The organism is Klebsiella sp. GL120222-02 (assembly GCF_003097195.1).
Classification (GTDB): domain Bacteria; phylum Pseudomonadota; class Gammaproteobacteria; order Enterobacterales; family Enterobacteriaceae; genus Klebsiella; species Klebsiella variicola.
Map to the genome: position 1 here is coordinate 81,202 of NZ_QEQO01000009.1, position 57,358 is coordinate 138,559.

Genomic DNA, 57,358 nt, shown 5'->3' on the forward strand with positions numbered 1-57,358 from the left:
CAGCCCCGGTTTGTAGCCCCGGTAAGCGCAGCGCCACCGGGGAACAGGCATTACTTGCTCAAATCCAGCTGATAAATGGCGAAGCCGATATCATCGGTGGCCACCTGGCGCATTGGATACTGTGCTTTCTCTTTGATAAACGCCGCGGCTTTGTCGCCTGGCGAGGTCTCAAAACGAATATCCAACGGCGTGTTGCTGTGGATCGGCGCCAGACGCCAGTTGTTATCCGCCGCCGGATGGATCGCGCCATCCTTCTTCGATTGCGCGCCTATCCACGCCGCCAGCACTGAACGGTTTTCATCCGGTGAGGCAAAGGCGATATGGCTCTCACCGGTGCCGGCGAATTTGCCGCCGTAAGCGCGATAGTTATTGGTCGCGACCAGGAAAGTGGCCTGCGGATCAACCGGTTTTCCATTGAAGGTCAGGTGCTTAATACGCTCTGCCTGCGGATGGATCATCTGGCATTCGCCGTCGTAGCGGGCCGGCTGAGTGACGTCGATCTGGTAGTTCACCCCGTCAATGACGTCGAAGTTGTAGGTGCGGAAGCCGTCCCAGTTGATCAGCGACTGCGGCTTGCTGCTGGCGGGATCGATCTGGTTAAACTGTCCGGCAGAGCATTCCAGCCACTCCTTAACCTCTTTCCCGCTGACCTTCATCACCACCAGGGTGTTGGGGTAGAGATAGAGGTCGGCGGCATTGCGGAAGGTGAGCTGGCCTTTCTCCACTTCGACAAAGCTCGCCGGATCGTTTTTACGCCCGCCGACTTTAAACGGCGCGGCGGCGGAGAGCACCGGCAGCTTCGCCAGATCCGGGTCGCCCTGAATATAGTGTTCTACGTAGGCTTTCTGCGCCATGTTGACCACCTGCACCGTCGGGTCGTCCTGCACCAGCGCCAGATAGCTGTACATGTTGTCGGCGGACTTGCCGATCGGCTTGCTGACGAATTCGCGAGTGGCGTCATGATCGGCTTTCAGCACCGACACCAGCTTGCCATCTTCGGCCGCCAGTGATTTCTTCGCCACCGCGTCATAGATTGGCCGCGCTTCCGCTTTACTCTGAGTTACCTGCCATTTACCGCTGTCGTTATTTAGCACCAGATCGACCACCCCGAGATGATCGCCCCACATTCCCGGCATCACCGCCGGTACGCCGTTTAGCGTCCCTTTGGCGATATCCGCGCCTTTGATGTTGGCGAAGTCTTTACCCGGGAACACCGCGTGGGCATGGCCGAACATAATGGCGTCCACGCCGGGCACCTGGCTTAAGTAGTAAACCGAATTCTCGGCCATCGCCTGATACGGGTCGGCGGAGAGGCCGGAGTGCGCGACCACGACCACCACATCAGCCCCTTTCGCCCGCATCTCCGGGATATATTTGCGCGCGGTTTCGGTAATGTCGTTGACCGTCACTTTACCGCTGAGATTGGCTTTATCCCAGGTCATGATCTGCGGCGGCACAAAACCGATATAGCCGATGCGCAGAGTATGGGGTTGACCATCGCTGTCCACGACCCGGGTATCCTGGATCAGGTACGGCGTAAACATCGGTTTGCCAGTTTTGGCATCGATGATATTGGCGTTCACGTAGGGGAATTTCGCCCCGGCCAGCGCCTTATGCAGGAAGTCGAGGCCATAATTGAATTCATGGTTGCCCAGGTTGCCGACGGCGTAATTCAGGGTATTCATCGCCTTATACACCGGATGCACATCGCCTTCTTTCAACCCTTTCGCGGCCATGTAGTCGCCTAACGGGCTCCCCTGGATAACATCCCCGTTATCCACCAGCACGCTGTTTTTCGCTTCTGCCCGCGCCTGTTCGATCAGGGTGGCGGTACGGACCAGGCCGAATTTCTCCGTGGCGGCATCTTTGTAATAGTCAAAGTCCATCATATTGCTGTGCAGATCGGTGGTTTCCATGATCCGCAGGTCGACCGTCGCGGCGTTGACGCTGGCGGCGATCAGCGTGGCCAGGAGCGTTGCGCTAAACTTAATCATCAGAGGCGTCCTTTTTTTATGAGCGATAGCACAGTAGAAAATGTATTTATATTCTGTTGCTTACAGAAATGTGAATCTTGCCAGAAAAGCGGGCAGAGAAACCGCCATCGTTATCACAGATAGCGGAACTCGCAGTGATGCGATATAAATAAAACAACGAGTTAACGCCACTGTAACCAGACGAGGTGGAGAATGTTAGAACAAGTATGTCAGCTTGCACGGAACGCGGGCGATGCCATCATGGAAGTCTACGATGGAAACCAGCCGATCAACGTCGCCAGCAAGAAAGATGATTCTCCGGTCACGGCGGCGGATATCGCAGCGCACAACGTCATTGTCAGCGGCCTGCAGGCGCTGGATCCTGATACCCCGGTTCTTTCCGAGGAGGACCCGCCGGCCTGGGAGGTACGTCAGCACTGGCAGCGCTACTGGCTGGTCGACCCGCTGGACGGCACCAAAGAGTTTATTAAGCGTAACGGCGAATTCACCGTCAATATCGCGCTGATCGAAAACGGCAAGCCGACGCTGGGCGTGGTTTATGCGCCGGTGATGAAGGTGATGTACAGCGCGGAAAAAGGCAAAGCGTGGAAAGAAGAGTGCGGGGTGCGCAAGCAGATCCAGGTCCGCGATGCCCGTCCGCCGCTGGTGGTGATCAGTCGCTCTCACGGTAACGATCCGGAGCTGCAGGAGTATCTTGAGCAACTGGGCGAGCATCAAACCACTTCTATCGGATCTTCGCTGAAGTTCTGCCTGGTGGCGGAAGGCCAGGCCCAGCTCTATCCGCGCTTCGGGCCGACCAGCACCTGGGACACTGCCGCCGGCCACGCGGTCGCGGTGGCCGCCGGGGCGCATGTTCACGACTGGCAGGGCAAAACCCTCGACTACACGCCGCGTGAATCCTTCCTCAACCCCGGCTTCAGGGTCTCTATTTATTAAGCAATTTATGCAGCAGGTCGATCACCTGCTGCACCTCCTGCTGGGTCAGCGCACCGTCTTTGGCCCACTGCACACGCCCGTTCTTATCCAGCACCACGATCGCGGAACTCTTCTCGTCCAGTTGCCAGGCTTTACGCACCAGCCCGTTGCTGTCGACGATAAACTGCGACCATGGAAAAAGCTTTTTATTACTCTCAATGCTGCTGCGCACGAACATGCCGGTGCCCGGAATGGCATCGTCGGTGTTAACGATGGTGGTGGTCTGGTAACGATCGTGCGGGAAACCTGCCGCTTTAATCGCCTCGATCAGGTTGGCATTTTTCTCTTTGGCTGATGAGCGACCGGCAATGTGCTGGATAACTCGCACTTTTCCCACCAGCTGCGAGCTGTTCCAGTTTTTATAGCTAAACTTATCCTTATCCAGAATAAGTTCTCCCCGATCCGCGACGCCGACCGGCGCCACACGCTGGCCGTCGACGAAGTTATGCGCTGTGGCCAGCAGCGGGAGAAGCAGTAACGAGGCGGCCAGTATGCTACGTAGGGTCATGCGTAATCCTTAATCATTTTTATGCAGGTGATCCGACCACTTGGTCTCGTTTAATCATAAGTGCGATTGGCGGCGATTACCCGCAATGAGGATGCCAGTTTGCGTGTTGACGCACAAATTAGTAGAAAAACGGCGACTTATACTTACTTCATCGTATGTCCGAAACGAAAATTCTGAATTATTGTCATCAAACGGTAAATAAACTTATACACACTGGGTCCCTCTGAGATTCTGGACTATAGTTTTAGGGCATTAAAATTTGCGCTCCCGATACGTGGGCTAACTGTGGCACCACAGGAGCGTAACCCTGGCAGGAGAGAAGAATGAAAATTTTCCAACGCTACAATCCGCTGCAAGTGGCGAAGTACGTGAAGATCCTGTTTCGTGGACGGTTGTACATCAAGGACGTTGGCGCATTTGAATTTGATAAGGGCAAAATCCTTATCCCGAAGGTCAAGGACAAGCTGCATCTGTCAGTGATGTCCGAAGTCAATCGTCAGGTGTTGCGTCTGCAAACTGAGATGGCATAACCTGAAACGTAGCAGTACGTAGTAGGTAAAAGACGGCTCCCGATGGGAGCCGTTGATGTTTTTAGCCCTTCATTTCCGCATAGCGTTTGCGATATTCGCCCGGTGGGATGCCGTTATGTTTACGAAAAAGGCGGGTGAAATAGACCGGATCGCTGTAACCCACCGATAAAGCAATTTTGTTTAGTGGGTGCGAGGACGTCACATTTGGGCAATAAAAAGGGCGGATGGTTATCCGCCCTGAAAATAGAGGAAGGGTTACGCTCAGGCGTTCTGGCTTTCCGCCGCTTCGGCCTGCTTGGGCACCAGCACCGTTGGCTTGTTATCGATACGGGTCACCAGCAGCTGGTCGATCCGGTAGTTATCGATATCCACGACCTCGAACTTATACCCGGAGAACTTCACCGCGTCGGTGCGTTTCGGGATTTTACGCAGCATAAACATCATAAAGCCGCCGATGGTCTCGTAATTCCCGGACTGCGGGAACTCGTCGATATCCAGCACACGCATCACGTCATCAATCGGCGTACCGCCATCGATCAGCCACGAGTTTTCATCGCGGGCGACAATCTGCTCTTCCAGCCCCTGGCCGACGAGGTCGCCCATCAGGGTGGTCATCACATCGTTGAGGGTGATGATCCCGACCACCAGCGCGTATTCATTCATAATCACCGCGAAATCTTCGCCGGCGGTTTTGAAGCTTTCCAGCGCTTCTGACAGCGTCAGGGTATCCGGCACGATCAGCGTGTTGCGGATCTGCACGCCGCCGGTCAGCACCAGGCTCTGGTTGGCCAGTACGCGGTTCAGCAGATCTTTTGAATCGACGTAACCGATAATGTGGTCGATATCTTCATTACAGACGAGGAATTTCGAGTGTGGATGTTCGGCCACTTTATTCTTCAGGCTCTGCTCGTCTTCGTGTAAATCAAACCAAATGACGTTTTCGCGCGAGGTCATGGAGGAAGGAACGGTACGGGACTCCAGCTCGAACACGTTCTCAATCAGCTCGTGCTCCTGCTTGCGCAGCACCCCGGCCAGCGCGCCGGCTTCAACGACGGCATAGATATCGTCGGAAGTAATATCGTCTTTACGCACCATCGGCAGTTTGAAGATGCGGAAGATCATGTTGGCCATGCCGTTAAACAACCACACCAGTGGGCGGAAGACTAACAGGCAGAAGCGCATCGGGTTGATGATGCGCAGAGCCACGGTTTCGGGCGCAATCATACCGATGCGTTTCGGAGTCAGGTCAGCAAACAGGATGAACAAGCTGGTGACCAGGGTAAAAGAGATGATGAAGCTCAGCTGCTCGGACAGCTCCGGTGACATATACCCGCTGAGCAGGCTATGAAATGCCGGGGAGAAGGCCGCGTCGCCCACGATACCGCCAAGAATGGCGACGGCATTGAGACCGATTTGCACGACGGTAAAGAAGGTGCCCGGGTTCTCCTGCATCTTCAGCACGCGCTGTGCGTTGACGTTGCCTTCATCGGCCAGCAGTTTCAGTTTGATTTTACGTGAGGCGGCCAGTGAGATTTCCGATATCGAAAAAAAGGCACTGACGGCTATCAGACAGAGTATTACTAAAATACTGTTTAACATATCTTTTCTGACCGTTGAGGTCAGATCCTCGGAAGGGAAGTTGATCGAACTATAAGGAAGCTACTTGAACACCCGCCCACAGGCGCGGGCTGGCAATTTCAGAAGGTAGTATAGCGTAACAGTCAGCAAAATCGCCAGAGCATTGATTAATCATTGTTAATTACGCGGTTATCTCTCCGCCACGCGTCAGCGTAAACGCGTACTTATGATGACAGGTGCGTCGCAGGATAATTCCCGCAACAAGAGCGACTCATCTGCAGGTGAAAGGGAAGTCGATGATCCGCTAATAAAGGGAGCGGAGTCGATCACAGAAATTCATCTGCCATGATAATAGCGGATGAAAATTTGTGATGAGAATAGCATCGGTATTTTTACCGTCTTGACCATTCGTATTTAGTAATAGAAATATATCTGTAATTGAAAACGATACCGCAAACGATTTCACATTGGTTTATATAATATATAGATACGGTCATATTCTTTTCCGTTTCATTTCAAGATGATTAATTTTAGGGATAAAATATGCATACAAAAACCGCTTTTATTATGTGTTGCGTTCTTGGCATTCCTGCAGCCGGTCACGCGCTGACCTTTGATGTCAGGGGAGGATATCGGGCGGGAAGCCACTCTTACGAGTCCCGCTATAAGGTCAGTCAGGGATGGGAAACAGGCTGGTGGGCGAGTATGGAGATGGATAACAAAAACAACAAAAATAACCATCAGGGCAACCAGGGTACTGACAGAGCTGATGGTTCCCACTCCTTTGGCGACAGCACGGTCGATTATAATGAAATAGAGGTTAACTATAGCTGGCCATTCGCTGAAAAATGGGCCTTGCAGCCTGGCGGCATCTATCACTGGAGCAGCAAAGGCACTCAGCTACGGCCTTATCTGCGCGTTAATTATAAAGCCACGCCCGACCTTACCTTTGGGCTGCGTTATCGCTATGACTACAACACTTATGAAACGGTCAATAGTGCCGGTGAGTCGCATCGGGATAGCGTCAATCGTCTTGATTTATATGTTGCCTATAAATTTAATGCGAAATGGAGCGCCTTATATCAAGGCACGGTCTATCGCCACGTCAATGACGACTATAAGTATAAAAATGATAAGCCTTCGGCGACAGAAAATGCGCTCACGCTACGCTATAAATGGAATGACTGGTTTAGTCCCTATATCGAATATGATTATCTCGGGAAACAGGGCTACCATGACGGCCAAAATAAAATCTCAGAATCACGGTATCGTATTGGCATGACGTTTACGCTATAACCCTCCCCCCGACGAGCAAGAAACAATATCGGCTAACATTAGCTGGCATAATATTAAATACTGCCCCGGCCCTGTCACGTCCTTTGGGCCGGGAACCTTCGCCGCTTAGCGATAAGGCCGCGTGGAAGCGCGCGGGATCAGCGTCGGCAGAGAATAGCGCTGAGGATTTTCCACATGGTTGCTTAACAGTAACTCGACAGCATGGCTGGCAAGCTGATCAAGCGGCGTTTTTACCGAGGTTAAGGGGATCGGCAGACGGCTGACCAAAGGAATGTCGTTATAACCCACCAGAGAAACGTCTCGGCCTATCTCCAGTCCGAGTCGATGTGCCGCCGCCATCACGCCGATCGCCAGGTCATCATTGACGGCGAAAATGGCGCTGGGGCGCGCAGGTCTATTCAGTATTTCATAACCGGCGTTTTCACCGGCCACAATGGTAAAATCGGAATCTCGCCACCACTGGGGATTCACCTCGGCCTGCGCTTCCTGCATGGCACGCAGGAAACCCTTTTGCCGGTTTAAGGTGCTTGATGAAAAATTCGGCCCGGCAATGATGCCGATTTCCCGGTGCCCTAAATCCAGTAAATGGCGGGTCGCCAGATAACCTCCCAGTTCGTCATCACCAATGGCCGATGGGCTTATACCGTCGGTACGTAGCGCCAGAACATGGTTGATCTGTTTTTCCCGTAGCTGCTGGGGCAGGCGATCGCCCAGGCGGCAGGTGGAAAGGATCAGGCCGTCCACCCGGCGGTCTAACAGAGATTGCGTGGCGCGCTCTTCCGTTTCTGGATCGTTGCCACAGGTGGCCACTACCGTGAAATACCCATGGCGCGCAGCGGCCTGAGAGACGGCTTCATAGAACATCGCCGTCACGGTATCAGTCAATCTGGGCACCAGAACGCCTATCGTGCCGGTATCGCCCCGGCGCAGACTTGACGCCACGTAGTCACGTCGATAACCCAGCTGCTTCGCCGCTTCGCGTATTTTTTCAGCGGAAGGGCTGCGGGACGGGGGGAGACGTTCATCCAGCACGCGTGAAACAGTTGAAACACTCACGCCTGCAGCGCGTGCCACATCCTGCATCGTGATCGTTCTTCCATTTTGCTCTGAAGATGACTGATTTCCCATGACCGATTCCCTGTTTAAATTCAGCTGAGATTGTATTCGTAGTTATTTCGCCCACGCAACTGAATTGGCGTGAGCGGTAACAGGCAATAATGTGGGAAATAGATCACGTAATGCAGATTGATAAACATTTAAGCCGCTCTTTTTTGTGATTCGAATTGCATTTATTCGCAGAGTACCCTTGATCTTGCGGAGTAAAGGGAAGACATTTCAATTCACTTGCAATCGTTCCTGCAATCGATTTCAAGAAGGGGATTTTATCATCTTTATTGTTGAAATGTGTAAGGAGTTAACATGAAAGCACTTGATTTGCGTGGTATTGTTCCAGCCCCCGTTACCCCTTTTACCCGCGATGGACGCATCGATCATCAAGCGATCAAACGCTTAGGTTCCTGGCTTGGCAGCGTGAAAGGCGTGAAAGGTCTGGTGGTGCTGGGACATGCCGGGGAAGGTACCTTCCTGACTCAGCAGGAGCAGGCCGATGTTATCCGTAGTTTTGTGGACTCGACCGAAGGCCGCGTGCCGGTTATCGCCGGTATTACCGGCGAAGGGACGGAAGTGGCGGCGCTGGAAGCACAGCGTGCCGTCGACGCTGGCGCCTCTGCTGGCCTGCTGTATCCCTCCCATGGCTGGCTGCGTTTTGGCTACCAAAAAGGGGCGCCGCAGGATCGTTATCGCGTGGTATACGAAGAGAGCGGCCTGCCGCTTATTCTGTTTCAGTATCCGGATGTCACGAAAGCCACCTATAACCTCGAAACGATGCTGGATATCTCCGCGCAACCGGGAGTCTTTGCGATGAAAAATGGCGTGCGGAATATGCGCCGCTGGGATACGGAAATTCCGGTGATTCGCCGCGAACGCCCTGATTTACAGATCCTCAGCTGTCATGATGAATATTTGCTGCATACCGCTTTTGATATTGATGGTTTCCTGGTGGGGTATGGCAATATTGCGCCGGAACTCCTGTTAGAGCTGCTGGAGGCCGGAAAAGCGCAGGATTATGTGAAGGCCAAAGCGGTTCACGATCGTCTGCTGCCGGTTACCAAGGCCGTTTATCACCGTGGCTCGCATATGGAAGGCACGGTCGCGCTGAAACATGCTCTGGTTGAACGTGGCATCCTGGAACACGCGACCGTTCGTTCACCGTTGTTACCGCTGGAACCCGGCGCGGAAGAAGAGATCAAAGCGGCTATCCGTGAAGCAGGTATTAAAAAAGCGGTTATTTAATTCATTATTTGTATGTTAAACCCGTATTCTTCATGAATACGGGTTGGTTTTACCAGGGACTATCCGATTTTATTCAATATATAAGGTTGGCCATATAATATTCTGTAAAGATAATATAATGAGGCTGTCATGAATAATTTAGAAAAAACATCTTCCACTGTACCCGCACAAATAGAAAAACTTCCCTTCTCTCAATTAATTCGCCGTATTGGTCCGGGTATTGTTCTTACCGGGGTCGTTGTCGGTCCCGGCGCTATCACCACCGCGTCGATGTTAGGGGCGGACTATGGCTACTCTTTGTTATGGCTGCTGATCCCCATTGCCTTTATGGGGATCACGTTTATGTTGACGACCTATCGTATCTCGATGCTCACCGGAATGCCGTCAATCGAGGCGATACGTCACTATTACGGTAAAGTCGCCTCGGGGTTTGTGGGGGTGGCTACTTTTTTAGCCTGTCTTTTTTTTACCATGGGGAATATCTCGGGTACCGGGGCCGGCATGAACCTGGTTTTCGGCATTGACTGGAAACTCGGTGCGTTAATTATGATTGCGGTGATGATCTATTGCTATTTCTCTAAAGGCGTTTATTCCAAAGTCGAAAAAGGGATCACTATTTGTATTGTGGCAATGATTATCGCTTTTTATATTACCCTGGTAGGGACGGGGGGACCAGACTGGAAAGCCAGTGGCGAAGGGTTAACGCATTGGATGTTTCCTGCGGGGAGTTTAGTCACCGCCCTGGGCTTTATCAGTACCAATGCCTCCCTGACGACCGGGATCTACGGCACTTACCTTGGCAAAGAGAAAAAATGGAAAAAAGATGACCTCTTTAATGGCGTGATGGTGGCGGATACCGTCGCCCATATTATCGGTGTGCTGCTGATCAGCGGGGCGATTATTCTGGTGGGGGCCATCGTCCTTTTTCCGCAAGGGATATCAATCAATACGCCGACGCAGCTGGCCGATTTGTTAACGCCCAGTATGGGACGGGCGGCAAAATACATTATGGGTGTCGCCCTATTGGGGGCGGGTTTCTCATCTCTACTGGGGAATACTCAGCGTGGGGTTGTGCTGCTCAATTCCGGCTTCAATAAATCTACCGCGCTGGAGAGTAAAGCGGTCCAGTGGGGATCCATGGTGGTGCTGGTGGTGGCGGGGTTAATCTGCTTTAGCTTTGGCGGTTCGCCGGTGCAGTTAATTTACTTAGCGAATGTGGCAACGGCGGTATCCACGCCGGTCGCCGGCTTGTTTATTTGCCTGCTGCTGTGGCGAAAGGATATTAATAAAGGATACAAGGCGCCACGGTTATTACAAATATGCATGGCGATCAGCTATCTCTTTTGTTTGTTGCTCACTCTCGTTGCGCTGATAAATACCTTACCTAAGTTTATGTCCTCTCTTTCAACCCTGTTTTGAGGTGGGGTATGACTGATGCTGCGCGATTAAGCGAAGGCTGGAATCAGATGCGTCCCAGCATGGGCGTTGTGCAAGTACGTATAACAGAGGGAAAATAAAATGGAAGAGACTGTTTTACTGGATGTGCAGAGAATACAGACCTCCGAACAGAGCAGCATTATTCTTCACTCTGTCCGGGCGGTGGATTTAGTGAATCACCTGGTACCTGAGTTACACCTCCTCGATAGCCACAGCGAGCCATACAACGTCCAAAAAACAGTGGTTAACTGCCTTTATGCCGGACAGCAGCTTGCCAGAGAACGGCGGGTTGTTTTGCCATTATTGCCAGAGTCGCTCTATTTGCTGGGTGGGATGGTGATTGCTGCCGGGAAGACCATCGAGAAAAAAGAGGTTATTACCCATAATCGTCTGTGCGAAGAGGCCGGGAGGCTGCTGAAAGACGAGGCGGTATGGGAGAGTATCGACATTATAAGAAGTGTTGCTCTGCCTGTTTACCGCCGGCTGGTGAAAGAGCAGCGCACCCACGTCGCCTCTTTATTACAGGCTCTGCTGCATATCCTTGCCTGGCGTAGCGAGAGTGGCTGGGCGCGGGACCAGGCGCAAAGAATACTATGGGCCGGGGGCGTGTTCGGAACGGCAGGCATCGATTCGCTAATCGCTTTCGATCGGGCATTGGCAGAGAAAGAGATGACGTTTCCGTCATTGCGTGAATGGTTAACCGTGACGGCATTTCTGGCCCACTTCCCTGCGGGCCCGGTCTTTTCTGATTAACCACCACTCCCCGATAGCGCAATCGGGTTGTTACTGAGGCGGCAGGCACACGCCGATGCCGCCGATGCCGCAATAGCCGTGCGGGTTTTTATACAGATACTGCTGATGATCGTCTTCGGCATAGTAGAAGGGTTTGGCGGTAGCGATCTCGGTAGTGATGTGACGAGTATCGTGCGCGTCGTTCATCGCCGCCTGGAAGCGGGCGAGGCTGGCCTTTGCCGCTGCCGTTTGTTCCGGCGTCAGCGGGTAAATCGCCGAACGGTACTGGGTACCGTGGTCGTTGCCCTGTCGCATGCCCTGCGCCGGATCGTGATTTTCCCAGAACACCTGTAATAACTGCTCATAGCTAATGACCTGCGGATCGTAAACCACGCGCACTGCTTCCGCGTGACCGGTCTGACCGCTGCACACTTCGCGATAGGTCGGATTTGGCGTATAGCCGCCGGTATAGCCTGCGGCGGTGCTGTAAACCCCCGGCAATTGCCAGAACAGGCGCTCCACTCCCCAGAAGCAGCCCATGGCGAACAGCGCCACTTCCATCCCCGCCGGGACGTTGGTCATCGAGTGGCCGTTAACTGCGTGGAGCGTCGCCACTGGCATGGGGGTATTGCGTCCAGGCAGCGCATCCGCCTGGGCGACAAGATGCGTTTTATCAAATAGACTCACGGTTGGCCTCTCAATACAGAAATCGTCGTTAAGGTTGTAACGAAGCGTGTCTTTTAACACAATAAACACGCGTAATACGTCTAGATTAATACATAAGAATTATTTGGGTTATTGCCACTTTTTCAACCCTGGTTGTTAGGGTTTTGTTAAGCCGTGGAGCGGCGCCAGTGTTTCCTGTAGGGGGAAACAGGGAGATTCAGGAGAAAATGTGCTAAAAATCCGCCAGTTATGTATCACCAGCCTTTTGCTGGTCAGCGGGGTCGCCAGCGCAGCGAATGTGCGTTTGCAGGTTGAGGGATTATCCGGGGAGCTGGAGAGAAACGTTCGCGCCCAGCTTTCCACCATCCAGAGTGATGAGGTCACGCCGGATCGTCGCTTTCGCGCGCGCGTCGATGACGCCATTCGCGAAGGTCTGAAAGCGCTGGGTTATTACGAGCCGACGATTGAATTTGATTTACGTCCGCCGCCGAAAAGGGGGCGTCAGGTGCTGATCGCCAAAGTGACCCCGGGTGAACCGGTGCGCATTGGTGGAACCGAGGTCATTCTGCGCGGCGGCGCCCGTACCGATAGCGACTATCTGGCGCTGCTAAAAACGCGTCCGGCCATCGGGACGGTGCTGAACCATGGCGATTATGACGGTTTCAAGAGCTCGTTGACCCGCGTCGCCCTGCGCAAAGGCTACTTTGACAGCGAGTTCAACAAAAGCCAGCTCGGGGTCTCCCTTGACCGCCACCAGGCGTTCTGGGATATCGATTACGACAGCGGCGAGCGCTATCGCTTTGGTCACGTCACCTTCTCCGGATCGCAAATTCGCGATGAATACCTGCAAAACCTCGTGCCGTTTAAAGAGGGCGACTACTACACCTCGCAGGATCTGGCCGAGCTAAACCGCCGCCTGGCGGCGACCGGCTGGTTCAGTTCAGTCGTGGTGGCGCCTGATTTCGCTAAGTCACGGAAAACCAAGGTGCTGCCTCTGCAGGGCGTTGTTTCGCCACGCAAAGAGAACACCGTGGAAACCGGGGTTGGTTTTTCAACCGATGTCGGGCCGCGCGTGAAAGCCACGTGGAAAAAACCGTGGATGAACTCGTATGGCCACAGCCTGACCTCCAGCGTCAGCCTCTCCGCTCCGGAGCAGCAGTTCGACTTTACCTATAAAGTCCCGCTGTTGAAGAGCCCGCTCGAGCAGTACTATCTGATGCAGGGCGGCTTTAAGCGCACCGATCTTAATGACACCCAGGCCGACTCCACCACGCTTGGTGTATCGCGTTTCTGGGAGATGTCGAGCGGCTGGCAGCGGGCGATCAACCTGCGCTGGAGCCTGGACCACTTTACCCAGGCGAACGTCACCAACACCACCATGCTGATTTACCCTGGGGTCTCGGTGAACCGCACTCGCTCTCGCGGCGGTCTGATGCCCACCTGGGGCGATTCACAGCGCTACTCCGTGGACTACTCCAACACCATGTGGGGCTCGGACATCAACTTCATCGTGATGCAGGCCCAGGACGTCTGGATCCGTACCCTCTATGACCGCCACCGCTTTGTGGTGCGCGGCAACCTTGGCTGGATCGAAGCGGATAACTTTGACAAGGTGCCGCCGGATCTGCGCTTTTTCGCCGGGGGCGACCGCAGTATTCGCGGCTATAAATACAAATCTATCTCGCCGAAGGACGATGACGGCAAGCTGATCGGGGCCTCGAAGCTGGCGACCGGCTCGCTGGAGTATCAGTACAACGTCAGTGGTAAATGGTGGGGCGCCGTGTTTGTCGATAGCGGCGAAGCGGTCAGCGATATTCGCGAGAGCGATTTCAAAACCGGCGCCGGGGTGGGCGTGCGCTGGCAGTCGCCGGTGGGGCCGATCAAGCTGGATATCGCCCGGCCGATCGGCGACAAAGAAGAGCATGGTTTACAGTTTTACATCGGTCTGGGGCCTGAATTATGAGTTTATGGAAGAAAATAAGCCTCGGCGTCTTAATCGTGTTGGTGCTCCTGCTGGGCACCGTCGGGTTCCTGGTGGGGACGACCACCGGCTTGCATCTGGTGTTCAAAGCGGCGGATCGCTGGGTACCGGGGCTGGATATCGGCAAAGTCACCGGTGGCTGGCGTGATTTAACCCTCGATAATGTCCGCTACGAGCAGCCCGGGGTGGCGGTCACCGCCGGTCAGTTTCACCTCAGCGTTAGGTTGCGCTGCCTGTGGGACAGCAGCCTGTGCGTAAACGACATCGCGCTGCGCGATATTTACGTTGCCGTCGATACGAAGAAGATGCCGCCCGCCGCGCCGGTCGAGGAAGAAGACAGCGGGCCGCTGAATCTCTCCACCCCTTATCCGATCACCCTCAGCCGCGTCGCACTGCATAACGTCAACGTCAAAATCGACGATACCGCAGTGTCCGTGCGCGATTTTTCCACCGGCCTGAACTGGCAGGAGAAAAACCTGACCCTGACGCCGACCTCGCTGCAGGGGCTGCTGATCGCCCTGCCGAAAGTGGCGAAAGTGGCGCAGGAGCAGGTGGTCGAGCCGAAAATCGACAACCCGAAGCCGCAGGAAAAACCGCTCGGCGAGACGATGACCGACCTCTTCTCGCAGCCGGTGCTGCCGGCAATGACCGATGTCCATCTGCCGCTGAACCTCAATATTCAGGCGTTCCGCGGGGAACAACTACGCCTGACCGGCGATACCGACATCACCGTGTATAACCTGCTGCTGAAAGTCAGCAGTATCGACGGTCAGATGAAGCTCGACGCCCTCGATATCGACTCCGATCAGGGCAAGGTCAGCGCCTCGGGCCACGCGCAATTGCAGGATAACTGGCCGGTGGACATTACCCTCGCCGGAACGCTGAACGTTGACCCGATGAAAGGGGAGAAGGTGCAGCTGAAGGTGGGCGGCGAAGTGCGTAAAACGCTTAAGGTCGGGGTGGACTTAAGCGGGCCGGTCGCGGCCACGCTGCGCGCGGATGCGCAGCTGGCGGAGGCCGGGCTGCCGCTCAATATGGAGCTGAAGAGTAAGCAGCTCGCCTGGCCATTCAGCGGCGAGAAGCAGTTCCAGGCCGACGACGTCCAGCTGAAGTTTAGCGGCAAAATGACCGACTACGCGCTGGCCTTCTCCACGGCGGTGAAAGGTCAGTCGCTGCCGCCGGCGAAAATCACCCTCAACGCCAAAGGCAATGAGCGGCAGATTAATCTCGACAAGCTGACGGTCAACGCCCTGGAAGGGAAAACCGAGCTGAAGGCGCTGCTCGACTGGCAGCAGGCGATCAGCTGGCGCGGCGAGCTGACCCTCGATGGGATCAACACCGCCAAAGAGGTGCCGGACTGGCCGTCGAAGCTCAACGGCATGATCAAGACCCAGGGCAGCCTGTACGGCGGCAGCTGGCAGATGTCGGTGCCGGAGCTGAAAATTACCGGCAACGTGAAGCAGAACAAAGTGGATGTTTCGGGCTCGCTGCAGGGTAACAGCTATCTGCAGTGGAAAATCCCGGGCCTGCACCTGGCGTTAGGCCCAAACAGCGCCGATATCAAAGGTGAGCTTGGGGTGAAGGATCTTAACCTCGACGCCACTATCGATGCCCCGCATCTGGATAATGCATTGCCGGGGCTTGGCGGAACGGCGAAGGGGCTGGTGAAAGTGCGCGGCACTGTCGATGCGCCGCAGCTTCTGGCCGACATCACCGCCCGGGCGCTGCGCTGGCAGGAACTGACGATCGCCCAGGTCAACGTCAAAGGGGACGTGAAATCCACCGATCAGATTGGCGGTAATCTGGATGTGCGGGTCGATCGCATTAGCCAGCCGGGGGTCAATATCAGTTTGGTGCAGCTCAATGCCAAAGGTACTGAGAAGCAGCATGAGCTGCGGCTGCGCGTGCAGGGCGATCCGGTTTCCGGCCAGCTGACGCTGGCAGGCAGCTTCGATCGTCAGGCCGAACGCTGGAGAGGCTCGCTGAGCGATACCCGCTTCCAGACGCCGGTAGGGCCGGTAGCGCTGACGCGCAGCATTGCGCTGGACTACCGCAACCAGGAGCAGAAAATCAGCATTGGGCCACACTGCTGGACCAACCCGAACGCCGAGCTTTGCGTCCCGCAGACCATCGACGCGGGCGCCAGCGGGCGGGCGCGAGTGAACCTCAACCGCTTCGATCTGGCGATGCTTAAGCCGTTTATGCCGGAGGCGACCCAGGCCAGCGGCGTGTTTACCGGTAATGCCGATGTGAGCTGGGACACCACCAAAGAGGGGCTGCCGCAGGGCAAAGTGACCCTCAGCGGGCGCAACGTCAAGGTGACCCAGGTGGTCAACGACGCGCCGCTGCCGGTGGCATTCGATACGCTGAACCTCAGCGCCGACCTGCATAACAATCGCGCCGAGCTGGGCTGGCTTATCCGCCTGACCAACAATGGTCAACTGGATGGGCAGGTGCAGGTCACCGACCCGCAGGGGCGGCGTAATCTCGGCGGCAACGTCAATATCAGCAACTTCTCGCTGGCGATGATCAACCCGATTTTCGCTCGCGGCGAAAAAGCCGAGGGGAGGCTCAACGCCCGTCTGCGTCTGGGCGGCAACGTAAAAAGCCCGCAGCTGTTCGGCCAGATGCAGCTGAGCGGGGTGGATATCGATGGCAACTTCATGCCGTTTGATATGCAGCCGAGCCAGCTGGCGATGAACTTCAACGGCACGCGCTCCACCCTGCAGGGGACGGTGAACACCCGCCAGGGGCAAATCGCTCTCAGCGGTAACGCCGACTGGACGCAGATCGATAACTGGCGGGCGCAGATTGCGGCGAAGGGCAGCCGGGTGCGGATCACCGTGCCGCCGATGGTGCGTCTCGATGTGTCGCCGGACGTGGTGTTTACCGCCACGCCGAGCCTGTTCAGCCTTGATGGCAAGGTGGATGTGCCCTGGGCGCGGATCGTGGTCAACGAGGTGCCAGAGAGCGCGGTTGGCGTCTCCTCTGATGAAGTGATGCTGGATAAAAACCTCAAGCCGATTAATCAGCAGAGCGCCGGTATCCCGATCAACAGCAACCTGACGATTCACGTCGGCAACAACGTGCGTCTGGAAGCCTTTGGTCTGAAAGCGCGTCTGACCGGTGATTTGAAAGTGGCGCAGGACAAGCAAGGCTTGGGCCTCAACGGGCAGATCAATATTCCGGACGGCCGCTTCCACGCCTATGGTCAGGATCTGATTGTTCGCAAAGGGGAGCTGCTGTTCTCCGGTCCGCCGGATCAGCCGCTGCTGAATATCGAAGCGATTCGTAACCCGGATGCTACCGAAGACGATGTGATCGCCGGCGTTCGCGTCACCGGCTCCGCCGATCAGCCGAAAGCGGAGATCTTCTCTGACCCGGTGATGTCCCAGCAGGAAGCGCTATCTTATCTGCTGCGCGGCCAGGGTTTGAGCAGCGGACAGAGCGATAGCGCCGCGATGACCTCAATGCTTATTGGAATGGGGGTTGCACAAAGTGGTCAGGTTGTGGGTAAAATCGGCGAGACGTTTGGCGTAAGCAATTTGGCGTTGGACACCGAAGGGGTAGGCGACTCTTCCCAGGTGGTGGTCAGCGGCTATGTACTGCCGGGTCTGCAGGTAAAATATGGGGTCGGTATTTTCGACTCCCTGGCGACGCTGACTTTACGTTATCGCCTGATGCCTAGGCTATATGTGGAAGCGGTGTCTGGCATTGACCAGGCGCTCGATTTGCTCTATCAGTTTGAGTTTTAGCAATGCGAATATTTGTTTACGGCAGTTTACGACGCAAACAAGGCAACAGCCACTGGATGACCAACGCCCAGTGGCTGGGCGCTCATAGTGTCAACGATTATCAGCTGTACAGCCTGGGCCACTATCCAGGCGCGGTGCCCGGCGAAGGCACAGTACATGGTGAAGTTTATCGTATTGATGCATCGACGCTGGCCGAACTGGATGCGCTACGCACGAAGGGGGGCGAGTATGCGCGCCACCTCATTCAGACGCCTTACGGCAGCGCATGGATGTATGTGTATCAACGTTCCGTTGAGGGATGTACGTTGATAGCGAACGGCAACTGGTTGGATCGCGACCAGTACTAACCACGACAGCGCCACCTTCGGGTGGCGTTGTTTTTTATTACTTCAGTTCCCATGGCGTCATTCTGGCGCCCTGACGTCTGGCATAACGTAATATGGCCTGATGTACCTTCACTCTACCGGCCACCCGACGTGACAGGGGATGGGCAATCATACGGACAAACTCCATCACTATTAACAGCAGGTTAATCGGGAGCAGGGTGCCTGTCAGCCTGGTAAGCATTTCACGATAAAATGGCCAACTGCCCAGATTAAGCATGGGGTCGTGCAGTTTGATGGTGAGCGTAAAAAACATCACTATGAGTACGAGGCCGTACGCGATTTTATAAATTGATGCCATCTGCTGGTTGCCGGGATGAAAGGGGCTATTTTTTAAATAAACACTGCCATCACTGACATTGTATAACGCCTGAAGATCATCGTATCCATGCCGGCGTGCGGCGATAACCCAGTCCCCATCGGCAAGAAATGGCGGGCGACAACGATTATTCAGGGCATCGCTCAGCCAGGTCAAGCGCGCTGAAAAAAACGAGTGACGAGTCGCCAGCTGAAAACAGGCGCCTTCTTTGATAAAATAAGGCCTTACCCTCGTAGCGATCCATATTTGATAATAACTATTCAGAATCACGCCTTCTTCAAGCGCAAATTCTTTTGGCAGCGCTATCTCGTTGTTGGCCGATGGTGGATGCCTTTCAGAAGTAGCGGGTAGAATTTCCAGACGCTGACAGAATGAAATATCGCCTTGCTTCGTTCGCTGCATTTTCGCATTGAGAACACGTAACCTGAGTGAGAAATTGCAAGAGCAAAAAGAGAAGATGCCGAAGGGATTCACCAACATTGTGATAAAACATAATAATAAAAAAATATCCAACCATGGAGCACAAGCGAGAATGATCAAGCAAACAAAAAAGACCAAGCCGACAGGTCGAAGAAGCTTTTTAATACTCAGCGGCTGCCGGGAAGGTTCGAGCAAAATGTGGCCATCGCTTAACCAGTGGATCCAGTAACTGCCATCCTTTAGGCGGCAAGTGCCGATATGTAGCGGCTGGCCGAGCCTCAGACGGTCAAAAAGCGAGGGGTCTTTAAAATGGCGTTTATCGGTATAAAAGGCATGCTCGCCTGCAATGAGGCGTAAATAGCTTTGCTCTTCCGAGGCGGCAGTGGTGAAGCCGGTAAAATTCAGGGTGAAATAATGGGTCTGTTTCACAAGGTTCCTTCCTTGATGAAATGGTGGTGTTTTACGTATCACGCGTTGCCGGCCCGCTCCTTACCAGAGCGGGAGATGATCCTTCGCCAGCCACATCGCGGAAGCCAGCGTCGTCAGCGCGAGAAAGAATAATCGTCGTGTTGGAGTACTGAACATTACATGATCTCCTCGAGCGCGGTATGGCGGGCCACTCCCTGCAGGTAGCGCCGCATCGCCGAGCGCATCTTCAGCCAGTCAGCTACCCGGTGTGATAATAACCAGGCCGTTGGGCCAATCAGCTCCAGTACCGCCAGGATCCCGCCAAAGCAGAGTAATAATAGGGACAGCATGTCCAGTGAATCCTGAATTAACCACCAAAATCCCCTGGCTGGTTTGTATGGGTTATTTAGCGACATGCCGAGTATGAGGAGGTACATCACCAGCACCATGCCATAAAACAGGTTATAGACTAGCGACATTTGCCGGTCACCGGGATAACAGGGATGATTTTTCAGAAAAGCGCCCCCGTCGCTGACGTTGTATAACGCCTGGATGTCGTTATCTTTCCGTTGGTAGACGGCGACTATCCGATCGCCGATAGCGAGAAAGGGCGGTTGACGGCGGTAAAAAAAGGGATGCAGGCCGAAGTTGGCGAAGCCGTTCTGCCAGAAGAAGGCCAGCGGTGCCGTGTCGCATTGTATCCCAACGCCATGGTATTCCCGCGTTGGGTTCCCCGCGAACCACTTCTTAAAAATGATAGTGCTAATTTTTCCCGTCCGGACGGCATAGCGTTCCGGCAGGGCTTGCGTAAAAGGCATTGCCGACTGGCGGACGGCCCGCGCCGTTGCGGGTAGTGGCTGGCAAAAGGAAAAGTCGCGGCGGCGGGCCATTGCCATCTTCGCCAGCAGATCGCGCATGGCGGGGTGCCGTTTTAGCGCCGGGTGGAACAGTCGCTCATAGAGCCCTGTTAACAGTCCGATGAAGGCCAGTATCGCGATAATGCCGCAGCCGAACCTTCCCCATTCTGAGGTGCTCATCACTAGCGGGATAAGAGCGACGATGAGCGTCAGCAGGCTGATAATCAGCAGCGGACGGGCCCAGCGCGTTACCCGTTGACTGGGTTCAAGGAGCGTTTCGCCATCGCTGAGCCAGTGGATCCAGTAACAGCCGTTGTCCAGACGGCGGACGCCAAGGTGCAGAGGCTGATTGATCGTCAGGCGGTCAAAAAGCGCGGGGTCTTTAAAATAGCGTTTATCGGTATAAAAGACATGCTCGCCGGCGATAAGGCGCAGATATCCCTGTTTTTCACAGGCGGCGGTTGTGAAACCGGTATAGTTCAGAGTGAAATAGCGAACGCTTTTCACGGGACACCCTCCATGGTGTTATCGCGGCTATCCGTGCCGCAATCAGGCAGGGGATGACCCTGCCTGAGACAGAATTACTTCTGCTTTGCGCGCTCGAAAGAGGCAACGATTTCAGCTTTCGCCGCTTCCGCGTTGTCCCAACCGTCGACTTTAACCCACTTGCCTTTTTCCAGATCTTTGTAGTGCTCAAAGAAATGAGTGATCTGGGCTTTCAGCAGTTCCGGCAGATCGTTCACATCGTTGATGTGATCGTATTCTTTGCTCAGCTTGGTGTGCGGTACGGCAACCAGTTTCGCATCTTCACCGGATTCGTCGGTCATCTTCAGAACGCCAACCGGACGGCAGCGGATCACGGAGCCCGGCTGCAGCGGGTACGGCGTCGGGACCAGCACGTCAACCGGGTCACCGTCCAGGGACAGGGTGTGGTTGATGTAACCGTAGTTGCACGGATAAAACATTGCTGTGGACATGAAACGGTCAACGAACAGTGCACCGCTCTCTTTGTCGACTTCATATTTGATAGGATCTGCGTTCGCCGGGATTTCGATCACGACGTAGATGTCTTCCGGCAGATCTTTGCCCGCAGGTACGTTGAGTAAGCTCATGTCTGTTTCCTTTAAAATGTATGGCAAACAAGTGCTCGGTATTATAGCCAACTCACATCGAAAGTCTTCGCTTCTTTTTCCCGATATCGCCGCGGAGTGCTCCGAATTTTTCGCGTAATAATGACATGAAAATCCATAAACATAGCCACATCATGAATAAATTTATGTAACCGTTTTCATTGCATGTGATTGATTTATCAAACTGCTTAAAAAAACGTCATAAACCGCAACAGCCGCGCTCCCTGCGAAGCCTTATCGGCTCTCCGCTGGGCAGCGAGGCCATCATTAACATCTCATTTACTTTTTTGAAGTGTGATGTAACGCATTCAGTTACATCACCGATTGTCTATAGTTTGTCCGCAGGTGAGACTTTAACCAACAATAACCCTACGAGGATACCCTTATGTGGAAGCGCTTACTTCTTGTCACAGCAGTTTCCGCAGCTATGTCGTCTATGGCGATAGCTGCCCCGCTAACCGTAGGTTTTTCGCAGGTCGGTTCTGAATCCGGCTGGCGTGCGGCGGAAACCAGCGTCGCGAAAGAGGAGGCCGCCAAGCGCGGTATCACCCTGAAGATCGCTGATGGTCAGCAAAAACAGGAAAACCAGATCAAAGCAGTGCGCTCCTTTATCGCTCAGGGGGTCGACGCGATCTTCATTGCACCGGTGGTGGCCACCGGCTGGGAACCGGTGCTGAAAGAGGCGAAAGAGGCCAAGATCCCGGTCTTCCTTCTCGACCGTTCCATTGATGTTAAAGATAAAGATCTCTACATGACCACCGTGACCGCCAACAACGTGCTGGAAGGCCAACTGATTGGCGACTGGCTGGTGAAAACCGTCGACGGTAAGCCGTGTAACGTCGTTGAACTGCAGGGCACCGTTGGGGCCAGCGTGGCCATCGATCGTAAGAAAGGGTTCGCCGACGCGATTGCCAAAGCGTCGAATATCAAAATTATCCGCTCTCAGTCCGGCGACTTCACCCGCAGCAAAGGGAAAGAGGTGATGGAGAGCTTTATCAAAGCTGAGAATAACGGCAAAAACATCTGCATGGTCTTCGCCCATAACGATGACATGGTAATCGGCGCCATCCAGGCCATTAAAGAGGCGGGTCTGAAGCCGGGCAAAGATATCCTCACGGGCTCTATCGACGGCGTGCCGGATATCTATAAAGCCATGATCGCTGGTGAAGCCAACGCCAGCGTCGAACTGACGCCAAATATGGCCGGTCCGGCGTTTGATGCGCTGGAGAAATACAAAAAAGACGGCACCCTGCCTGAGAAGCTGACCATTACCAAATCGACGCTGTATCTGCCGGATACGGCGAAAGAAGAGTTAGAGAAGAAGAAAAATATGGGCTACTGAGTGGGGAGCCCCTCATTCCATCCCTCTCCCCAGTGGGAGAGGGTGAAAAGCAGCGTTCCAGTAACCCCGGGAAGCCCAGCGCGACCCGGGGTAACCTGACATCATTTAAAGGTGACATCGATTATGAGCGCCGAGGCACACCAGGAGATCCTTCGCACCGAAGGACTCAGTAAATTCTTCCCCGGCGTTAAGGCGCTGGATAACGTCAACTTTAGCCTGCGGCGCGGCGAAATCATGGCCCTGTTGGGCGAAAACGGCGCCGGAAAATCGACGCTGATCAAAGCGCTTACCGGCGTTTATCATGCCGATCGCGGCACCATCTGGCTGGAAGGCCAGGCTATTTCGCCCAAAAATACCGCCCATGCCCAGCAGCTGGGGATTGGCACCGTCTACCAGGAAGTGAACCTGCTACCCAATATGTCGGTGGCGGATAACCTGTTCATCGGCCGTGAGCCGCGGCGGTTTGGCCTGCTGCGACGCAAAGAGATGGAGGCGCGGGCGACGGCGCTGATGGCCTCCTACGGCTTTTCTCTCGACGTGCGCGAACCGCTGAACCGCTTTTCGGTGGCGATGCAGCAGATCGTCGCTATCTGTCGGGCCATCGACCTGTCGGCCAAAGTGCTGATCCTCGACGAGCCCACCGCCAGCCTCGATACCCAGGAGGTGGAGATGCTGTTCACCCTGATGCGACAGCTCAGGGATAACGGCGTCAGCCTAATCTTCGTCACCCATTTTCTCGATCAGGTCTATGCGGTCAGCGATCGCATCACCGTGCTGCGCAACGGCAGTTTCGTCGGCTGCCGCGAGACTCGCGAGCTACCGCAGATTGAGCTGGTGAAAATGATGCTGGGTCGCGAACTGGACCACAATGCCCTGCAGCGGGCGGGCCGTACCCTGCTGAGCGATAAGCCGGTGGCGGCGTTTGAAGGCTACGGTAAAAAAGGCACCATCGCCCCGTTCGACCTGCAGGTCCGTCCGGGCGAAATTGTGGGCCTCGCCGGCCTGCTGGGTTCCGGACGCACGGAAACCGCCGAGGTGATCTTCGGTATTAAAACGGCGGACAGCGGGAAGGCGTGGATCAAAGGCAAACCTCAGACCCTGCGCTCCCCGCATCAGGCTTCCTGCCTCGGGATCGGCTTCTGTCCTGAAGATCGCAAAACCGACGGCATTATCGCCGCCGCTTCGGTGCGGGAAAATATCGTCCTTGCCCTGCAGGCGCAGCGCGGCTGGCTGCGGCCGATCCCCCGGCGTGAACAGAACGAGATCGCCGAGCGCTTTATTCGCCAGCTGGGGATCCGTACCCCGAGCGCGGAGCAGCCGATCGAGTTTCTCTCCGGCGGCAACCAGCAGAAGGTACTGCTCTCCCGCTGGTTACTGACCAAACCGCAGTTCCTGATCCTCGATGAGCCGACCCGCGGCATCGACGTCGGCGCCCATGCGGAAATTATTCGCCTGATTGAAACCCTCTGCGCCGATGGTCTGGCGCTGCTGGTTATCTCCTCTGAACTGGAGGAGCTGGTGGGTTACGCCGATCGGGTCATTATCATGCGCGATCGCCGACAGGTGGCGGAGATCCCGCTCGCCGAGCTCTCTGTACCGGCGATCATGAACGCTATTGCGGCATAAGGAGTAACTCATGATGCCTCGATCTCTTTCGCAAACCGGCCCGGAGAAGCGACGCTTCAGCTGGCCGAAGGGCACCCCGCAGATCATTGCCTTGCTGCTGGTGCTGCTGGTCGACAGCCTGGTCGCGCCCCATTTTTATCAGGTGGTGCTCCAGGATGGCCGCCTGTTTGGCAGCCCGATCGATATTCTTAACCGCGCCGCGCCGGTGGCGCTGCTGGCCATTGGCATGACGCTGGTGATCGCCACCGGCGGTATCGATCTGTCGGTGGGGGCGGTGATGGCGATTGCCGGCGCGACGGCCGCCTCGATGACCGTCGCCGGGCACAGCCTGGCGGTGGTGGTGCTGGCCTCACTGGGGGCCGGTGCGCTGGCCGGGCTGTGGAACGGTATCCTCGTGGCGATCCTTAAGATCCAACCTTTTGTGGCGACGTTGATCCTGATGGTGGCCGGGCGCGGGGTCGCGCAGTTAATCACCGCCGGACAGATCGTCACCTTTGATTCCCCGGCCCTGGCATGGCTCGGCAGCGGATCGTTTCTGCTGTTTCCAACGCCGGTGATCATCGCTGCCGCCACCCTGCTGTTGTTCTGGCTGTTTACCCGTAAAACGGCGCTGGGCATGTTTATCGAAGCGGTAGGGATCAACATCCGCGCGGCGAAAAACGCCGGTGTGAATACCCGCATCGTGGTGATGCTGGCCTATGTCCTGAGCGGCGTCTGCGCAGCGATTGCCGGAATCATCGTGGCGGCGGACATACGCGGCGCGGATGCGAATAACGCCGGGTTGTGGCTCGAACTGGACGCCATTCTGGCGGTGGTCATCGGCGGCGCCTCCCTGATGGGCGGGCGCTTCAACCTGCTGCTATCGGTGGTGGGGGCGCTGATTATCCAGGGCATGAATACCGGCATTTTGCTTTCTGGCTTTCCGCCGGAGCTCAACCAGGTGGTGAAAGCGGTGGTGGTGCTGTGCGTACTGATTGTCCAGTCGCCGCGCTTTATCGGTTTACTGAAAGGGGTACGCGGCCATGATAAAACGTAATTTACCGTTGATGATCACCCTGGCGGTGTTTGTGCTGGGCTATCTCTACTGCCTGACGCAGTTCCCCGGCTTTGCCTCAACGCGGGTGATCTGCAATATCCTGACGGATAATGCCTTCCTCGGGATCATCGCCGTGGGCATGACCTTTGTGATCCTCTCCGGTGGGATCGATCTGTCGGTGGGGTCGGTGATCGCTTTTACCGGCGTCTTCCTCGCCAAAGCGATTGGCTTTTGGGGAATATCGCCGCTGGTGGCGTTTCCACTGGTGCTGGTGATGGGCTGCGCCTTCGGTGCGTTTATGGGGCTGCTTATCGACGCGCTGAAGATCCCGGCTTTTATCATCACGCTTGCCGGCATGTTCTTCCTGCGCGGCGTCAGCTATCTGGTGTCGGAGGAGTCGATTCCGATTAACCATCCGGTCTACGACACCTTGTCCGGACTGGCATGGACCATCCCCGGCGGCGGTCGTCTCAGCGCCATGGGGCTATTGATGCTGCTGGTGGTGGTGGCCGGTATTTTTGTCGCCCATCGCACCCGCTTTGGCAACCAGGTGTATGCCATCGGCGGCAACGCGACGTCGGCGAATTTAATGGGGATTTCGACTCGCAGCGCCACGATCCGTATCTATATGCTTTCCACCGGGCTGGCGACGCTGGCCGGGATCGTCTTTTCCATTTATACCCAGGCGGGCTATGCGCTGGCGGGCGTTGGCGTGGAGCTGGACGCGATTGCCTCGGTGGTGATCGGCGGTACGCTGCTCAGCGGCGGTGTTGGCACCGTGCTGGGAACGCTGTTCGGGGTGGCGATCCAGGGGCTGATTCAGACTTACATCAACTTCGATGGCACCCTCAGCTCATGGTGGACGAAAATTGCGATCGGTATTTTGCTGTTTATCTTTATCGCGCTGCAGCGTGGGCTGACGGTGCTGTGGGAAAATCGGCAGAATGCGGCGGTGACGCGGGTGAGCGGAGCGGGGAGTCGCTGACAGGGAACTCCCTTCCCGCAAGGCGGGAAGGGAGGGCAGGGATCAGGCGTCCGGGAATGCTTTAATGAAGTTCTCGACGTCTTCAACCATGTGGTTGTTACCGACAAAGAAGGAGCGGCGCTGGTGCAGGCTTTCCGGGATAATATCCAGAATACGCTCTTTACCGTCGCTGGCCTTACCGCCCGCCTGTTCGGCGAGGAAGGCCATCGGGTTGCATTCATACAGCAGGCGCAGCTTGCCGTCCGGGTGGCTGGCGGTGCTCGGATACAGGTAGATGCCTCCCTTCAGCAGGTTACGGTGGAAGTCCGCCACCAGCGAGCCGATATAGCGTGAGGTATAAGGACGCTGAGTCTCTTTGTCCTCTTCCTGGCAGTACTTAATGTACTTCTTCACGCCCTGCGGGAATTTGATGTAGTTGCCTTCGTTGATGGAGTAGGTATTGCCCTTCTCCGGGAAGCGCATGCGCTCCTGACACAGACAGAAGACGCCGAGGGACGGGTCGTAGGTGAAGGCGTGGACGCCGCAACCGGTGGTATATACCAGCATCGTCGAAGAGCCGTAGACCACATAGCCCGCGGCCACCTGCCTGTTACCCGGCTGCAGGAAGTCTTCTTCTGTCACCGGCGTGCCGACAGGCGTGACGCGGCGGTAGATAGAGAAGATCGTTCCGACAGAGACGTTAACGTCGATGTTAGAGGAGCCATCCAGAGGGTCCATCAGCACCACGTATTTGGCGTGTTCACACCCTTCGAAGACGACAATTTCATCTTCTTCTTCGGAGGCGATCCCGGCAACAATATCGCGTGCTCGCAGTGCGGCTTTTAATTTTTCATTAGCGAACAGATCGAGTTTTTGCTGAACCTCGCCCTGAACGTTTTCAGCACCGCTGGCACCCAGGATATCGACCAGACCGGCCTTGTTGATATCGCGGTGGATGATCTTGGCGCCCAACTTTATTGCTGACAACAAAGCAGTCAGCTCACCGGTGGCGTGGGAGAACTCGTGCTGCTTTTCAACAATAAACTCACCTAACGTTTTCATAACTCGTTCCCTGCATTTTTATGTTGAGTAAAACGAACGCAACAATCTTAACAAAGAATCAAAAAAGTGCGCACTGGTGAATCGCGCCAGCAAAATACAGATTCGCCTGAAATGCATTTCGCCAGCGCCCGGGATATGGGTAAAATGTGCCCCGGATAAGAGAAGGAAATGACGAATGCGCATTCATATTTTAGGAATCTGTGGCACGTTTATGGGGGGCCTGGCCATGCTGGCGCGCTCCCTCGGTCATGAGGTAACAGGGTCGGATGCTAACGTCTATCCGCCGATGAGCACCCTGCTGGAAAACCAGGGGATTGATTTAATTCAGGGTTATGACCCCAGTCAGCTGGAGCCCCGGCCGGATCTGGTGATCATCGGTAATGCCATGACTCGCGGCAACCCGTGCGTTGAAGCGGTGCTGGAAAACAATATTCCGTATATGTCCGGCCCGCAGTGGCTGCACGACTTCGTGCTGCGCGATCGCTGGGTGCTGGCCGTCGCCGGGACCCACGGCAAAACCACCACTGCCGGGATGGCAACCTGGATCCTCGAAGCCTGCGGCTATAAACCGGGCTTCGTGATCGGTGGCGTACCGGGGAACTTTGATGTTTCCGCACGCCTGGGCGACAGCCCGTTCTTTGTGATTGAAGCCGACGAATATGACTGCGCCTTCTTCGACAAGCGCTCCAAGTTTGTTCACTACTGCCCGCGGACGCTGATCCTCAACAACCTTGAGTTCGACCACGCGGACATCTTTGACGACCTGAAGGCGATTCAGAAACAGTTCCACCATCTGGTGCGTATCGTGCCGGGCAAAGGCAAAATCATCCTGCCGGAGAACGACATCAACCTGAAGCAGGTGATGGCGATGGGCTGCTGGAGCGAGCAGGAGCTGGTGGGCGAGCAGGGCCACTGGCAGGCGAAGAAGCTGAACGCCGACGCCTCGCAGTGGGAAGTGCTGCTCGACGGCGAAAAGGTTGGTGAAGTGAAGTGGGCGCTGGTCGGCGAGCATAATATGCATAACGGCCTGATGGCGATTGCCGCGGCGCGTCACGTCGGCGTGCTGCCGGCGGATGCCGCGAACGCGCTGGGCAGCTTTATCAACGCCCGCCGTCGCCTGGAGCTGCGCGGCGAAGCCAACGGCGTTACCGTGTATGACGATTTCGCCCATCATCCGACGGCAATCCTCGCCACGCTGCAGGCGCTGCGCGGCAAAGTGGGCGGCACCGCGCGCATTCTCGCCGTGCTGGAGCCGCGCTCTAACACCATGAAAATGGGCGTCTGCAAAGACGATCTGGCGCCGTCTCTCGGTCGCGCTGATGAAGTGTTCCTCCTGCAGCCGCAGCATATTCCGTGGCAGGTGGCGGAAGTGGCGGAAGCCTGCGTCCAGCCGGCCCACTGGAGCGCCGACGTCGATACCCTGGCGGAGATGGTGGTCAAAACCGCCCACCCGGGCGACCATATCCTGGTGATGAGCAACGGCGGCTTCGGCGGCATTCATCAGAAGCTGCTGGATAAGCTGGCGCAAAAAGCGGCCGCGGCAGAATAAGCGCGAACGCCTCCGATCACTGCCCTCCGTGTGAGGGCAGTTTTGTTTTCGCCACCAGGGATTGTGCCATGCTGACCTGCGAAAGATTACGTTCTACCGACTCGCCCCATTTCGCCACGCTGGACGCGCTCTACGCGCGCGCCTTTCCGTGGCACGAGCAGCGCGAAAGCGACGCCAAACTTCAGGCGCTGAGCCACCCGCGCTACGCGCTGGAGGCGTGGTTCGATGAGGGCGTATTTATCGGCCTCAGCGGCTGCTGGCAGTTTACCGGCTACGGTTATATCGAACATCTGGCGATCGACGATACGCAGCGCTCCCGCGGCTATGGTAAACAGCTGCTGGCGCAGATCCTGACGCGCGCGCCGCTGACCATTCTGGAAATCGATCCGCTAACCACGGCAATCGCTCATAAACGGCTGCGCTTTTATCAGTCGATGGGATTTCATGCCAATGCGTGGGCGCATCATCACCCGAGCTATCATCAGGGCATCGCGGATCATGAGTTGCTGGTGCTGAGCTACCCGCAGCCGATCGATGAGCGACAGTACCAGCAGTTTGCCCGGGATCTCGGGCGCGAGGTGATGGGGCGGGAGTAGTCCGGAACGGGGCGTCGCCCCGCTCCGGGAATTCACTGGTTACAACCTTACTCTTTGGCGATCGGCGTCTCGTTCTCCGCGACTTTATTGTCGCCCTGAATCTGCGCGATTTTCTGCTCAACGGCGGCCACCTGAGCGCTGTCGTGCAGCAGGGTGTAGGTCAGATCAAACTGCGCGCTGGCGCCCGGCTGCAGCTGCTTCACGCGTTTTTGTTCGCGTTCAATGGTGACCGGATAGGCGTAGCTGGTGCCCGGTTCGATACCGGTGACGTAGCCCTGTTTGATGGTGTCGGTGTTTTTCCATAGCGTCAGGACCGGCAGCTGACGGGTATCAAACTGAATGGAGGCCCCTTTATCGCCCGCTTTGTTGACCACCGCGGCCAGGGTCTGGTGATTTTCATCGGCCAGCGGCTGAATATTAAATACCATCTCGTCAAAATCTTTGGTCGGTCCCTGGTAGGTCTGCCAGGTTTTTAACCCGCTCTTCGCGTAATCATTGAACGGGCTGATGCTGGACATCGGGGCGAGGAAGCGCGCGCCTTCTTCCAGAATCGGGGTGCCGAAGTTGCTGTGGTAGATAATCTGATAATCATGCGGATAGTCAGCATGGTTGGTTAAGACATCATGCAGGCTGAAGCTGTTGCTGCCCGGCACGTAGCGCAGTTCGGTCAGGGTCTGCAGATCGGCTTTTTTGAAGGTGCTCTCTTTCACCAGGCCGCGGATGCGGATTTCATACGGCGCGCTGTCAGCCACCTCGACTTCTACCCGCGAGGCCGGAGTGTTGCCCGCCTTGCCGTGCAGGGTATAAATCTGCCCGTCCGCGGTCACCGGATGGCCGGTCCATTCATAGCCGCAGCGGACCATCATCTCGTTGAATCCTTCCAGCCAGCCGAGTCCATTGCGGCTTTCCAGGTTGATAAACGCCGGGTTGACGACCTCTTTAACCGGCGAATCCCAGCCCATCCGGCTGCCGAAACCCTCAATACGCAGTAAGTTCATGCCGCGGGTTGGGCTCAAGGTAATGGTCAGGCCGTCTTTACTGTGAATGGTGAGGACTTTGCTGCCTTCCTGCTTACCGCCGTGCAGGACTTTTTGCTCAATGCTGAACGCATGGTCTTTCACCTTCAGCTGATCGCTGCTGATCTGCCAGTTTCCTTTATCCAGTCCCTCTTCAGCGTTCGTCAGCACCCATGTTTTTGCCGCGGCTGAGCCAGAAACCAGCAGGGCGATCGTCGTCAGAACCAATGTCTTTTTCATTTTTATTCCCTTTTTGCTGAATCGATTGTGTCATTGACGTGTGAAATCTACCGGCATGGGGGTGATTAAAATGTGAAGCGCCTCACCTGGTGAGAAAGTGGCCGTTTTTATGATGTTAAATGAGATGGAGGTCGTATTATTTTGCTAAGTAATGCGTATTTGTCACCAGGATATGTGATCTATATTGTTTTTAGCTTTAACGATTCAGCTTGGCAACAAGGCAAAAAACAAACGTATCGTCGTGCGGATGAGGGGACTCATCCGATGCGACGGGAATCCCCCTGCTGGCGCAAGCCTTAGAACTGGGGTGAAGGTAGGCCGGATAAGGCGTTAGCCGCCATCCGGCACAATGACGGGAACGGAGTCTGATGCAGGTTGCCCGGCGGCGCTGCGCTTGCGCGGGCCTACGAAACAGAGTAACCGGTTGATATATAGGGCTCCGTAGGCCGGATAAGGCGTTAGCCGCCATCCGGCACAACGACGGGAACGGAGTCTGGTACAGGTTGCCCGGCGGCGCTGTGCTTGCGCGGGCCTACGAAACAGAGTAACCGGTTGATATATAGGGTTCCGTAGCCCGGATAAGGCGCAGCGCGCCGCCATCCGGGAGACGATTGCGGGCAAAAACAGCGGGACTTAGCCTTCGTTTTCCGCCAGTTCACGCAGATACTGGAAGATCAGGCGCGCCGATTTCGGCGGCTTGTTGCCTTCTTTCTCTTTCTTCGCATTGCGGATCAGCGAACGCAGCTGCTGACGGTCAGCATCTGGCCACAGGTTCAGCACTTCAGCGACAGCGTCATCCCCATCGTCAATCAGTCGGTCGCGGATCTGCTCCAGCTTGTGGAACAGCGCAACCTGCTGGTTGTGACGGTTTTTCAGCTTGTCCAGCGCCTGACGAATCGGATCGACATCGCGGTTGCGCAGCATCTTACCGATAAGCTGAAGCTGGCGGCGGCGACCCTCTTTTTTGATTCGCTGGGCGAGTTCGATGGCGTCGCGCAGGTCAGTATCCAGCGGAATTTTATCCAGCGCGTTTTTCCCCAGGTCAACGAGTTCCGCGCCAAGACGCTTCAGTTCTTCCGCGTCGCGCTTAATTTCACTCTTACTGACCCAGATGATTTCATCATCTTCATCTTCAACGTCATCACCGGGCACGTCGTCGAGCCAGTCTTCGGGCTGCTTTGTCATCTCAGGCTCCTTAAAAAAAGAGGCTAATGTTACCAGTTAAGGCGCGCACTGAAAAACGGTTCTCTGTTAGACTTCAGTTAACTCCTTCTTACATTATGGCATTAGCAATGAAAGTCATCTCTCAAGTTGCACAGCAGCGTAAGACGCTGGAAGAAGCCGTTACCACGGCACTGGAACTGGCGGCAGGTAAATCTGACGGTGCGGAAGTCTCCGTCAGCAAAACGACGGGCATCGGCGTCAGCACCCGCTATGGCGAAGTGGAGAATGTAGAATTCAATAGCGATGGGGCGTTAGGCATTACGGTTTACCATCAGAACCGCAAGGGCAGCGCCTCTTCCACCGATCTTAGCCCGGACGCCATCGCCCGCACCGTACAGGCGGCGCTGGATATTGCGCGCTACACCTCCCCGGATCCGTTTGCCGGTGTGGCCGATAAAGAGCTGCTGGCCTTTGACGCCCCGGATCTGGACCTGTTCCACCCGGCGGAGGTCTCCCCGGACGAAGCCATCGAACTGGCCGCCCGCGCGGAGCAAGCGGCGCTGAAGGCCGATAAACGCATCACCAACACCGAAGGCGGCAGCTTTAACAGCCACTACGGCATCAAAGTGTTCGGTAACAGTCACGGCATGCTGCAAAGTTACTGCTCGACTCGCCATTCGCTCTCCAGCTGCGTCATCGCGGAAGATGATGGCGATATGGAGCGCGACTACGCCTACACCATTGGCCGGGCGATCGAGGATCTGCAGTCCCCGGAATGGGTCGGGGAAGAGTGCGCTCGCCGCACCCTGTCGCGTCTGGCGCCGCGTAAGCTGTCGACTATGAAGGCGCCGGTTATTTTCGCCAACGAAGTGGCGACAGGGCTGTTTGGCCACCTGGTCGGAGCGATTGCCGGTGGTTCGGTATACCGCAAATCCACCTTCCTGCTCGATTCGCTGGGCAAACAAATTTTGCCTAAGTGGCTGACCATCGAAGAACATCCGCACCTGCTGAAAGGGCTGGCCTCCACGCCGTTCGACAGCGAAGGCGTGCGCACTGAGCGTCGTGACATCATCAAAGACGGCGTGCTGACCCAGTGGCTGCTGACCAACTACTCGGCGCGTAAGCTGGGGATGAAAAGCACCGGCCACGCCGGGGGCATCCACAACTGGCGCATTAACGGCCGCGGCCTGAGTTTTGCAAAGATGCTTAAAGAGATGGGCACCGGTCTTGTGGTTACCGAACTGATGGGGCAGGGTGTCAGTGGCGTCACCGGCGACTACTCACGCGGCGCATCCGGCTTCTGGGTAGAAAACGGCGAAATTCAATATCCTGTCAGTGAGATCACCATTGCAGGAAATCTGAAAGAAATGTGGCGTAATATCGTGACCATTGGCGATGATATTGAAACGCGCAGCAACATTCAGTGCGGTTCTGTGCTGCTGCCGGAGATGAAAATCGCCGGGCAATAACACCTGTTTGCTTAAATAATAAAAAGGAAGTGAGCAATGCGTAAAAAACTGTTAGCGATGCTGGCTGTCTCTGCTTTTGCGCTCGGTTCAGCGTCGGCCTTCGCCGACCTGGGCGAAGACATGGACACTCTGGCAGAAAACCTGCAAGTGGTACAGAAGTCCTCCGACGCCGGCGAGCTGAAAGCGGCGCTGAATAAGATGCGTACCGCCGCGGTCGATGCCCAGAAAGAGACCCCGCCGAAGCTGGAAGGCAAAGCGGCCGACAGCGCTGAGATGAAAGATTACCGTCATGGTCTGGATATTCTGATCGGCCAGATCGACGGTGCGCTGAAGCTGGCGAACGAAGGCAAGGTGAAAGAGGCGCAGGCCGCCGCGGAGGAGTTTAAAACCACCCGCAACACCTACCATAAGAAGTACCGCTAACCGTTCTTTTCGGGAGGCATCAGCCGATGCCTCCCGCCTGAAAGCCTACCGATATCACATTTTTCCACTCTCTTTTTCCGGCCTTTCCGCTGCCGCGGGCGCCTTGTCCACGCTCATTGTTGTGATACATCTCACGTCATAGCCGTCGTTTTTGCCTTTTCCCTGTGAATATGTGGGGTCGATCACGCCTGCCGTCTCCCTTTCCACTTCGAAGTGGAAAACAACTCGCTACAAACTCCCATCCCCCGGCGCTACCTTGATTTCCAGAGACATCAGCGGGGTATCAGAAGTGAATAACGGAGCGGTAATACACGACGAAGGGGAGCAGGCAGCGCAGACTGAACGGCTGGCTGACAAGATGCTGCAGCAGGTTTACGCCTTGTTAAACCGTCACGGCATCGTCCCTAACGACGTTCAGGAGCAAATGCTGACTTCCCACGTGCGGGCCATGGCCCACCGGTCAATCAGTGGTGAACCGCTGCCGGAAGTGGATGCCAGCCTGTTCGAAGAGATTTCACCAGATTCAATGACGCTGGCCCGCGAAGTGGTCGCGCAGTTCGGCAACCTGCCCGATGAAGAGGCCTGGCTGCTGTCCGTCCATTTCGAAGTCGCAAAAGAAAACCTGTAAGGAGCAAAACATGGAACAAATCACCGTAGTCATTGGCGACCGTCTGGGTAAAGGCCAAAAAGTCGCTGCAGGCGCTGAGAAAGCGGGCGCACGTGCTGTGGTCGTCCCTGGCGTTGCTGCCGATATGAAGCTTGGCGACATGATGAAAGCGGAAAACGCTACCTTCGGCATCTCCTTCTGCGGCAGCGGCGGCGCCGGGGCCATCACCGCCCAGACCAAATACGGCTACAAAGCGAAATATGGCATGCGTTCGGTGGAAGAGGGCGTCACTGCCATCAACGAAGGGTGCAACGTGCTGGGCTTCGGCTTTATGGATAAAGAAGAGCTGGGCGAGCGCCTGGTAGAAGCCTGGAAAAAGAAATACGGCGCATAAGTATGAAAGAGCAATTCACCACCACGGTGAGGGTTGCCGGCAAAGGCGAAAGCAAATCACGGGCCTTCGCCGATGCCCTGAACCATGTGCAGGCTGCGGTGATGAAAACCTCATCGCACATTCTGCTGCGTATTGAGCCACAGGACGTGACGGTTGTTCATGCGCGCGAAGCGGTACGAAAAGAGGCCTTCCTGTTCTTCTTTTTGCGCCGTGAACGACGGACCTACAGCGTGGAGCTGGACGTCACCGTCAACGTGACCGCCATCGATCTCGATAAAGTGGATTTCGTCACGCAAACCTGATTGTTAGCAAAGGGTCTGACTATGTTCCTGATAATTTTAATAAAATCGCTCATCATCGGCGGCCTGGTCGGCGTCGGCGTGGGCGCCGGAGCGGCACGCATGTTTCACGCCCCTACCACCCAGGGGATGGGGGCGTTTCGAACCCTGGGCGAGCTGAATTCCTGCGAAGGCGATCCGGCTTCCCACTTCTCCTTTGGCCTCGGTTTCTTCTTTAACGCCTGGGCCTCTTCCGTGGCAGCAGGCTCCTTCACCCAGGATGTTGACCACCGCATTATCCCCAACTGGGGCGCGGCGGCGCTAATGCTGAAAAATCGTAACGTCGGCGAAACGCTGCACGATCCGAAAAAAATGGCCATCTCCTGCGGCATCATCGGCATGATTGTCGTCGCCTTCCTCAACCTCACCGCCTCGTCCGTACCGGAAGCGCTGCAGGTGACCGCGGTTAAGGTCCTGGTGCCGGCGGCAAACCTGCTGGTGAACACCGTGATGCCGGTGATCTTCTGGCTGGCGGCTATCGATGCCGGTAAGAAATCAGGCTTCTGGGCGACGATTTTCGGCGGCGCCGCGCAGCTGATTATGGGTAACGCCGTACCGGGTCTGGTGCTGGGGATCCTGATCGGTAAAGGCGTCGAAGAGAGCGGCTGGAACCGGGTGACTAAAGTGATGATGGTGGCCATCGTCGCGCTGTTTGTCCTCAGCGGCTTCTTCCGCGGCTTCGACATGAAGATGATCGAATCCTTCCATCTGACCGTGCCGAACTGGCTGGACATGATCCACAACTCACTCAGCGGCAAGTAACGGGAGCCTGATAATGGAACAGAATAAAGGTTTTTGGTATGCCGACTGGTCGTTCCCGATCTTTGTTGGCCTGCTCTCCTCCGGCGTCTTCGCCGGGACGCACATGTACTACCTGTACGGCATCGGCGCCTTTAACGAAGTGGCCTTCGTGGCCATGCTGAAGTCGGGGATTGATACCGGCGTTTACGGCGCGGTGGCGGCGTTTGGCGCCAGCTTCCTGTTCGCCCGCATCATCGAAGGGTCGCTGGTGGGGATCCTCGATATCGGCGGAGCGATACAGACCGGTATCGGTCTTGGCGTACCGGCGCTGCTGCTCGGCGCGGGCTTTGTCTTCCCGGTGGCGAACTTCGCCGCCTCGCTGGTCACCGGCCTGGTCCTTGGTCTGGCAGTGGGTTACATCATCATTCTGGCGCGTAAGTTCACCATTAACCAGAGCGATTCCACTTACGGCGCCGACGTGATGATGGGGGCCGGTAATGCCTCCGGCCGCTTCCTCGGTCCCTTGATTATCCTCAGCGCGATGACCGCCTCGATTCCTATCGGGATTGGCTCGCTGGTTGGCGCACTGCTGTTCTACATCTGGCAGAAACCGATCACCGGCGGCGCCATCCTCGGCGCGATGATCCTCGGCTCCATCTTCCCGGTGGCGATTAGCTAATCGCCCGATGGCGCTGCGCTTATCGGGCCTACACGTCAGCGCGATTGGTAGGCCGGATAAGGCGGTACGCCGCCATCCGGCAACAGATTCACCCTTTTCATCAGGAGATAGCTATGTTTGATTTACTCCTGCGCCGTGCGCGCCTCGTCGACGATACCCTGACTGATATCGCCATCCAGGACGGGAAAATCGCGGCGCTGGGCGAGATTAGCGCGCCCTCCCGCAACACCCTCGATCTGCACGGCAACAGCTACGTCAGCGCCGGCTGGATTGACTCCCACGTTCACTGCTACCCGAATTCGCCGATTTATCACGATGAGCCGGACAGCGTCGGCATCGCCACCGGCGTCACCACCGTGATTGATGCCGGCAGCACCGGCGCCGACGACGTCGATGACTTCTATCAACTGACCCGTAACGCGGCGACGGAAGTTTATGCGTTGCTCAATATCTCGCGCGTCGGGCTGATTGCGCAGAATGAACTGGCGAATATGGCCAATATCGACGCCGCTGCGGTGAAGCAGGCGGTGCAGCGTCATCCTGATTTTATCGTCGGCCTGAAGGCGCGGATGAGCAGCAGCGTCGTCGGCGAAAACGGCATTACGCCGCTGGCGCGCGCCAAGGCCATTCAGCAGGAAAACGGCGATCTGCCGCTGATGGTGCACATCGGCAATAACCCGCCGAACCTCGATGAAATCGCCGATCTGCTGAGCCGCGGCGACATCATTACCCACTGCTATAACGGCAAGCCGAACCGCATTCTGAATCCCGCCGGCGAACTGCGTAGCTCGATTACTCGCGCTCTGCAGCGCGGCGTGCGCCTCGACGTTGGGCACGGCACCGCCAGCTTCAGCTTTGAAGTGGCGCGGCGGGCGATTGCGCTGGGCATTCTGCCGCACACCATCAGCTCCGATATTTACTGCCGTAACCGTATCGATGGCCCGGTGCGCTCGCTGGCGCTGGTGATGTCGAAATTCCTCGCCATCGGCATGACCCTGCCGCAGGTCATTGCCTGCGTGACCGTCAGCGCCGCCGAGGGGCTGCGCCTGTCGCGTAAAGGGCGGCTGGAAGTGGGCTTCGACGCCGATTTAACGCTATTTCGCCTGGAGCACCGGCCCACGCTGCTGGTGGATGCCGAAAAAGAGAGCCTCCAGGCTGACAACATTCTGGTGCCGCTGGCCGCGATCCGCGCGGGCAAAGGCTATCTGACCGAACAAGGGAGCGCGGAACATGCCTTCGATTTTTGAGAAATACCATTTAAAACAGGTGATTAATACTTCGGGCCGCATGACGGCGCTGGGCGTTTCCACGCCGCGCCCGGAAGTGGTGGAAGCCGCGATGGCCGGTATGAACCAGTACTTTGAAATGAAAGACCTGGTGAATAAAACCGGCGAGTACATTGCCAGGTTGCTGGACGTGGAAGGGGCGACCGTTGTCTCCTGCGCGTCGGCGGGGATTGCCCAGTCGGTGGCGGCGGTGCTGGTGAAAGACAGCGACTGGCTGCTGGAGAACCTGCACGTTACGCCGATTGAGAATAACGAAATCGTGTTGCCGAAGGGCCACAACGTCAACTTCGGCGCGCCGGTTGGCACCATGGTGGCGCTGGGCGGCGGTAAGCTGGTGGAAGCGGGCTACGCCAACGAATGTTCCGCCCAACAGCTGGCGGCGGCAATCACCCCGCGCACCGCGGCGATCCTGTACATCAAATCCCACCACTGCGTACAGAAAAGCATGCTCAACGTCGCGCAGGCTGCGGAAGTGGCGCGCCAGCATGGCTTGCCGCTGATTGTCGATGCGGCGGCGGAAGAAGATCTGCAGTGCTACTACCGCATGGGCGCCGACCTGGTGATCTACAGCGGCGCAAAAGCCATTGAAGGGCCGACCAGCGGGCTGGTGATCGGCAAAACGCAGTACGTCGAGTGGGTTAAACGCCAGTCGATGGGGATTGGCCGGGCGATGAAAGTGGGTAAAGAGGGCATTCTTGGCCTGACCTGCGCCATTGAACACTACCTGACGGCGAGCAAAGAGAGCGGCGAGCAGATGGTGGCGAAGATGACGCCGTTTATCGAACAGCTCAACACGCTTAACGGCGTGACCGCCCGGGTGGTGTGGGATAGCGCGGGTCGCGATATCGCCCGCGCCGAAATCAAATTCAACGAAGCGGTGACCGGCGTGAAGACCGGCGATCTGGTTAACGCGCTGAAGCAGGGCGAATACGCCATCTACTTCCGCGGCTATAAAGCGAATGAAGGCATTATCGAAGCCGATGTCCGCAGCGTGAACGCGCAGCAGCTGGCGGTGGTTGCTCGCCGCATCGCGGAAGTGCTGAACAAGGAGAAACAAGCATGAAACTGACCCCAAACTTTTACCGTGATCGCGTGTGCCTGAACGTCCTGGCGGGCAGCAAAGACAACGCCCGCGAAATTTACGACGCGGCGGAAGGTCATGTCCTGGTCGGCGTGCTCTCCAAAAACTATCCGGATGTCGCCAGCGCGGTGGCCGATATGCGTGACTACGCGAAGCTTATTGATAACGCGCTCTCCGTCGGGCTGGGCGCAGGCGATCCAAACCAGTCGGCGATGGTGAGCGAGATTTCTCGCCAGGTGCAGCCGCAGCACGTCAACCAGGTCTTCACCGGCGTGGCTACCAGCCGCGCGCTGCTCGGGCAGAATGAGACCGTGGTGAATGGCCTGGTCTCGCCGACCGGTACGCCGGGAATGGTGAAGATCTCCACCGGCCCGCTGAGCAGCGGCGCGGCGGATGGCATTGTGCCGCTGGAAACCGCCATCGCGCTGCTGAAAGACATGGGCGGCAGCTCCATCAAATACTTCCCGATGGGCGGCCTGAAGCACCGCGCCGAATTCGAAGCCGTCGCCAAAGCCTGCGCTGCGCACGATTTCTGGCTGGAACCGACCGGCGGTATCGATCTGGACAACTACAGCGAGATCCTGAAAATCGCTCTCGATGCCGGGGTGAGCAAAATCATCCCGCATATCTACAGCTCGATTATCGATAAAGCCAGCGGCAACACCCGCCCGGCCGATGTGCGCCAGCTGCTGGAGATGACTAAACAGTTAGTGAAGTAGTGCTATTGCCGCTCATCCTAACTTTCTCCCGGAGGGAGAGGGAACCATCTGGTTTTCTCCCTCTCCCTTTGGGAGAGGGCCGGGGTGAGAGGCAACTTATCCCACCGAACCATCAAGGAGTTGCTATGCCTGTCGCTCGTCATCTGCTTGTCGCTTCACTGTCCCTGTTTGCCGCCGCCGCGGGCGCCGCGCAAACCCACTATGCCTGGGTAGGTACCTATAATCCCAATGGCGAAGGTCTGTACCGCTTTACCGTCGATGCCAACACCGGCGCGCTGCGTGACAGGGCGCTGGTGAGCGCGTTGCCAAACGTCGCGCAGCTGACCGTGTCGCGCGATGGCAAAACGCTGTATGCCGCCAGTGAAGTCGAAAAAGGCGTCGTGCAGGCGTGGCGCATTGAGAAGAATGGCGAGCTGACCGCGCTCAGCCAGGTTGCCTCCGGCGGCGCCGGGCCGGTGTATCTCTCCCTGACGCCGGATGGTAAACATCTGCTGGTGGCCAACTACGTCAGCGGCAGTATCGCCGTGCTACCGGTGAAAGAAGATGGTAGCCTGGGCGAGGCAGTGGACAAGCATCAGGATGAAGGCCCGGCAGGCGCCGAACGCCCGGCGGCGGCCGTCGAGGGCAGCTTCGCCATCAGCGATCACAATGGCCCGCACGCCCATATGATCGCCGCCGATCCCAGCGGGAAATTTGTTTATTCCACCGATCTGGGGCTGGATCGGATCTATCAGTACCGGCTGGATAGCGCCAGCGGCAAGCTGACGCCGAACGATCCGCCGTTCATCGCCGCTTCGTCGCCGGGCGCCGGCCCACGCCACTTCGTCTTTACGCCAAAGGGCGACGGCCTGTGGCTGATCAACGAAGAAGCGTCGACGCTGACTTTCTATCATCTGGATAAGCAAAGCGGCTTGCTGCGCGAAGGCAAAACCGTCTCCGCGCTGCCGAAAGAGTATAAGGGCACCAGCTTTGCCGCCGGTCTGGCGCTGAGCAACGATGGTAAGCAGCTGTATGTCGCCAACCGCCTGCATAACAGCATCGCCCACTTTACGGTGCAGGCCGACGGCCGCCTGAGCCACCAGGAGGATATCTGGACGCGTGGGGATTACCCCCGTACGCTGACCCTGGATAATCAGGGGCAGTGGCTGTACGTCATGAACCAGCGTAGCGATAATATTACCCGCTTCAGCGTGGCGCCGAAGGATGGCAAATTAACCTTTGCCTCCGACTACACGCCGGTTGGTAGCCCATCGCAGATGGTGATATCCGCCCAACCCTGAGCCGTAACCACAAGGAACTGACATGCGATTTCCCAACCAACGCTTAGCGCAACTCTTCACCCTGCTGCGGAATGAAACGCTGCCGCAGGATGAGCTGGCGCAGCGGCTGTCGGTTTCCACCCGTACTGTGCGCGCCGATATTACCGCCCTGAATGCGCTACTGGCGCAGTATGGCGCGCAGTTTATCCTCAACCGCGGCAGCGGTTATCAACTGAAAATTGATAACCCGGCGAGCTTTCAGGCGCTGGAGGAGACGGCGCCGAAGACGCAGCACGTGCCGCGAACCGCCCAGGATCGCATCACGTTTCTGCTGGTGCGCTTCCTGACGTCGGCGTTCTCCATCAAGCTGGAAGATCTGGCGGATGAGTGGTTCGTCAGCCGCGCGACGCTGCAAAATGATATGGTCGAGGTGCGTGAGCGCTTCCAGCGCTATCAGCTCACCCTTGAAACCCGCCCGCGCCACGGCATGAAGCTGTTTGGTAGCGAGGTGTCGATTCGCGCCTGCCTGACCGATCTGCTGTGGGAGCTGGCCCAACAGGGCGGTATCAATCCGTTGATCGGCGCCGAGGCGCTGGAGGCGGAAGTGCCTGCGCTGCTGGAGCCGATGCTGCAGGAGACGCTCACCCGGCACCATATTCGCCTCACTGATGTCGGTGAGCGCTTTATCTGCCTGTACGGCGCAGTGGTGGTGCGCCGCGTCAGCGAAGGCTATCCGCTGGCCGATTTCAGCGCCGAAGATGTGGCGCAAAACGTCCGCGACGCCGCGCGCGATTTGGCGGGAGAGCTACAGCGGCTGGCCGGAAAGCCCTTCTCGCCCGCCGAAGAAGAGTGGCTGTGCGTGCATCTCGCCGCCCGTCAGGTGCAGGACGTCGACCCGGAAACCATCAGCGCGGACGATGACGAAGCGCTGGTGAATTACATTCTGCGCTACATCAACAGCCAGTATAACTACAACCTGCTGGACGACGCCCAGCTGCACGCCGATCTGCTGACCCACATTAAGACCATGATCACCCGCGTGCGCTACCAGATCATGATCCCCAATCCGCTGCTGGATAACATCAAACAGCACTACCCGATGGCCTGGGATATGACCCTGGCCGCGGTCTCCAGCTGGGGGAAATATACTCCGTACACCATCAGCGAAAACGAAATCGGCTTTCTGGTGCTGCATATCGGCGTCGGGCTGGAACGCCACTACAACATTGGCTACCAGCGTCAACCGCAGGTGCTACTGGTCTGCGATACCAGCAATGCGATGGTACGGATGATCGAAGCGATCTTGCAGCGCAAATATCCGCAGCTGGAGATCGCCGCCACGATTTCCCAGCGCGAGTATGAACAGCGGGATGCGATCGAGGCGGATTTTGTTATCTCCACGGTGCGCATCAGCGAAAAAGACAAACCGGTGGTGACCATCGCGCCGTTTCCCACCGACTATCAGCTGGATCAGATTGGCAAGCTGGTGCTGGTGGACCGTACCCGTCCGTGGATGCTGAATAAGTACTTCGATGCCGCCCACTTCCGGGTGGTCGATAAGCCGATGGATCAGCAAACGCTGTTCGCCGAGCTGTGCCAGCAGCTGCTGGAGGAAGGCTTTGTTGACGCCGAGTTTCATGCTTCGGTGGTGGAGCGTGAGGCGATTGTCAGCACCATGCTCGGCGATGGCATTGCGCTGCCGCACTCCCTGGGACTGCTGGCCAAAAAGACGGTGGTTTATACGGTTATCGCCCCGCAGGGCATCGCCTGGGGCGACGAAACCGCCCATATCATTTTCCTGCTCGCCATCAGTAAGCGCGAGTACGAAGAGGCGATGGCGATCTACGATATTTTCGTGACTTTCCTGCGCGAGCGCGCCATGAGCCGCCTTGCCACGACCCGCAGCTTCAATGAGTTTAAAACGGTGGCGATGGAGTGCGTCAGCCGGTTTTGAGAGGCTGACGGAGGGGATTAACGCAAATGATGTACCACCTGGTTGCTGCTGCCGCGCCAGATCAGCGCCGGGTCTTTTAAATCCTGCACAAACTTACCGTCGACCAGCACGTTGATCAGGTTCACTACCTGCATCTGCGCCTCATTCAGCTCATCCAGTTTATAGCCGGTCCAGACCCAGATATCTTTGCCGGGGCATTCGGCGCGCACGCGCTGAACCAGCTTGAGGATCTCCGCGACGTTCTGCGGATGCAGCGGATCGCCGCCGGAGAGTGAAATCCCCTGGCGCTTGATGCGGGTATCGTTGAGGTCGGCAATGATGCGGTCGGCCATCTCAGCGGTAAACGGCATACCGGAGTTCACCCGCCAGGTGCTCTTGTTGTAGCAGCCGGGGCACTCGTGGACGCAGCCGGAGACAAACAGGGTGCAGCGGGTGCCGGGGCCGTTGACGATATCTACCGGGTAGTACTGATGGTAATTCATTTTTCGCTTCTCAATTAACGCCATAGCCGCGTTGGCTGCGCTCGCTCACCCCAGTCACGTACTGAATGTACGCTCCCGGGAATTCCCTCGTTTGCCGCCTTGCTCTGACGCTAATTGCTTTGCGAAAACGGAGGAATGCGGCCATTTCCCGGGTCGCGGCGTTCCGCCTTACCCGGGCTACCGGACGGTGCAAAACAGTAGCCCGGATAAGGCGCTGCGCGCCGCTCTCCGGGAAAAGCGCATAGCTCTTTAACCGATCTGCCCATTGGCCAGGTGCTTAACGCGGCGCTTCACTTCTTCCTGCTTGCCGGCGTTGAACGGACGCGCGTCCGGACTGCCGAGATAACCGCATACCCGACGAGTAACCGACACGCGAGCGGCATCGTGGTTACCACATTTCGGGCAGGTAAAGCCCTTGCTGGTGCACTCGAACTCGCCGGTAAAACCACACTCGTAGCATTCATCGATCGGCGTGTTGGTGCCGTAGTACGGCACGTGCTCATAGCTGTAATCCCACACGTCTTCCAGCGCCTTCAGGTTGTGCTGGATATTCGGGTACTCGCCGTAGCAAATGAAGCCGCCGTTGGCCAGCGGCGGGTACGGCGCTTCGAAATCGATCTTGTCGTACGGGTTGACCTTCTTCTCGACGTCAAGGTGGAAGCTGTTGGTGTAGTAGCCTTTATCGGTCACGCCCTCCACTATGCCAAACTCGGCGGTGTCGAGACGGCAGAAGCGGTCGCACAGGTTTTCGCTCGGCGTGCTGTACAGACTAAAGCCGTAGCCGGTTTCTTCCTTCCACACATCGACGGCGTCGCGCAGGCGCTGGACGATGGCCACACCTTTCTCACGCAGCGCCTCGCTGTCGTACATATGCTGATTACCGTACAGCGCATTGATGGTCTCATGGATACCGATGTAACCCAGTGAAATGGACGCGCGGCCGTTTTTGAAAATCTCGGAGACGTCATCGTCGGCTTTCAGCCGCACGCCGCAGGCCCCTTCCATATACAGGATCGGCGCCACGCGGGCCTTCACCCCTTCCAGACGGGCAATACGGGTCATCAGCGCTTTGCGCGCCAGCTGCAGGCGCTCGTCCAGCAGCGCCCAGAAGGCGGCTTCGTCGCCTTTCGCTTCCAGGGCGATACGCGGCAGGTTGAGGCTAATCACGCCGAGATTGTTGCGCCCGTCATGCACCTGCTCACCGTTCTCGTTTTCCCACACCCCGAGGAAGCTGCGGCAGCCCATCGGCGTTTTAAACGACCCGGTCACTTTCACCACCTGATCGTAGTTGAGGATATCCGGGTACATGCGCTTGCTGGCGCACTCCAGCGCCAGTTGCTTGATGTCGTAGTTCGGATCGCCGAACTTATGGTTCAGACCGTCGCGAATGGCGAAGACCAGTTTCGGGAATACCGCGGTTTTGCGATTTTTACCGAGGCCAGCGATGCGGTTGCGCAGAATCGACTGCTGGATCAGGCGCGACTCCCAGCTAGTGCCGAGGCCAAAACCAAAGGTGACAAACGGCGTCTGACCGTTGGCGGTATGCAGCGTGTTGACTTCATACTCCAGCGACTGGAAGGCGTCGTAGCACTCTTTTTCGGTACGGGCGCGGGCATAGCCTTCGGCGTCCGGGATCTGCCACTCTTCGGCGATTTTACGATGCTTTTTGAAGCTTTCGGTGACGAACGGCGCCAGCACTTCATCGATACGGTTGATGGTGGTGCCGCCATAAATATGGCTGGCGACCTGGGCGATGATCTGCGCCGTCACCGCGGTGGCGGTAGAGATAGACTTCGGCGGCTCGATCTCCGCGTTGCCCATCTTAAAGCCCTGAGTCAGCATCCCTTTCAGATCGATCAGCATGCAGTTGAACATCGGGAAGAAGGGCGAGTAATCGAGGTCGTGATAGTGGATCATGCCGCGCTCGTGGGCCATCACCACATCGTGGGGCAGCAGGTGCTGCCGCGCATAGTGCTTGGCGACGATACCGGCCAGCAGGTCCCGCTGGGTCGGGATGACTTTGCTATCCTTGTTGGCATTTTCGTTGAGCAGCGCGGAGTTGGTCTGCTCGACGAGGCCGCGGATCTCCTGATTGAGGCGGCCGCGCTTCTCGCGCTGGCTATCGCGGTCATGGCGATACTCAATGTAGGCGCGCGCCAGCTGCTTATAGGGGCCGGACATCAGCTGGTTTTCTACCGCAGTCTGAATCTCGTTGATGTCGACCTGGGCGCGGCCCTGCATTTGTTGGCTAACGACTTCTGCGACGGTGGCGCAATAGTCTGCGTCATCGACTCCCGCTGCTTTAGCTGCACGTAGAATTGCTTCCTGAATGCGCTCTGATTTGAACGGCACTTTACAGCCATCACGTTTCATCACATGCGGTGTCATGATCACTCCATATATAGAACAGGTTATCCACAGAGGCGGAGGTTATCCCGAAGGCGCTGCACGCTACGGCTCGTGCTGTTTGCCTTCAGATCCGGCCCGTTTTATCCACATCTCATCACCGCCAGACATCGACAAGATATGGTGACATAATAGACGATTAATACAACATGTAGGGCCGGGACGCATTTTAAGTTCTATATGTAGTGATTTGCATCAAAGATGTTTGCGATTTTATTGACCCAGAACAAGGTAAAAAGGTGAGAGTACGGATGATGGGCGCTGGCGATAAATGTAAATTTATCTGGCTGGAAAATAAGCAAAAATGCCTGGCATCCACCTCCGATGCCAGGCATTACGCTCCGGTTTCTGTCGGGCAAGAAGTACCTTACGCCTGCAGCCACCATACGGCTTCGAACGGCCGCAGCGTCAGACCGGTCGGGCGGGGCGTGGTTTCGGCATAGTTGCTGATGATCATCTTCCAGTCGCCCTGGGCTTCCTCTGGCTGCCAGGTCTGCAGGTCGCGGCTCAGGTTGGCGGCCACCACCAGCGTTTGCCCCTGCCACTGACGGCGATAGCACCACAGCGATGGATGTTCCGGCAGGAGATCCTGGTAATCGCCCCAGGTCAGCAGTGGCAGGGTTTTGCGCAGCATAATCAGCTGCTGATAGGCATAAAACACCGAATCGGGGTCCGCCAGCGCCGCCTCAACGTTGATCTCCCGGTAGTTATCGCCAAGGCCGATCCACGGCTCACCGTCGCTGAAGCCGCCGTTCTCCCCGGCGTGCCATGGCATCGGCGTGCGGCTGTTGTCGCGCGACTTACTGGCGAGGATTGCCAGCAGTTCGTCCGGGCTTTGCCCCTGCGCTGCGCGCTCGATAAACATATTGTGACTTTCGACGTCACGGTAATCGCTGATGCTGCTGAAGTGCGGATTGGTCATGCCGATCTCTTCGCCCTGGTAGATATAGGGCGTGCCCTGCATGCCGTGCAGCACCATCGCCAGCATCTTCGCCGCCGGCACCCGGTACTCGCCTTCGTCGCCAAAGCGCGACACGATGCGCGGCTGATCGTGGTTACACCAGAACAGCGCGTTCCACGCCCGATTGTGCATCCCCTGCTGCCAGTGACGGAACAGCGCTTTCAGCGCCACATAGTCCGGGCGGGCGAGGGTCCATTTTTCACCGCCGGGATAATCGACCTTTAAATGGTGGAAGTTAAAGGTCATCGACAGCTCGCGGCCGTCCAGCGCGGCGTACTGCTGGCAGTGCTCCAGCGAGGTGGAGGACATCTCGCCGACGGTCATCAGGTTACGGGGAGTAAAGACATCGCGGCTCATCTCCTGCAGGAATTCATGCACCCGCGGGCCGTCAGTGTAGAAGCGGCGGCCATCACCCTCCGCATCGCAGGGGAAGGTCTGGTCTTTCGAGATCAGGTTGACGACGTCGAGGCGCAGACCGTCGACGCCGCGGTCGGCCCAGAATTCGCAGACCTTTTTCAGCTCAGCGCGTACCGCCGGGTTCTCCCAGTTGAGATCCGCCTGTTCAATGGCGAACAGGTGCAGATAATACTGCCCGCTGTCGGCGTGCCACTGCCAGGCGTTGCCGCCAAATTTGGAGCGCCAGTTGTTCGGCAGCGCGTCCGGTTCGCCGTCGCGCCAGATATAGAACTGCCGGTAGGGACTCTCCTTATTCAGCGACTGACGGAACCATTCATGCTCGGTCGAGGTATGGTTCAGTACCATATCCAGCACGATGCGGATACCACGGGCCTTCGCCTCCGCCACCAGGGCGTCAAAGTCGGCCATCGTGCCGTAGGAGGGATCGATAGCGGTGTAGTTCGCCACATCGTAGCCGTTATCCACCTGCGGTGAGACATAGAACGGCGTCAGCCAGATGGCGTCGACCCCAAGCTTCTGCAGATAGTCGAGGCGGGAAGTGACGCCGCGCAGATCGCCGGTACCGCTGCCGGTGGTATCCTGAAAACTCTTCGGATAGATTTGATAAATAACGCCGTTTTGCCACCAGTGGGGAAGATGATTCATAGTGCTTTCCTGCTGCAACGAGGGGCGCCAAAGGCGCCCCGAAAGAAGAAGTTAGACAATCTGCAAGGTGCCCTGACGGTACTTGCGCTGATACACCACGGTGGTCAGGATAATCGGCACCACCACCGCGATAGCCATCGCCATGGCGTACACCTGCCAGTAGGTTGGCTGGATGGAGAGGATGCCCGGCAGGCCGCCGACGCCGATGCCGTTCGCCAGCACGCCGTTCAGGCCGCACAGCAGGCCGGCAAGACCGGAGCCGATCATCGCGCACAGCATCGGGAAGCGGTACTTCAGGTTGATACCGTACATCGCCGGTTCGGTAACCCCGAGGTAAGCAGAGATTGCCGCCGGCACCGAGATTTCGCGTTCATTCTGTTTACGGCTGGCGATGATGATGCCGACCACCGCCGACGCCTGGGCAATGTTCGACAGCGCAATCAGCGGCCACACCGGGGTGCCGCCCATGCTCTGGATCATCTGCATATCGATAGCGAGGGTGGTCTGGTGGACACCGGTAATCACCAGCGGCGCGTAGAGGAAGCCGAACAGCGCGGCGCCGATTGGCGCGAAGCTGCCGGTTAACAGATGGCGTACCGCGAAGGCCACGCCGTCGCCGATCAGGCGGCCGAACGGACCGATAATGGCGTGCGCGAGGAACACCGCGAGGATCAGCGAGCAGACCGGGACAATGACCAGGTAGAGGTAGTCAGGCACGATGCGCTTGAGGCGCGTCTCGATAAAGCCGAGCGTCAGGCCCGCCAGCAGGGCCGGGATCACCTGCGCCTGGTAGCCGACTTTGGCAATCGTAAACAGGCCGAAGTTCCACACCTCCGGCACCTGCTGGCCGAGGAGATAGGCGTTCATCAGCTGCGGGGAAACCAGGGTGACGCCAAGAACGATCCCGAGGATCGGCGTGCCGCCCATCTTCTTCACCGCTGACCAGCAGATCCCCACCGGCAGATAGAAGAAGATCGCCTCGCCAATCAGCCACAGGAAGTCATAGATGGTTTTCAGCGACGGGTGCATCTGAGCCAGCGTCTGGCCGTTGCTCATGGGTAAGTCGCCGATGACGTTACGGAAACCCAGGATCAGACCGCCACTGATTAGCGCCGGCAGCAGCGGGAAGAAGATCTCGGCAAAGTGCGAGATCAACTGCTCATGCCACTTCATATTTTGCCGCGCGGCCTGCTTGACCTGCTCTTTATCGGCGGAGGTCTGGCCGGTGGTAGCCAGCAGGGCCTTGTAGTAATCGCCCACCTCGGTGCCGATGACCACCTGGAACTGACCGGCGTTAGTGAAGCATCCCTTCACCATGCGCAGCTGTTCAATCTCTTTTGGTTTGGCGATGGCCGGGTCGTTCAGCACAAAGCGCAAACGGGTAATACAGTGGCTGACGGTGGCGATGTTGCCGCGCCCGCCCACCAGTTCGATCAGTTTATCGATGTCCTGCTGGTTTACTTTGCTCATGATGAAGCCTCAAAAACAGAGGGGAGAGATGCCGTTTTTACCTTGAGGGCATCCTAACCGTTTCGTTTGCTTTGCAAAATGGGAACGTTCCCGAAACCCGGCGACGATCACATAAATCGTCCGAACGAGATTAATTCAGGGCGGCGGGAATCACGATCTGGCGGGGTTCGACGCTGCCGGCGATCTGCTCGATCAACTGCCGGGCGGCCCGGCGTCCGGACTCGGCATAGCCGGGATCGACGGTCAAGATTTCCGGGTGGAGAAACTTCATTAGCGGCGTGCTACCGACGCTGGCGAGCTGCAGCGCAGCGCGGCCCTGCTGCTGGAGGTACTTGCTGGCGCCGAGGGCGAGGGTATCCGTCGCGCAGACCAGGGCGCTGGTTTCGGCCGTCAGCACGCTGGCGACGGTGTCATACCCCTGCTTCATGCCCAAGCCCGGCAGAGCGGCGGTGGGCGTCAGGCGATGCTTTTTACAGAAAGCGAGGTAGGCGAGATGGCGGCGCTCGCCGGTGGTGACGTCGCTGTGCGGGACGCCAAGAAAACTGATGTGGCGATGTCCGCGATCGTAGAGCCGCTGCATCAGCAGCGTGATGGCGCCTTCGTCGTCATAGCACACCGAGGCGAAACCGGGGGCGTCGCGGGCCATCAGCACCAGCGTATCGCGCCAGGGGGCGAGCATCGCCTCATCAATGCCGGTAAATCCGAACAGCACTACGCCGTCAATATTACGCCGGGCGAGCATGCCGAGATGCTCTTCCACCAGTCCCGGGGAGAACTGACTCTCCATCATAATCGGATCGTAACCCTGTTCATAAAAGGCGGGCAGCATGGTCTGCACGGCAAGGTTTTCCGACAGGGAATCCAGACGGGTGACGATAATCGCCACCACTTTATCGCTCTGGCCGCGCATGGCGCGGGCGGAGCGGGAGGGTGAGAAACCGTGCTGCTGCATCACCGCTTCGACGCGCTCGCGGGTCCGTTCGCTGACCCCGCTCTCGTTGTTAAGGACGCGGGATACCGTCGATTTTCCTACGCCGCTTAAACGCGCGATATCTTTGATGGTCAGCCGGTTCTGCATGCGGAATTCTCGTCAGGGATGGTAGAAGTGAGCCTAATGCTACTCAACCAAACCGCAATGAGCAAAGTCTGGTTTACGTTCGGTTTAGTTGCGCGGGCTTATCATCGCCATAAATGCCACACATGTCTCAACGAGCGCGCTATAATCCGCGCCGTTTATATTCACTTACCGGAGAATTTATGGACCCCGATCCCACTCCTCATCCTCGATGGAGCAACCTTTCTTTCCGGTAAGCCTGTTTAACACTGCTTTACCGGAAAGCGTAAAGCAGTGACGTCCTTGATGTCCCTGCCATAAAAATTACATGCCTGACAGGTAGGCTTTGCTACGCCTGTTGGCAACGCTGCGTTCGCTCGCGCGAGCGCGGAGGGACTGTTTATGTTGAAAAATTATACCCGGCAGCTGTTCGCGCAGCTTAGCCGCCATCTGCCACGCCGTTTGGTCCAGCGCGATCCGCTGCCTGATGCCCGTAACCTGACCAGCGTGCCGATCCCGGACTCGCTCGGCAAGCGCTGCCTGGACGTTGCGGCGATGGATGACCAGGAGATCTGGCGTGCCTTTGACAGCCACCCTGAAGGGCTCAATGAAGGCGAAGTGGCGGCAAAGATCCTCAAACATGGTGACAATCAGATCCCGGCGCAGAAGCCCTCGCCGTGGTGGGTGCATCTGTGGACCTGCTATCGCAACCCGTTCAACCTGCTGCTGACGGTGCTCGGCATCGTCTCCTATTCCACCGAAGATCTGTTCGCCGCGGGCGTTATCGCGCTGATGGTCGGCATCTCGACGCTGCTTAACTTCATCCAGGAAGCGCGCTCGACCAAAGCGGCGGATGCGCTAAAGGCGATGGTCAGCAATACCGCCACGGTGCTGCGGGTGGTGAACGAGCAGGGGGAGAGCCGCTGGCTTGAACTGCCTATCGACCAACTGGTGCCAGGAGATATCGTCAAGCTGTCGGCGGGAGATATGATCCCGGCGGACCTGCGCATTATTCAGGCGCGCGATCTGTTTGTCGCTCAGGCCTCGCTGACCGGCGAATCGCTGCCGGTAGAGAAAGTCGCGCGCAGCCGCGACCCGCTGCAGCAGAACCCGCTGGAATGCGACACCCTGTGCTTTATGGGGACCAACGTGGTGAGCGGCTCGGCGCAGGCTATCGTCTACGCCACCGGCGGCAACACCTGGTTTGGCCAGCTGGCCGGGCGCGTCAGCGAGCAGGAAAGCGAGCCGAACGCCTTCCAGAAAGGCATCAGCCGGGTCAGCATGCTGCTGATCCGCTTTATGCTGGTGATGGCCCCGGTGGTGCTATTGATTAATGGCTACACCAAAGGCGACTGGTGGGAAGCGGCGCTGTTTGCACTGTCGGTGGCGGTCGGCTTGACGCCGGAGATGCTGCCGATGATCGTCACCTCGACGCTGGCGCGCGGGGCGGTGAAGCTGTCGAAACAAAAAGTGATCGTCAAACACCTCGACGCCATTCAGAACTTTGGCGCGATGGATATTCTCTGCACCGATAAAACCGGCACCCTGACTCAGGACAAGATCGTGCTGGAGAACCACACCGATGTCTCCGGTAAGTCCAGCGAGAGAGTGCTGCATACCGCCTGGCTCAACAGCCATTACCAGACCGGGCTGAAAAACCTGCTCGATACCGCGGTGCTGGAAGGCGTGGAACTGGATGCCGCCCGCGGCCTCGCGGAGCGCTGGCAGAAGGTGGATGAGATCCCGTTCGACTTCGAACGCCGCCGCATGTCGGTGGTGGTAAAAGAGCAGGGCGACGCGCATCAGCTGATCTGTAAAGGGGCGCTGCAGGAGATCCTTAACGTCTCGACCCAGGTGCGCTACAACGGCGAAATCGTACCGCTGGACGACACCATGCTGCGCCGCATCCGTCGGGTCACCGATACTCTGAACCGTCAGGGACTGCGGGTGGTGGCGGTAGCAACCAAATACCTGCCGGCGCGCGAGGGCGATTACCAGCGCGCCGATGAATCCGATCTGATCCTCGAAGGCTACATCGCCTTCCTCGATCCGCCTAAAGAGACCACCGCCCCGGCGCTGAAGGCGCTGAAGGCCAGCGGTATCACGGTGAAAATCCTCACCGGCGATAGCGAACTGGTGGCGGCGAAGGTGTGCCATGAAGTGGGGCTGGATGCGGGCGAAGTGGTGATTGGCAGCCAGATTGAAGCCATGAGCGACGACGAGCTGGCGGCGCTGGCGAAGCGCACTACTTTGTTTGCGCGTCTGGCGCCGCTGCATAAAGAGCGTATCGTGACGCTGCTGAAACGCGAAGGTCACGTGGTGGGCTTTATGGGCGATGGCATCAACGACGCCCCGGCGTTACGCGCGGCGGATATTGGCATCTCGGTTGATGGCGCGGTGGATATCGCCCGCGAGGCGGCGGATATCATTCTGCTGGAAAAAAGCCTGATGGTGCTGGAGGAGGGGGTGATCGAAGGCCGCCGCACCTTCGCCAACATGCTCAAGTACATCAAAATGACCGCCAGCTCCAACTTCGGTAACGTCTTTAGCGTGCTGGTGGCCAGCGCCTTCCTGCCGTTTCTGCCGATGCTGCCGCTGCACCTGTTGATTCAGAACCTGCTGTACGATGTCTCCCAGGTGGCGATCCCGTTCGATAACGTCGATGATGAGCAGATCCGTAAACCGCAGCGCTGGAACCCGGCCGATCTCGGGCGCTTTATGGTCTTCTTTGGACCGATCAGCTCGATTTTCGATATCCTCACCTTCGGCCTGATGTGGTGGGTGTTCCACGCCAATACCGTGGAGATGCAGACTCTGTTCCAGTCCGGCTGGTTTATTGAAGGGCTGCTGTCGCAGACGCTGATTGTGCACATGATCCGCACCCGGCGCATTCCGTTCGTTCAGAGCCGCGCCGCGTGGCCGCTGTTCGCCATGACTCTGGTGGTGATGGCCGTGGGCATTGCCCTGCCGTTCTCGCCGCTGGCGGGCTACCTGCAGCTGCAGGCGCTGCCGCTCAGCTACTTCCCGTGGCTGGTGGTGATCCTGGCGGGCTATATGGTGCTGACCCAGACCGTTAAAGGTTTCTACAGCCGTCGCTACGGCTGGCAGTGAAGGGCGCATTTTCGGATGAGCCACGTAAAAAAGGCAGCCACTGGCTGCCCTTTTTACTGCCAACCAAAGCGATCAGCGACGTACGGCGATGGCTTCGATCTCGATCTTCACGTCTTTCGGCAGACGAGCGACTTCCACGCAGGAGCGCGCCGGGAAGGTGGCATTGTGCTCGGTGAAAAACGCTTCGTAGGTGGCGTTAACGGTAGCGAAATCGTTGAGATCTTTGACGAATACGGTGGTCTTGACGATGTCGCCAACGGTGAGGCCAGCGGCTTCAACGATCGCTTTCACGTTGTTCAGCGACTGGCGCGCCTGCGCGGACACGTCTTCCGGGACGCTGCCGGTTTTCGGGTCGACCGGGATCTGGCCAGAGGTGATGATCATGCTGCCCAGATCAACGCCCTGAACGTATGGGCCAATCGCTGCTGGTGCATTTTCCGTCGCAATAGTTTTGCTCATGTTATCTCCAGATGAACTGAGTAATGTTACGCAAAATCATTCAGGTTGCCGCCAGAGGGTAAGCGCTGTGCCGCCGGCGCAGACGCCGCCTGAAGGACGAAGCGTAGGGTGGTAGCCATTATAGGGAGGCCTACCACCAATACCAACCGCATTTAGTTGGCCAGCACCACATAATGAGAAAACTCTTTTTCACAGTATTTGCATTTGAGTGCGATGTCATCAGCGCGTTTTTTCACTGCAAAACTGGAAGAAACCGGTTCGGCGTGGCTAATACAGTTGCTGTTCGGGCAGACCAGCACGCTGTCAATGTGATCCGGCAGGCTTGGGCGGGATTTGCCCACCACTTCGTAATCATCAATGCGGTTTACCGTCGCCTGCGGGGCGTACAGCGACAGCTGGTTAACCTGCTCGTCGGTCAGGAAGGTGTTCTCGATTTTAATCAAATCCTTGCGGCCCATCTCGCCGGAGGGCAGGTTCAGGCCGATGGTGATGCGCTGGTCGGTTTCGGTCAGTTTGAACAGGGTGAGCAGCTTAAAGCCGACCTGCGCCGGGATATGGTCGATCACGGTGCCGCGTTTAATGGCTTCTACTTGCAGTTTATTGTCGTGTGTCATCTCTCATTCCCCCTTACAGTGCCAGCTCGCTATTCAGTACCAGTGCCAGTAACGCCTGGCGGGCGAAGATGCCGTTACCGGCCTGCTGGAAGTACCAGGCGTGCGGTGTTTTATCGACATCGGTGGTGATTTCGTCAATGCGCGGCAGCGGGTGCAGCACCTTCATGTTGGCGCGCGCCCCTTCGAGGTCGGCGGCGCGCAGGACGAACTGCGCTTTCACGTTGGCGTATTCCGACGGATCCAGACGCTCTTTCTGCACGCGGGTCATGTACAGAATATCCACTTCCGCCATCACGTCGTCGATGGCGCTATGCAGGCTCCAGGCGATACCTTTTTCATCCAGCATATCGAGGATGTACTGCGGCATGGCCAGCGCGTCCGGGGCGATAAAGTAGAAGCGGTTGCCGCTGAATTTGGCCAGCGCCTGGGTCAGGGAGTGGACGGTACGGCCATACTTCAGATCGCCGACCATCGCCACGTTGAGGTTTTCGAGGCGGCCCTGGGTCTCCTGAATGGTGAACAGGTCGAGCAGGGTTTGGGTCGGGTGCTGGTTAGCGCCGTCGCCAGCGTTCAGTACCGGCACGCCGCCGGAGAATTCGGTCGCCAGGCGCGCGGCGCCCTCCTGCGGATGACGCATCACGATGGCGTCAACGTAGGTGCTGATAACGGAGATGGTATCCGCCAGGGTTTCCCCTTTTTTGCCCAGCGAGGTATTGGCGCTGTCAGAAAAGCCGACCACGCTGGCGCCCAGGCGGTGCATCGAGGTTTCAAAAGAGAGACGGGTACGGGTGGAGGCTTCAAAGAAACAGCTGGCGATAACCTTATGCTTCAGCAGCTCGGGTTGCGGATTGGCTTTCAGCTTTGCCGCCGTCGCCAGCACCAGTTCGAGGTCTTCGCGGCTGAGATCGTTTATGGAAATGATATGTTTTTGATATAGCGGGTTAGCCATGCTTATCTCCTGACGCCTGGGCAAAAAAAAAGCCCCTTAAATAAGGGGCTTCGGGAATCCAATGAGCAACGGAAAGAAAAACGCCAGGCCAGCGTCTGCGTTCAGACGCGCTAAGACAGAATGTCGTACGCAATTGGCCATGCTTCCTCCCGGCAAAACGACTGGCATTATACGCAGACCGTTATGACGATCAAGCGATTCATTCACAAACAGGTAATCGTTTGCCTGCAGAAAAGTGCGCCAGCGCAAAGAACGGTGAAACTGTACTGGTATGGCAGTGGCGATGGGGGTATAAAGTTATAAAATGAAATGCTGTTTTATATTCGAGGTAAGTGATGATTATTGGCAATATCCACCATCTGCAGCCATGGCTGCCTGCCGCGCTGCGCGAGGCCATTGAGCACGTCATCGCCCATGTCAGCGAGGCGACGCCGCTGGGTAAACACGATATCGACGGCAATAACCTGTTTTATCTGATTTCCGAAGACACCACCGAGCCGCAGGCCGCGCGCCGCGCGGAATACCATGCCCGCTATCTCGATATTCAGATTGTGCTCCGCGGCATTGAGGGGATGACCTTCAGTACCTTGCCGGCTGGAGAGCCGCAGACCGACTGGCTGGCGGAGAAAGACATCGCTTTTCTGGCCGAAGGCCAGCAGGAGAAAACGGTGATCCTCAACGAAGGGGATTTTGTGGTGTTTTATCCCGGCGAAGTGCATAAACCGCTGTGCGCCGTAGGCGCCCCGGCGAAGGTGCGCAAAGCGGTAGTGAAGATGCTGATGGCGTAAAATGGCGAGCCATATCCCGGATAAGCGCCGTGCTATCCGGGATGTGGCCACACGCGAAGGACTACTTGCTCAGCGTCGCCACCATCACCGCTTTGATGGTGTGCATCCGGTTTTCCGCCTGATCGAAAACCACGCTCGCCGCCGACTCAAACACCTCGTCAGTCACTTCCATACCGCCGTGCAGGCCGTAATCGGCGGCCATCTGTTTGCCCAACGTGGTCTGGTCGTCATGGAATGCCGGCAGGCAGTGGAGGAACTTGACCTGCGGATTGCCGGTCAGCGCCAGCATCGCGCTGTTAACCTGATAGTCGCGGAGCAGGGCGATACGTTCGGCCCATTTTTCCTTCGCCTCGCCCATCGATACCCAGACGTCGGTATAGATAAAATCGGCGCCTTTCACTCCTGCGGCGATATCTTCCGTCAGGGTGATGTTGCCGCCCTGTTGTTTGGCCAGCGCGGTACAGGTCTCCACCAGCTGAGACTCCGGCCAGCAGGCCGATGGCGCTACCAGGCGCAGATCCAGACCGGTCAGCGCTGCGGCTTCGAGCATCGAATTGCCCATGTTGTTGCGCGCGTCGCCGGCGTAGACCAGCGTCATCTGGTTAAAGGCTTTGCCCGGCAGGTGCTCTTTCATGGTCAGCAGGTCCGCCAGCAGCTGGGTGGGGTGGAACTCGTTGGTGAGGCCGTTCCACACCGGCACACCGGCGTATTGCGCCAGGGTCTCCACCACCTCCTGGCCGTGGCCGCGATACTGAATGCCATCGTACATCCGCCCGAGCACGCGGGCGGTATCTTTGATCGACTCTTTATGGCCAATCTGGCTGCCGCTTGGCCCCAGATAGGTCACGCGGGCGCCCTGATCGTATGCGGCAACTTCGAAAGAGCATCGTGTACGGGTTGAGTCTTTTTCGAAGATGAGCGCGATGTTTTTCCCTGCCAGTTTCTGGACTTCGATACCGTTTTTCTTATCAGCTTTGAGCTTTGCCGCCAGCTCGAGCAGGGCGGTGATTTCTGCAGGCGTAAAATCGAGTAACTTTAAAAAATGCTTCTGGTAAAACGCAGACATGGTTCCCTCACCTGGCATAGGCCACTAATTGAATTAAAATTCAATTTATATGTATGAATATTCATTTGCA

General features: G+C 57.1%; 52 protein-coding genes and 2 pseudogenes. 30 read left to right on the top strand and 24 right to left on the bottom strand.

Features of this window, described 5'->3' with window-relative positions:
* Positions 1–50: 50 nt before the first annotated feature.
* A complete protein-coding gene (gene cpdB, locus N438_RS22990) occupies positions 51–1,994 on the bottom strand; it encodes a 2',3'-cyclic-nucleotide 2'-phosphodiesterase (RefSeq protein WP_116696529.1) in 1,944 nt (647 codons plus the stop codon).
* 192 nt (positions 1,995–2,186) lie between these two features.
* Between cpdB and cysQ the strand changes: the two genes are divergently transcribed.
* Entirely contained in the window at positions 2,187–2,930 is a 744-nt protein-coding gene (gene cysQ / locus N438_RS22995; protein ID WP_116696530.1) for a 3'(2'),5'-bisphosphate nucleotidase CysQ, read from the top strand.
* Here the strand turns inward: cysQ and N438_RS23000 are convergent.
* On the bottom strand, positions 2,920–3,477 hold the full coding sequence (locus tag N438_RS23000; RefSeq protein WP_032731792.1) for a YtfJ family protein: 558 nt from the start codon (positions 3,475–3,477) through the stop codon (positions 2,920–2,922). The genes cysQ and N438_RS23000 overlap by 11 nt on opposite strands.
* Positions 3,478–3,800: 323 nt before the next feature.
* Between N438_RS23000 and N438_RS23005 the strand changes: the two genes are divergently transcribed.
* On the top strand, positions 3,801–4,007 hold the full coding sequence (locus N438_RS23005; RefSeq protein ID WP_002886707.1) for a DUF1107 domain-containing protein: 207 nt from the start codon (positions 3,801–3,803) through the stop codon (positions 4,005–4,007).
* Between the two features lie 61 nt (positions 4,008–4,068).
* On the opposite strand, the pseudogene N438_RS23010 reads toward N438_RS23005, so the two are convergent.
* Together N438_RS23010 and N438_RS23015 are read right to left on the bottom strand one after the other, a co-directional pair.
* A pseudogene (locus N438_RS23010) lies at positions 4,069–4,206 on the bottom strand (helix-turn-helix domain-containing protein); the annotation flags it as partial.
* Positions 4,207–4,268: 62 nt separating this feature from the next.
* The gene (locus N438_RS23015) at positions 4,269–5,606 is read right to left on the bottom strand and encodes a hemolysin family protein (protein ID WP_008807158.1); all 1,338 of its coding nucleotides are present in this window, start codon (positions 5,604–5,606) and stop codon (positions 4,269–4,271) included.
* Between the two features lie 522 nt (positions 5,607–6,128).
* Between N438_RS23015 and N438_RS23020 the strand changes: the two genes are divergently transcribed.
* A complete protein-coding gene (locus N438_RS23020; protein WP_032734067.1) occupies positions 6,129–6,881 on the top strand; it encodes an oligogalacturonate-specific porin KdgM family protein in 753 nt (250 codons plus the stop codon).
* 105 nt (positions 6,882–6,986) lie between these two features.
* On the opposite strand, the gene N438_RS23025 is transcribed toward N438_RS23020, so the two are convergent.
* A complete protein-coding gene (locus N438_RS23025) occupies positions 6,987–8,009 on the bottom strand; it encodes a LacI family DNA-binding transcriptional regulator (protein WP_116696531.1) in 1,023 nt (340 codons plus the stop codon).
* 291 nt (positions 8,010–8,300) lie between these two features.
* On the opposite strand from N438_RS23025, the gene N438_RS23030 reads away from it, so the two are divergent.
* The 3 genes from N438_RS23030 (at position 8,301) to N438_RS23040 (ending at position 11,423) form a co-directional block, all read left to right on the top strand.
* On the top strand, positions 8,301–9,233 hold the full coding sequence (locus N438_RS23030; RefSeq protein ID WP_008807155.1) for a dihydrodipicolinate synthase family protein: 933 nt from the start codon (positions 8,301–8,303) through the stop codon (positions 9,231–9,233).
* Between the two features lie 129 nt (positions 9,234–9,362).
* Positions 9,363–10,652 carry an Nramp family divalent metal transporter gene (locus tag N438_RS23035; protein WP_012543094.1) on the top strand — a complete coding sequence of 430 codons (1,290 nt, stop codon included), beginning with the start codon at positions 9,363–9,365 and terminating at the stop codon, positions 10,650–10,652.
* Positions 10,653–10,751: 99 nt separating this feature from the next.
* Positions 10,752–11,423 carry a hypothetical protein gene (locus N438_RS23040; RefSeq protein WP_008807153.1) on the top strand — a complete coding sequence of 224 codons (672 nt, stop codon included), beginning with the start codon at positions 10,752–10,754 and terminating at the stop codon, positions 11,421–11,423.
* 30 nt (positions 11,424–11,453) lie between these two features.
* On the opposite strand, the gene msrA is transcribed toward N438_RS23040, so the two are convergent.
* Positions 11,454–12,089, bottom strand: a complete 636-nt coding sequence (gene msrA / locus N438_RS23045) for a peptide-methionine (S)-S-oxide reductase MsrA (RefSeq protein ID WP_008807152.1) — start codon at positions 12,087–12,089, stop codon at positions 11,454–11,456.
* Between the two features lie 208 nt (positions 12,090–12,297).
* On the opposite strand from msrA, the gene tamA reads away from it, so the two are divergent.
* The 3 genes from tamA to N438_RS23060 are packed head-to-tail and all read left to right on the top strand — an operon-like array spanning position 12,298 to position 18,151.
* Positions 12,298–14,031, top strand: a complete 1,734-nt coding sequence (gene tamA / locus N438_RS23050) for an autotransporter assembly complex protein TamA (RefSeq protein ID WP_008807151.1) — start codon at positions 12,298–12,300, stop codon at positions 14,029–14,031.
* Positions 14,028–17,804, top strand: coding sequence for an autotransporter assembly complex protein TamB (tamB, locus tag N438_RS23055; RefSeq protein ID WP_008807150.1), 3,777 nt, complete (start codon positions 14,028–14,030; stop codon positions 17,802–17,804). The genes tamA and tamB overlap by 4 nt, the downstream gene beginning before the upstream one ends.
* A 2-nt stretch (positions 17,805–17,806) precedes the next feature.
* Positions 17,807–18,151 (top strand): gamma-glutamylcyclotransferase, encoded by a 345-nt coding sequence (locus tag N438_RS23060; protein ID WP_008807149.1) that lies wholly within the window; start codon positions 17,807–17,809, stop codon positions 18,149–18,151.
* 37 nt (positions 18,152–18,188) lie between these two features.
* Here N438_RS23060 and N438_RS23065 read toward each other — a convergent pair whose 3' ends face one another.
* The 3 genes from N438_RS23065 to ppa all read right to left on the bottom strand — a co-directional run bounded on the left by N438_RS23065 (position 18,189) and on the right by ppa (position 21,303).
* Positions 18,189–19,355, bottom strand: coding sequence for a hypothetical protein (locus tag N438_RS23065; RefSeq protein ID WP_116696532.1), 1,167 nt, complete (start codon positions 19,353–19,355; stop codon positions 18,189–18,191).
* 155 nt (positions 19,356–19,510) lie between these two features.
* Entirely contained in the window at positions 19,511–20,698 is a 1,188-nt protein-coding gene (locus N438_RS23070; protein ID WP_072123582.1) for a hypothetical protein, read from the bottom strand.
* 74 nt (positions 20,699–20,772) lie between these two features.
* Entirely contained in the window at positions 20,773–21,303 is a 531-nt protein-coding gene (gene ppa, locus N438_RS23075; protein ID WP_002886766.1) for an inorganic diphosphatase, read from the bottom strand.
* Between the two features lie 403 nt (positions 21,304–21,706).
* Between ppa and ytfQ the strand changes: the two genes are divergently transcribed.
* The 4 genes from ytfQ to yjfF all read left to right on the top strand — a co-directional run bounded on the left by ytfQ (position 21,707) and on the right by yjfF (position 26,310).
* Complete coding sequence (gene ytfQ, locus N438_RS23080) at positions 21,707–22,663, top strand: galactofuranose ABC transporter, galactofuranose-binding protein YtfQ (protein ID WP_008807147.1); 957 nt, start codon at positions 21,707–21,709, stop codon at positions 22,661–22,663.
* 123 nt (positions 22,664–22,786) lie between these two features.
* Positions 22,787–24,289: a galactofuranose ABC transporter, ATP-binding protein YtfR gene (gene ytfR, locus N438_RS23085; protein WP_008807146.1), complete on the top strand. Its 1,503-nt coding sequence runs from the start codon at positions 22,787–22,789 to the stop codon at positions 24,287–24,289.
* Positions 24,290–24,299: 10 nt separating this feature from the next.
* On the top strand, positions 24,300–25,325 hold the full coding sequence (gene ytfT, locus N438_RS23090) for a galactofuranose ABC transporter, ATP-binding protein YtfT (protein ID WP_008807145.1): 1,026 nt from the start codon (positions 24,300–24,302) through the stop codon (positions 25,323–25,325).
* Complete coding sequence (yjfF, locus tag N438_RS23095; protein WP_002886825.1) at positions 25,312–26,310, top strand: galactofuranose ABC transporter, permease protein YjfF; 999 nt, start codon at positions 25,312–25,314, stop codon at positions 26,308–26,310. Before ytfT ends, yjfF begins: the two co-directional genes overlap by 14 nt.
* 42 nt (positions 26,311–26,352) lie before the next feature.
* On the opposite strand, the gene fbp is transcribed toward yjfF, so the two are convergent.
* Positions 26,353–27,351 carry a class 1 fructose-bisphosphatase gene (gene fbp / locus N438_RS23100; RefSeq protein ID WP_008807144.1) on the bottom strand — a complete coding sequence of 333 codons (999 nt, stop codon included), beginning with the start codon at positions 27,349–27,351 and terminating at the stop codon, positions 26,353–26,355.
* 175 nt (positions 27,352–27,526) lie between these two features.
* On the opposite strand from fbp, the gene mpl reads away from it, so the two are divergent.
* Positions 27,527–28,900: a UDP-N-acetylmuramate:L-alanyl-gamma-D-glutamyl-meso-diaminopimelate ligase gene (mpl, locus tag N438_RS23105; RefSeq protein WP_002886886.1), complete on the top strand. Its 1,374-nt coding sequence runs from the start codon at positions 27,527–27,529 to the stop codon at positions 28,898–28,900.
* Between the two features lie 68 nt (positions 28,901–28,968).
* Entirely contained in the window at positions 28,969–29,496 is a 528-nt protein-coding gene (locus N438_RS23110) for a GNAT family N-acetyltransferase (protein ID WP_096834539.1), read from the top strand.
* 47 nt (positions 29,497–29,543) lie between these two features.
* Here N438_RS23110 and N438_RS23115 read toward each other — a convergent pair whose 3' ends face one another.
* The gene (locus N438_RS23115) at positions 29,544–30,752 is read right to left on the bottom strand and encodes an aldose 1-epimerase family protein (RefSeq protein ID WP_116696533.1); all 1,209 of its coding nucleotides are present in this window, start codon (positions 30,750–30,752) and stop codon (positions 29,544–29,546) included.
* Positions 30,753–30,936: 184 nt separating this feature from the next.
* On the opposite strand from N438_RS23115, the pseudogene N438_RS28400 reads away from it, so the two are divergent.
* Positions 30,937–31,052, top strand: a pseudogene (locus N438_RS28400) (hypothetical protein).
* 333 nt (positions 31,053–31,385) lie between these two features.
* Here N438_RS28400 and yjgA read toward each other — a convergent pair.
* Entirely contained in the window at positions 31,386–31,937 is a 552-nt protein-coding gene (yjgA, locus tag N438_RS23120) for a ribosome biogenesis factor YjgA (protein WP_004177664.1), read from the bottom strand.
* 95 nt (positions 31,938–32,032) lie between these two features.
* Between yjgA and pmbA the strand changes: the two genes are divergently transcribed.
* Complete coding sequence (gene pmbA, locus N438_RS23125) at positions 32,033–33,385, top strand: metalloprotease PmbA (RefSeq protein ID WP_116696534.1); 1,353 nt, start codon at positions 32,033–32,035, stop codon at positions 33,383–33,385.
* Positions 33,386–33,421: 36 nt separating this feature from the next.
* Positions 33,422–33,808: a cytochrome b562 gene (gene cybC / locus N438_RS23130; protein WP_022065396.1), complete on the top strand. Its 387-nt coding sequence runs from the start codon at positions 33,422–33,424 to the stop codon at positions 33,806–33,808.
* Between the two features lie 54 nt (positions 33,809–33,862).
* Here the strand turns inward: cybC and N438_RS28405 are convergent, their stop codons facing one another.
* Entirely contained in the window at positions 33,863–33,994 is a 132-nt protein-coding gene (locus N438_RS28405; protein WP_012543089.1) for a hypothetical protein, read from the bottom strand.
* Between the two features lie 103 nt (positions 33,995–34,097).
* On the opposite strand from N438_RS28405, the gene N438_RS23135 reads away from it, so the two are divergent.
* From N438_RS23135 to N438_RS23180, 10 genes are all read left to right on the top strand, one after another.
* Positions 34,098–34,436: a PRD domain-containing protein gene (locus N438_RS23135; protein ID WP_008807140.1), complete on the top strand. Its 339-nt coding sequence runs from the start codon at positions 34,098–34,100 to the stop codon at positions 34,434–34,436.
* A 10-nt stretch (positions 34,437–34,446) separates the two neighbouring features.
* On the top strand, positions 34,447–34,809 hold the full coding sequence (locus tag N438_RS23140) for an SFCGS family glycine-rich protein (RefSeq protein ID WP_004206501.1): 363 nt from the start codon (positions 34,447–34,449) through the stop codon (positions 34,807–34,809).
* Between the two features lie 2 nt (positions 34,810–34,811).
* On the top strand, positions 34,812–35,111 hold the full coding sequence (locus N438_RS23145; RefSeq protein ID WP_004206503.1) for a DUF4312 family protein: 300 nt from the start codon (positions 34,812–34,814) through the stop codon (positions 35,109–35,111).
* 21 nt (positions 35,112–35,132) lie between these two features.
* Entirely contained in the window at positions 35,133–35,909 is a 777-nt protein-coding gene (locus N438_RS23150) for a DUF4311 domain-containing protein (RefSeq protein ID WP_002886897.1), read from the top strand.
* Positions 35,910–35,922: 13 nt separating this feature from the next.
* The gene (locus N438_RS23155) at positions 35,923–36,567 is read left to right on the top strand and encodes a DUF4310 family protein (RefSeq protein ID WP_004152267.1); all 645 of its coding nucleotides are present in this window, start codon (positions 35,923–35,925) and stop codon (positions 36,565–36,567) included.
* 113 nt (positions 36,568–36,680) lie between these two features.
* Complete coding sequence (locus N438_RS23160; RefSeq protein WP_012969089.1) at positions 36,681–37,814, top strand: amidohydrolase/deacetylase family metallohydrolase; 1,134 nt, start codon at positions 36,681–36,683, stop codon at positions 37,812–37,814.
* On the top strand, positions 37,798–38,916 hold the full coding sequence (locus N438_RS23165) for a DgaE family pyridoxal phosphate-dependent ammonia lyase (RefSeq protein ID WP_016160167.1): 1,119 nt from the start codon (positions 37,798–37,800) through the stop codon (positions 38,914–38,916). Before N438_RS23160 ends, N438_RS23165 begins: the two co-directional genes overlap by 17 nt.
* Positions 38,913–39,653 carry a KDGP aldolase family protein gene (locus tag N438_RS23170; RefSeq protein WP_008807137.1) on the top strand — a complete coding sequence of 247 codons (741 nt, stop codon included), beginning with the start codon at positions 38,913–38,915 and terminating at the stop codon, positions 39,651–39,653. Before N438_RS23165 ends, N438_RS23170 begins: the two co-directional genes overlap by 4 nt.
* A 125-nt stretch (positions 39,654–39,778) precedes the next feature.
* Positions 39,779–40,933: a lactonase family protein gene (locus tag N438_RS23175; RefSeq protein ID WP_022065399.1), complete on the top strand. Its 1,155-nt coding sequence runs from the start codon at positions 39,779–39,781 to the stop codon at positions 40,931–40,933.
* Between the two features lie 22 nt (positions 40,934–40,955).
* Positions 40,956–42,866 (top strand): PRD domain-containing protein, encoded by a 1,911-nt coding sequence (locus N438_RS23180; protein WP_032731805.1) that lies wholly within the window; start codon positions 40,956–40,958, stop codon positions 42,864–42,866.
* A gap of 17 nt (positions 42,867–42,883) precedes the next feature.
* Here the strand turns inward: N438_RS23180 and nrdG are convergent, their stop codons facing one another.
* From nrdG to treR, 5 genes are all read right to left on the bottom strand, one after another.
* Positions 42,884–43,348 carry an anaerobic ribonucleoside-triphosphate reductase-activating protein gene (gene nrdG, locus N438_RS23185; RefSeq protein ID WP_012969085.1) on the bottom strand — a complete coding sequence of 155 codons (465 nt, stop codon included), beginning with the start codon at positions 43,346–43,348 and terminating at the stop codon, positions 42,884–42,886.
* A 249-nt stretch (positions 43,349–43,597) separates the two neighbouring features.
* Positions 43,598–45,736 carry an anaerobic ribonucleoside-triphosphate reductase gene (gene nrdD, locus N438_RS23190; RefSeq protein ID WP_012543083.1) on the bottom strand — a complete coding sequence of 713 codons (2,139 nt, stop codon included), beginning with the start codon at positions 45,734–45,736 and terminating at the stop codon, positions 43,598–43,600.
* A gap of 385 nt (positions 45,737–46,121) precedes the next feature.
* Positions 46,122–47,777, bottom strand: a complete 1,656-nt coding sequence (gene treC, locus N438_RS23195; protein ID WP_038422038.1) for an alpha,alpha-phosphotrehalase — start codon at positions 47,775–47,777, stop codon at positions 46,122–46,124.
* A gap of 51 nt (positions 47,778–47,828) precedes the next feature.
* Entirely contained in the window at positions 47,829–49,247 is a 1,419-nt protein-coding gene (gene treB, locus N438_RS23200) for a PTS trehalose transporter subunit IIBC (protein WP_008807131.1), read from the bottom strand.
* Between the two features lie 130 nt (positions 49,248–49,377).
* Positions 49,378–50,325 (bottom strand): trehalose operon repressor TreR, encoded by a 948-nt coding sequence (gene treR / locus N438_RS23205; protein ID WP_008807130.1) that lies wholly within the window; start codon positions 50,323–50,325, stop codon positions 49,378–49,380.
* Positions 50,326–50,703: 378 nt separating this feature from the next.
* On the opposite strand from treR, the gene mgtA reads away from it, so the two are divergent.
* On the top strand, positions 50,704–53,412 hold the full coding sequence (gene mgtA / locus N438_RS23215; protein WP_016160170.1) for a magnesium-translocating P-type ATPase: 2,709 nt from the start codon (positions 50,704–50,706) through the stop codon (positions 53,410–53,412).
* A gap of 72 nt (positions 53,413–53,484) precedes the next feature.
* On the opposite strand, the gene ridA is transcribed toward mgtA, so the two are convergent.
* The 5 genes from ridA to N438_RS23240 all read right to left on the bottom strand — a co-directional run bounded on the left by ridA (position 53,485) and on the right by N438_RS23240 (position 55,575).
* Complete coding sequence (ridA, locus tag N438_RS23220) at positions 53,485–53,871, bottom strand: 2-iminobutanoate/2-iminopropanoate deaminase (protein WP_002886926.1); 387 nt, start codon at positions 53,869–53,871, stop codon at positions 53,485–53,487.
* A 152-nt stretch (positions 53,872–54,023) separates the two neighbouring features.
* Entirely contained in the window at positions 54,024–54,485 is a 462-nt protein-coding gene (gene pyrI / locus N438_RS23225; RefSeq protein WP_020802742.1) for an aspartate carbamoyltransferase regulatory subunit, read from the bottom strand.
* A gap of 13 nt (positions 54,486–54,498) precedes the next feature.
* A complete protein-coding gene (pyrB, locus tag N438_RS23230; RefSeq protein ID WP_004206522.1) occupies positions 54,499–55,434 on the bottom strand; it encodes an aspartate carbamoyltransferase in 936 nt (311 codons plus the stop codon).
* Positions 55,435–55,436: 2 nt separating this feature from the next.
* A complete protein-coding gene (locus tag N438_RS29185; RefSeq protein WP_227650304.1) occupies positions 55,437–55,496 on the bottom strand; it encodes a pyrBI operon leader peptide in 60 nt (19 codons plus the stop codon).
* Complete coding sequence (locus tag N438_RS23240) at positions 55,471–55,575, bottom strand: pyrBI operon leader peptide (protein ID WP_012969080.1); 105 nt, start codon at positions 55,573–55,575, stop codon at positions 55,471–55,473. Before N438_RS23240 ends, N438_RS29185 begins: the two co-directional genes overlap by 26 nt.
* Positions 55,576–55,769: 194 nt before the next feature.
* On the opposite strand from N438_RS23240, the gene N438_RS23245 reads away from it, so the two are divergent.
* Positions 55,770–56,222 (top strand): YhcH/YjgK/YiaL family protein, encoded by a 453-nt coding sequence (locus tag N438_RS23245; RefSeq protein WP_008807128.1) that lies wholly within the window; start codon positions 55,770–55,772, stop codon positions 56,220–56,222.
* 61 nt (positions 56,223–56,283) lie between these two features.
* Here the strand turns inward: N438_RS23245 and argF are convergent, their stop codons facing one another.
* Positions 56,284–57,288, bottom strand: a complete 1,005-nt coding sequence (gene argF, locus N438_RS23250; RefSeq protein WP_012543079.1) for an ornithine carbamoyltransferase — start codon at positions 57,286–57,288, stop codon at positions 56,284–56,286.
* Between the last annotated feature and the right edge of the window lie 70 nt (positions 57,289–57,358).

Coding starts and splice junctions, on each gene's coding strand:
- fbp (WP_008807144.1), bottom strand. CDS start 27,351: ATGAAAACGTTAGGTGAGTTTATTGTTGAAAAGCAGCACGAGTTCTCC.
- N438_RS23175 (WP_022065399.1), top strand. CDS start 39,779: ATGCCTGTCGCTCGTCATCTGCTTGTCGCTTCACTGTCCCTGTTTGCC.
- N438_RS23030 (WP_008807155.1), top strand. CDS start 8,301: ATGAAAGCACTTGATTTGCGTGGTATTGTTCCAGCCCCCGTTACCCCT.
- N438_RS23145 (WP_004206503.1), top strand. CDS start 34,812: ATGAAAGAGCAATTCACCACCACGGTGAGGGTTGCCGGCAAAGGCGAA.
- mgtA (WP_016160170.1), top strand. CDS start 50,704: ATGTTGAAAAATTATACCCGGCAGCTGTTCGCGCAGCTTAGCCGCCAT.
- N438_RS23180 (WP_032731805.1), top strand. CDS start 40,956: ATGCGATTTCCCAACCAACGCTTAGCGCAACTCTTCACCCTGCTGCGG.
- ytfR (WP_008807146.1), top strand. CDS start 22,787: ATGAGCGCCGAGGCACACCAGGAGATCCTTCGCACCGAAGGACTCAGT.
- N438_RS23160 (WP_012969089.1), top strand. CDS start 36,681: ATGTTTGATTTACTCCTGCGCCGTGCGCGCCTCGTCGACGATACCCTG.
- N438_RS23245 (WP_008807128.1), top strand. CDS start 55,770: ATGATTATTGGCAATATCCACCATCTGCAGCCATGGCTGCCTGCCGCG.
- tamB (WP_008807150.1), top strand. CDS start 14,028: ATGAGTTTATGGAAGAAAATAAGCCTCGGCGTCTTAATCGTGTTGGTG.
- N438_RS23000 (WP_032731792.1), bottom strand. CDS start 3,477: ATGACCCTACGTAGCATACTGGCCGCCTCGTTACTGCTTCTCCCGCTG.
- ppa (WP_002886766.1), bottom strand. CDS start 21,303: ATGAGCTTACTCAACGTACCTGCGGGCAAAGATCTGCCGGAAGACATC.
- pyrB (WP_004206522.1), bottom strand. CDS start 55,434: ATGGCTAACCCGCTATATCAAAAACATATCATTTCCATAAACGATCTC.
- yjfF (WP_002886825.1), top strand. CDS start 25,312: ATGATAAAACGTAATTTACCGTTGATGATCACCCTGGCGGTGTTTGTG.
- pyrI (WP_020802742.1), bottom strand. CDS start 54,485: ATGACACACGACAATAAACTGCAAGTAGAAGCCATTAAACGCGGCACC.
- N438_RS23040 (WP_008807153.1), top strand. CDS start 10,752: ATGGAAGAGACTGTTTTACTGGATGTGCAGAGAATACAGACCTCCGAA.
- yjgA (WP_004177664.1), bottom strand. CDS start 31,937: ATGACAAAGCAGCCCGAAGACTGGCTCGACGACGTGCCCGGTGATGAC.
- N438_RS23240 (WP_012969080.1), bottom strand. CDS start 55,575: ATGGCCAATTGCGTACGACATTCTGTCTTAGCGCGTCTGAACGCAGAC.
- N438_RS23020 (WP_032734067.1), top strand. CDS start 6,129: ATGCATACAAAAACCGCTTTTATTATGTGTTGCGTTCTTGGCATTCCT.
- N438_RS23150 (WP_002886897.1), top strand. CDS start 35,133: ATGTTCCTGATAATTTTAATAAAATCGCTCATCATCGGCGGCCTGGTC.
- ridA (WP_002886926.1), bottom strand. CDS start 53,871: ATGAGCAAAACTATTGCGACGGAAAATGCACCAGCAGCGATTGGCCCA.
- N438_RS23115 (WP_116696533.1), bottom strand. CDS start 30,752: ATGAAAAAGACATTGGTTCTGACGACGATCGCCCTGCTGGTTTCTGGC.
- nrdG (WP_012969085.1), bottom strand. CDS start 43,348: ATGAATTACCATCAGTACTACCCGGTAGATATCGTCAACGGCCCCGGC.
- treC (WP_038422038.1), bottom strand. CDS start 47,777: ATGAATCATCTTCCCCACTGGTGGCAAAACGGCGTTATTTATCAAATC.
- cpdB (WP_116696529.1), bottom strand. CDS start 1,994: ATGATTAAGTTTAGCGCAACGCTCCTGGCCACGCTGATCGCCGCCAGC.
- cysQ (WP_116696530.1), top strand. CDS start 2,187: ATGTTAGAACAAGTATGTCAGCTTGCACGGAACGCGGGCGATGCCATC.
- argF (WP_012543079.1), bottom strand. CDS start 57,288: ATGTCTGCGTTTTACCAGAAGCATTTTTTAAAGTTACTCGATTTTACG.
- N438_RS23165 (WP_016160167.1), top strand. CDS start 37,798: ATGCCTTCGATTTTTGAGAAATACCATTTAAAACAGGTGATTAATACT.
- N438_RS23140 (WP_004206501.1), top strand. CDS start 34,447: ATGGAACAAATCACCGTAGTCATTGGCGACCGTCTGGGTAAAGGCCAA.
- N438_RS23035 (WP_012543094.1), top strand. CDS start 9,363: ATGAATAATTTAGAAAAAACATCTTCCACTGTACCCGCACAAATAGAA.
- N438_RS23025 (WP_116696531.1), bottom strand. CDS start 8,009: ATGGGAAATCAGTCATCTTCAGAGCAAAATGGAAGAACGATCACGATG.
- treR (WP_008807130.1), bottom strand. CDS start 50,325: ATGCAGAACCGGCTGACCATCAAAGATATCGCGCGTTTAAGCGGCGTA.
- pmbA (WP_116696534.1), top strand. CDS start 32,033: ATGGCATTAGCAATGAAAGTCATCTCTCAAGTTGCACAGCAGCGTAAG.
- mpl (WP_002886886.1), top strand. CDS start 27,527: ATGCGCATTCATATTTTAGGAATCTGTGGCACGTTTATGGGGGGCCTG.
- N438_RS23170 (WP_008807137.1), top strand. CDS start 38,913: ATGAAACTGACCCCAAACTTTTACCGTGATCGCGTGTGCCTGAACGTC.
- N438_RS23005 (WP_002886707.1), top strand. CDS start 3,801: ATGAAAATTTTCCAACGCTACAATCCGCTGCAAGTGGCGAAGTACGTG.
- ytfT (WP_008807145.1), top strand. CDS start 24,300: ATGATGCCTCGATCTCTTTCGCAAACCGGCCCGGAGAAGCGACGCTTC.
- nrdD (WP_012543083.1), bottom strand. CDS start 45,736: ATGACACCGCATGTGATGAAACGTGATGGCTGTAAAGTGCCGTTCAAA.
- N438_RS23110 (WP_096834539.1), top strand. CDS start 28,969: ATGCTGACCTGCGAAAGATTACGTTCTACCGACTCGCCCCATTTCGCC.
- ytfQ (WP_008807147.1), top strand. CDS start 21,707: ATGTGGAAGCGCTTACTTCTTGTCACAGCAGTTTCCGCAGCTATGTCG.
- treB (WP_008807131.1), bottom strand. CDS start 49,247: ATGAGCAAAGTAAACCAGCAGGACATCGATAAACTGATCGAACTGGTG.
- cybC (WP_022065396.1), top strand. CDS start 33,422: ATGCGTAAAAAACTGTTAGCGATGCTGGCTGTCTCTGCTTTTGCGCTC.
- N438_RS23015 (WP_008807158.1), bottom strand. CDS start 5,606: ATGTTAAACAGTATTTTAGTAATACTCTGTCTGATAGCCGTCAGTGCC.
- N438_RS23155 (WP_004152267.1), top strand. CDS start 35,923: ATGGAACAGAATAAAGGTTTTTGGTATGCCGACTGGTCGTTCCCGATC.
- N438_RS23060 (WP_008807149.1), top strand. CDS start 17,807: ATGCGAATATTTGTTTACGGCAGTTTACGACGCAAACAAGGCAACAGC.